59 protein-coding genes are annotated in these 57223 nt (G+C 44.1%); 39 read left to right on the top strand and 20 right to left on the bottom strand.

Translation table 11 applies throughout. The features are described from left to right. Window positions 1-26: 26 nt before the first annotated feature. Window positions 27-932 (top strand): ferredoxin:protochlorophyllide reductase (ATP-dependent) iron-sulfur ATP-binding protein, encoded by a 906-nt coding sequence (gene bchL, locus ABWP14_RS04085; protein WP_353201711.1) that lies wholly within the window; start codon window positions 27-29, stop codon window positions 930-932. 9 nt (window positions 933-941) lie between these two features. Here the strand turns inward: bchL and ABWP14_RS04080 are convergent, their stop codons facing one another. Then, entirely contained in the window at window positions 942-1925 is a 984-nt protein-coding gene (locus ABWP14_RS04080; RefSeq protein ID WP_353201710.1) for a protochlorophyllide reductase, read from the bottom strand. Between the two features lie 62 nt (window positions 1926-1987). Between ABWP14_RS04080 and ABWP14_RS04075 the strand changes: the two genes are divergently transcribed. Together ABWP14_RS04075 and ABWP14_RS04070 are read left to right on the top strand one after the other, a co-directional pair. After that, window positions 1988-2914, top strand: coding sequence for an alpha/beta fold hydrolase (locus ABWP14_RS04075; RefSeq protein WP_353201709.1), 927 nt, complete (start codon window positions 1988-1990; stop codon window positions 2912-2914). 3 nt (window positions 2915-2917) lie between these two features. After that, a complete protein-coding gene (locus ABWP14_RS04070; RefSeq protein WP_353201708.1) occupies window positions 2918-3781 on the top strand; it encodes an alpha/beta fold hydrolase in 864 nt (287 codons plus the stop codon). Here ABWP14_RS04070 and ABWP14_RS04065 read toward each other — a convergent pair. Both ABWP14_RS04065 and bchI read right to left on the bottom strand, forming a co-directional pair. Continuing rightward, window positions 3778-5670: a magnesium chelatase subunit D gene (locus tag ABWP14_RS04065; protein ID WP_353201707.1), complete on the bottom strand. Its 1893-nt coding sequence runs from the start codon at window positions 5668-5670 to the stop codon at window positions 3778-3780. The two genes, ABWP14_RS04070 and ABWP14_RS04065, sit on opposite strands and share 4 nt — an antisense overlap. Window positions 5671-5706: 36 nt before the next feature. Then, complete coding sequence (gene bchI, locus ABWP14_RS04060; protein WP_353201706.1) at window positions 5707-6753, bottom strand: magnesium chelatase ATPase subunit I; 1047 nt, start codon at window positions 6751-6753, stop codon at window positions 5707-5709. 260 nt (window positions 6754-7013) lie between these two features. Here bchI and ABWP14_RS04055 point away from each other — a divergent pair, with 260 nt between their 5' ends. From ABWP14_RS04055 to ABWP14_RS03985, 15 genes are all read left to right on the top strand, one after another. Continuing rightward, on the top strand, window positions 7014-10832 hold the full coding sequence (locus ABWP14_RS04055) for a magnesium chelatase subunit H (protein WP_353201705.1): 3819 nt from the start codon (window positions 7014-7016) through the stop codon (window positions 10830-10832). A 57-nt stretch (window positions 10833-10889) separates the two neighbouring features. After that, window positions 10890-11792 (top strand): polyprenyl synthetase family protein, encoded by a 903-nt coding sequence (locus ABWP14_RS04050; RefSeq protein ID WP_353201704.1) that lies wholly within the window; start codon window positions 10890-10892, stop codon window positions 11790-11792. A gap of 38 nt (window positions 11793-11830) precedes the next feature. Beyond that, entirely contained in the window at window positions 11831-12958 is a 1128-nt protein-coding gene (locus ABWP14_RS04045) for a methyltransferase (RefSeq protein WP_353201703.1), read from the top strand. A 153-nt stretch (window positions 12959-13111) separates the two neighbouring features. After that, on the top strand, window positions 13112-14059 hold the full coding sequence (gene bchC, locus ABWP14_RS04040) for a chlorophyll synthesis pathway protein BchC (RefSeq protein ID WP_353201702.1): 948 nt from the start codon (window positions 13112-13114) through the stop codon (window positions 14057-14059). Further along, window positions 14056-15063, top strand: coding sequence for a chlorophyllide a reductase iron protein subunit X (locus ABWP14_RS04035; protein WP_353201701.1), 1008 nt, complete (start codon window positions 14056-14058; stop codon window positions 15061-15063). The genes bchC and ABWP14_RS04035 overlap by 4 nt, the downstream gene beginning before the upstream one ends. A 24-nt stretch (window positions 15064-15087) precedes the next feature. Then, on the top strand, window positions 15088-16626 hold the full coding sequence (gene bchY / locus ABWP14_RS04030) for a chlorophyllide a reductase subunit Y (RefSeq protein WP_353201700.1): 1539 nt from the start codon (window positions 15088-15090) through the stop codon (window positions 16624-16626). Beyond that, window positions 16626-18083 (top strand): chlorophyllide a reductase subunit Z, encoded by a 1458-nt coding sequence (gene bchZ, locus ABWP14_RS04025; RefSeq protein ID WP_353201699.1) that lies wholly within the window; start codon window positions 16626-16628, stop codon window positions 18081-18083. Before bchY ends, bchZ begins: the two co-directional genes overlap by 1 nt. A gap of 142 nt (window positions 18084-18225) precedes the next feature. After that, window positions 18226-18378 carry a light-harvesting antenna LH1, beta subunit gene (gene pufB, locus ABWP14_RS04020; RefSeq protein WP_353201698.1) on the top strand — a complete coding sequence of 51 codons (153 nt, stop codon included), beginning with the start codon at window positions 18226-18228 and terminating at the stop codon, window positions 18376-18378. 27 nt (window positions 18379-18405) lie between these two features. Beyond that, the gene (locus ABWP14_RS04015) at window positions 18406-18630 is read left to right on the top strand and encodes a hypothetical protein (protein WP_353201697.1); all 225 of its coding nucleotides are present in this window, start codon (window positions 18406-18408) and stop codon (window positions 18628-18630) included. Window positions 18631-18639: 9 nt separating this feature from the next. After that, the gene (gene pufA, locus ABWP14_RS04010) at window positions 18640-18846 is read left to right on the top strand and encodes a light-harvesting antenna LH1, alpha subunit (RefSeq protein ID WP_353201696.1); all 207 of its coding nucleotides are present in this window, start codon (window positions 18640-18642) and stop codon (window positions 18844-18846) included. 84 nt (window positions 18847-18930) lie between these two features. Next, complete coding sequence (gene pufL / locus ABWP14_RS04005) at window positions 18931-19755, top strand: photosynthetic reaction center subunit L (RefSeq protein ID WP_353201695.1); 825 nt, start codon at window positions 18931-18933, stop codon at window positions 19753-19755. 14 nt (window positions 19756-19769) lie between these two features. Then, entirely contained in the window at window positions 19770-20777 is a 1008-nt protein-coding gene (gene pufM / locus ABWP14_RS04000; protein WP_353201694.1) for a photosynthetic reaction center subunit M, read from the top strand. Between the two features lie 3 nt (window positions 20778-20780). Beyond that, on the top strand, window positions 20781-21899 hold the full coding sequence (pufC, locus tag ABWP14_RS03995; protein ID WP_353201693.1) for a photosynthetic reaction center cytochrome PufC: 1119 nt from the start codon (window positions 20781-20783) through the stop codon (window positions 21897-21899). A 76-nt stretch (window positions 21900-21975) separates the two neighbouring features. Then, entirely contained in the window at window positions 21976-23493 is a 1518-nt protein-coding gene (locus ABWP14_RS03990; RefSeq protein ID WP_353201692.1) for a phytoene desaturase, read from the top strand. Then, window positions 23490-24524, top strand: a complete 1035-nt coding sequence (locus ABWP14_RS03985) for a phytoene/squalene synthase family protein (protein ID WP_353201691.1) — start codon at window positions 23490-23492, stop codon at window positions 24522-24524. Before ABWP14_RS03990 ends, ABWP14_RS03985 begins: the two co-directional genes overlap by 4 nt. A 14-nt stretch (window positions 24525-24538) precedes the next feature. Here the strand turns inward: ABWP14_RS03985 and ABWP14_RS03980 are convergent, their stop codons facing one another. From ABWP14_RS03980 to ABWP14_RS03960, 5 genes are read right to left on the bottom strand one after another with little or no spacing between them, the layout of a single operon-like run. After that, the gene (locus ABWP14_RS03980) at window positions 24539-25381 is read right to left on the bottom strand and encodes a carotenoid 1,2-hydratase family protein (RefSeq protein WP_502930140.1); all 843 of its coding nucleotides are present in this window, start codon (window positions 25379-25381) and stop codon (window positions 24539-24541) included. Window positions 25382-25410: 29 nt separating this feature from the next. Continuing rightward, the gene (gene crtD / locus ABWP14_RS03975) at window positions 25411-26976 is read right to left on the bottom strand and encodes a 1-hydroxycarotenoid 3,4-desaturase CrtD (protein WP_353201689.1); all 1566 of its coding nucleotides are present in this window, start codon (window positions 26974-26976) and stop codon (window positions 25411-25413) included. After that, window positions 26969-27655: a spheroidene monooxygenase gene (locus ABWP14_RS03970; RefSeq protein WP_353201688.1), complete on the bottom strand. Its 687-nt coding sequence runs from the start codon at window positions 27653-27655 to the stop codon at window positions 26969-26971. Before ABWP14_RS03970 ends, crtD begins: the two co-directional genes overlap by 8 nt. Before the next feature lie 10 nt (window positions 27656-27665). Continuing rightward, on the bottom strand, window positions 27666-29078 hold the full coding sequence (gene ppsR / locus ABWP14_RS03965) for a transcriptional regulator PpsR (RefSeq protein WP_353201687.1): 1413 nt from the start codon (window positions 29076-29078) through the stop codon (window positions 27666-27668). A gap of 1 nt (window position 29079) precedes the next feature. Next, window positions 29080-29919, bottom strand: coding sequence for a cobalamin B12-binding domain-containing protein (locus tag ABWP14_RS03960; RefSeq protein ID WP_353201686.1), 840 nt, complete (start codon window positions 29917-29919; stop codon window positions 29080-29082). Window positions 29920-30206: 287 nt separating this feature from the next. On the opposite strand from ABWP14_RS03960, the gene bchF reads away from it, so the two are divergent. From bchF to ABWP14_RS03905, 11 genes are read left to right on the top strand one after another with little or no spacing between them, the layout of a single operon-like run. Beyond that, window positions 30207-30881, top strand: a complete 675-nt coding sequence (gene bchF, locus ABWP14_RS03955; protein ID WP_353201685.1) for a 2-vinyl bacteriochlorophyllide hydratase — start codon at window positions 30207-30209, stop codon at window positions 30879-30881. Between the two features lie 18 nt (window positions 30882-30899). Next, a complete protein-coding gene (gene bchM / locus ABWP14_RS03950) occupies window positions 30900-31625 on the top strand; it encodes a magnesium protoporphyrin IX methyltransferase (protein ID WP_353201684.1) in 726 nt (241 codons plus the stop codon). An 8-nt stretch (window positions 31626-31633) separates the two neighbouring features. Further along, window positions 31634-33076, top strand: a complete 1443-nt coding sequence (locus ABWP14_RS03945) for a BCD family MFS transporter (protein ID WP_353201683.1) — start codon at window positions 31634-31636, stop codon at window positions 33074-33076. Window positions 33077-33132: 56 nt separating this feature from the next. Beyond that, window positions 33133-33903, top strand: a complete 771-nt coding sequence (gene puhA, locus ABWP14_RS03940; RefSeq protein WP_353201682.1) for a photosynthetic reaction center subunit H — start codon at window positions 33133-33135, stop codon at window positions 33901-33903. A 33-nt stretch (window positions 33904-33936) separates the two neighbouring features. Continuing rightward, entirely contained in the window at window positions 33937-34596 is a 660-nt protein-coding gene (puhB, locus tag ABWP14_RS03935; protein ID WP_353201681.1) for a photosynthetic complex putative assembly protein PuhB, read from the top strand. Continuing rightward, the gene (gene puhC / locus ABWP14_RS03930) at window positions 34593-35054 is read left to right on the top strand and encodes a photosynthetic complex assembly protein PuhC (protein ID WP_353201680.1); all 462 of its coding nucleotides are present in this window, start codon (window positions 34593-34595) and stop codon (window positions 35052-35054) included. Before puhB ends, puhC begins: the two co-directional genes overlap by 4 nt. A 19-nt stretch (window positions 35055-35073) precedes the next feature. Next, window positions 35074-36168 (top strand): magnesium-protoporphyrin IX monomethyl ester (oxidative) cyclase, encoded by a 1095-nt coding sequence (gene acsF / locus ABWP14_RS03925; RefSeq protein ID WP_353201679.1) that lies wholly within the window; start codon window positions 35074-35076, stop codon window positions 36166-36168. A 4-nt stretch (window positions 36169-36172) separates the two neighbouring features. Continuing rightward, on the top strand, window positions 36173-36925 hold the full coding sequence (gene puhE / locus ABWP14_RS03920; protein ID WP_353201678.1) for a putative photosynthetic complex assembly protein PuhE: 753 nt from the start codon (window positions 36173-36175) through the stop codon (window positions 36923-36925). Between the two features lie 11 nt (window positions 36926-36936). Then, window positions 36937-37824, top strand: a complete 888-nt coding sequence (gene chlG, locus ABWP14_RS03915; RefSeq protein WP_353201677.1) for a chlorophyll synthase ChlG — start codon at window positions 36937-36939, stop codon at window positions 37822-37824. A gap of 7 nt (window positions 37825-37831) precedes the next feature. Continuing rightward, window positions 37832-39184 (top strand): BCD family MFS transporter, encoded by a 1353-nt coding sequence (locus tag ABWP14_RS03910; protein ID WP_353201676.1) that lies wholly within the window; start codon window positions 37832-37834, stop codon window positions 39182-39184. 50 nt (window positions 39185-39234) lie between these two features. Further along, window positions 39235-40437 carry a geranylgeranyl diphosphate reductase gene (locus ABWP14_RS03905; RefSeq protein WP_353201675.1) on the top strand — a complete coding sequence of 401 codons (1203 nt, stop codon included), beginning with the start codon at window positions 39235-39237 and terminating at the stop codon, window positions 40435-40437. A 177-nt stretch (window positions 40438-40614) separates the two neighbouring features. Here the strand turns inward: ABWP14_RS03905 and ABWP14_RS03900 are convergent, their stop codons facing one another. From ABWP14_RS03900 to ABWP14_RS03885, 4 genes are read right to left on the bottom strand one after another with little or no spacing between them, the layout of a single operon-like run. Further along, a complete protein-coding gene (locus ABWP14_RS03900; protein WP_353201674.1) occupies window positions 40615-41196 on the bottom strand; it encodes a lipocalin family protein in 582 nt (193 codons plus the stop codon). A gap of 10 nt (window positions 41197-41206) precedes the next feature. Beyond that, window positions 41207-41578 carry a hypothetical protein gene (locus tag ABWP14_RS03895; RefSeq protein ID WP_353201673.1) on the bottom strand — a complete coding sequence of 124 codons (372 nt, stop codon included), beginning with the start codon at window positions 41576-41578 and terminating at the stop codon, window positions 41207-41209. Between the two features lie 8 nt (window positions 41579-41586). Continuing rightward, complete coding sequence (locus ABWP14_RS03890) at window positions 41587-42171, bottom strand: NnrU family protein (protein ID WP_353201672.1); 585 nt, start codon at window positions 42169-42171, stop codon at window positions 41587-41589. Between the two features lie 26 nt (window positions 42172-42197). Then, the gene (locus ABWP14_RS03885; protein ID WP_353201671.1) at window positions 42198-43394 is read right to left on the bottom strand and encodes a Coenzyme F420 hydrogenase/dehydrogenase, beta subunit C-terminal domain; all 1197 of its coding nucleotides are present in this window, start codon (window positions 43392-43394) and stop codon (window positions 42198-42200) included. 123 nt (window positions 43395-43517) lie between these two features. On the opposite strand from ABWP14_RS03885, the gene ABWP14_RS03880 reads away from it, so the two are divergent. After that, window positions 43518-43991, top strand: a complete 474-nt coding sequence (locus ABWP14_RS03880) for a glutathione peroxidase (RefSeq protein ID WP_353201670.1) — start codon at window positions 43518-43520, stop codon at window positions 43989-43991. A gap of 33 nt (window positions 43992-44024) precedes the next feature. Here ABWP14_RS03880 and ABWP14_RS03875 read toward each other — a convergent pair whose 3' ends face one another. The 5 genes from ABWP14_RS03875 to pufB (ABWP14_RS03855) form a co-directional block, all read right to left on the bottom strand. Next, on the bottom strand, window positions 44025-44180 hold the full coding sequence (locus ABWP14_RS03875; RefSeq protein WP_353201669.1) for a hypothetical protein: 156 nt from the start codon (window positions 44178-44180) through the stop codon (window positions 44025-44027). Next, window positions 44177-44359 (bottom strand): hypothetical protein, encoded by a 183-nt coding sequence (locus tag ABWP14_RS03870; RefSeq protein ID WP_353201668.1) that lies wholly within the window; start codon window positions 44357-44359, stop codon window positions 44177-44179. The genes ABWP14_RS03875 and ABWP14_RS03870 overlap by 4 nt, the downstream gene beginning before the upstream one ends. A 285-nt stretch (window positions 44360-44644) precedes the next feature. Next, on the bottom strand, window positions 44645-46057 hold the full coding sequence (locus ABWP14_RS03865) for a PucC family protein (RefSeq protein WP_353201667.1): 1413 nt from the start codon (window positions 46055-46057) through the stop codon (window positions 44645-44647). A gap of 86 nt (window positions 46058-46143) precedes the next feature. Continuing rightward, on the bottom strand, window positions 46144-46347 hold the full coding sequence (locus tag ABWP14_RS03860; protein ID WP_353201666.1) for a light-harvesting protein: 204 nt from the start codon (window positions 46345-46347) through the stop codon (window positions 46144-46146). A gap of 15 nt (window positions 46348-46362) precedes the next feature. Continuing rightward, window positions 46363-46506: a light-harvesting antenna LH1, beta subunit gene (pufB, locus tag ABWP14_RS03855; protein ID WP_112294365.1), complete on the bottom strand. Its 144-nt coding sequence runs from the start codon at window positions 46504-46506 to the stop codon at window positions 46363-46365. A 250-nt stretch (window positions 46507-46756) separates the two neighbouring features. Here pufB (ABWP14_RS03855) and ABWP14_RS03850 point away from each other — a divergent pair, with 250 nt between their 5' ends. From ABWP14_RS03850 to dxs, 4 genes are all read left to right on the top strand, one after another. Further along, window positions 46757-46969: a hypothetical protein gene (locus tag ABWP14_RS03850; RefSeq protein ID WP_353201665.1), complete on the top strand. Its 213-nt coding sequence runs from the start codon at window positions 46757-46759 to the stop codon at window positions 46967-46969. A 37-nt stretch (window positions 46970-47006) separates the two neighbouring features. Then, a complete protein-coding gene (locus tag ABWP14_RS03845) occupies window positions 47007-47243 on the top strand; it encodes a hypothetical protein (protein WP_353201664.1) in 237 nt (78 codons plus the stop codon). Window positions 47244-47382: 139 nt separating this feature from the next. Then, entirely contained in the window at window positions 47383-48684 is a 1302-nt protein-coding gene (gene hemA, locus ABWP14_RS03840; protein ID WP_353201663.1) for a glutamyl-tRNA reductase, read from the top strand. 14 nt (window positions 48685-48698) lie between these two features. After that, a complete protein-coding gene (dxs, locus tag ABWP14_RS03835) occupies window positions 48699-50585 on the top strand; it encodes a 1-deoxy-D-xylulose-5-phosphate synthase (protein WP_353201662.1) in 1887 nt (628 codons plus the stop codon). A 247-nt stretch (window positions 50586-50832) separates the two neighbouring features. On the opposite strand, the gene ABWP14_RS03830 is transcribed toward dxs, so the two are convergent. Next, entirely contained in the window at window positions 50833-51141 is a 309-nt protein-coding gene (locus tag ABWP14_RS03830) for a high-potential iron-sulfur protein (protein ID WP_353201661.1), read from the bottom strand. A 157-nt stretch (window positions 51142-51298) separates the two neighbouring features. On the opposite strand from ABWP14_RS03830, the gene ABWP14_RS03825 reads away from it, so the two are divergent. After that, window positions 51299-51751 (top strand): TspO/MBR family protein, encoded by a 453-nt coding sequence (locus ABWP14_RS03825; protein WP_353201660.1) that lies wholly within the window; start codon window positions 51299-51301, stop codon window positions 51749-51751. A 113-nt stretch (window positions 51752-51864) separates the two neighbouring features. Beyond that, complete coding sequence (locus tag ABWP14_RS03820) at window positions 51865-52851, top strand: hypothetical protein (protein ID WP_353201659.1); 987 nt, start codon at window positions 51865-51867, stop codon at window positions 52849-52851. A gap of 53 nt (window positions 52852-52904) precedes the next feature. On the opposite strand, the gene ABWP14_RS03815 is transcribed toward ABWP14_RS03820, so the two are convergent. Further along, on the bottom strand, window positions 52905-53342 hold the full coding sequence (locus ABWP14_RS03815; RefSeq protein WP_173942382.1) for a rubrerythrin family protein: 438 nt from the start codon (window positions 53340-53342) through the stop codon (window positions 52905-52907). A gap of 398 nt (window positions 53343-53740) precedes the next feature. Here ABWP14_RS03815 and ABWP14_RS03810 point away from each other — a divergent pair, with 398 nt between their 5' ends. Further along, window positions 53741-55078 carry a heterodisulfide reductase-related iron-sulfur binding cluster gene (locus tag ABWP14_RS03810; protein ID WP_353201658.1) on the top strand — a complete coding sequence of 446 codons (1338 nt, stop codon included), beginning with the start codon at window positions 53741-53743 and terminating at the stop codon, window positions 55076-55078. Between the two features lie 35 nt (window positions 55079-55113). Then, window positions 55114-55698 carry a DUF3501 family protein gene (locus ABWP14_RS03805; RefSeq protein ID WP_353201657.1) on the top strand — a complete coding sequence of 195 codons (585 nt, stop codon included), beginning with the start codon at window positions 55114-55116 and terminating at the stop codon, window positions 55696-55698. Window positions 55699-55713: 15 nt separating this feature from the next. Here the strand turns inward: ABWP14_RS03805 and ABWP14_RS03800 are convergent, their stop codons facing one another. After that, on the bottom strand, window positions 55714-56640 hold the full coding sequence (locus tag ABWP14_RS03800) for a LysR substrate-binding domain-containing protein (protein ID WP_353201656.1): 927 nt from the start codon (window positions 56638-56640) through the stop codon (window positions 55714-55716). A 190-nt stretch (window positions 56641-56830) separates the two neighbouring features. Here ABWP14_RS03800 and ABWP14_RS03795 point away from each other — a divergent pair. Next, the coding region (locus ABWP14_RS03795) for a methyltransferase domain-containing protein (protein WP_353201655.1) at window positions 56831-57223 on the top strand (393 nt) is incomplete at its 3' end.

The raw sequence follows: 57223 nt of genomic DNA, 5'->3' as shown, positions 1-57223 counted from the left end.
GTCAAAAATAGCAAAGGCAATCAAAAATGAAAGCAATCAACATACCAATTTCAGATGCTCGTAGTGCGCCACCGGATGGTGAGGGCAGCCTGCAGGTTCAGCTTGATCCGAATTTAAAAATCGGTAAGGCTAAGGTATTTGCAATTTATGGCAAAGGTGGAATTGGTAAGAGTACTACCTCATCTAACTTATCAGTTGCTTTTTCTAAATTAGGAAAACGGGTGATACAGATTGGTTGTGATCCTAAGCATGACTCGACATTTACCCTGACCAAAAAACTCATGCCGACGGTAATCGATGTGCTTGAGAAAGTAGACTTTCATTCTGAAGAATTACGCGTTGAAGACTTTGTGTATGAAGGCTATAACGGTGTGATGTGCGTAGAAGCAGGTGGTCCTCCAGCCGGAACAGGTTGTGGTGGCTATGTGGTTGGTCAAACCGTGAAACTCCTTAAGGAGCATCATTTGCTGGATGATACCGATGTCGTGATTTTTGACGTTTTGGGTGACGTCGTTTGCGGCGGCTTCGCTGCACCGCTACAACATGCGGATCGTGCGTTGATTGTTACTGCTAATGACTTTGACTCTATTTTTGCGATGAATCGAATTATTCAAGCGATTGGTGCGAAGGCAAAAAACTATAACGTTCGATTGGGAGGCGTGATTGCCAATCGCAGCAAAGATACTGATCAAATCGACAAATTTAATGCGCAAGTAGGATTAAAGACAATGGCGCACTTTCCAGACCTGGACGTGATTCGTCGTAGCCGTCTTAAAAAATCGACTTTATTTGAGATGGAATACTCTCCTGAGCTTGAATTAGTCCAGCAAGAGTACATGCGTTTAGCTGCGGCACTCTGGCTCGGAGCGGATCCATTGCCATCGATCCCAATGAAAGATCGGGATATATTTGATTTGCTCGGCTTTGATTAACTAAGTTACTTAATCATTGGGCATGCCAACCAGCTTGGCAGTAATCTCCCAGAGGTCTTTACTGAGCTTCTCGCTCTTGGCTTTCATGGAAAGCTCTTGAGCGAAAGGCTCTCTGATAGCTGAGTTACGATTGCCCCAGCTCCAGTGAACACCTGATTGGGTAAAGCGAGGATCTGCTACCACTTGAGCAACCCGTTCGCCAGCAAGCTCTTGGCTCACATACCCTTTAGTAATATTTTTCTGAAACCAGGGGAATATTTTTTGGAAGAGTGGCGGGGTGTCTCTAAACAGCGCTGTTTCAGCTACACATCCAGGATATAGAGTGTTAAAGATCACGCCAGTACTAAAGTGATATCTTTTTTGTAACTCTCGATTCATGACCATATTACATAACTTACTATCTTTGTATGCCTTGCCGGGTTTAAATGGTTTTCCGTTGATCATGGCAATCGGTACTTTAAAGCCAGCCATTAGACCTTCTAGAGCACCAATATCAGCAGGAGCTGGGATAGGAACTTTGCCACCGAATTCTTCTGAGTTTGCTGTCACTGTACCTAATGTAATGAGACGCGCATGCTGATGCTCTTTAGCAGTTTGGATGAGATTATTGAGTAGCATTCTGCTTAAAACATAATGTCCGAAATAATTGGTTGCTACGCTAATCTCGAATCCCTGAGGGGAGCGCGCTGGTTCTTTCAAGAGTGGCAGGTAAGTCGCTGCATTACAGAGCAAAGCATTGAGTTGTTGACCGCTGTCATTAAAGCGCTGTACAGATGCTCTAACGCTATCGAGATTTCCAAGGTCTAACTGCCAGATTTCAAATTGGCTTGAATCCAATTGATGTGCCTTAGCAACTAACTCCATTTTTTGGGGATCTCTGACCGCCAGAATCAGTCGCCAATTTCGAGCTAGTAGGGCCTTAGCGGCATATAAGCCAACGCCAGACGAGGCCCCGGTAATAATTGCAAGTGCTTGATCAGTAGTGGAAGTCATTTTTCTATTACAGTCTTAGTTTTGGTAAATATTAATTATTATTATTTTAAGGCTAGAAATCGATGTTCCTAAAAGCGCTCAAGATCATTGCTCTTGTATTCACATCATTTATAGTGCTTGCTGCCCTCTATTTATGGACTCCGGATAAATCTAAAGCAGAGTTAGAAAAAATATATAGCTCACCTAAAAATGCTTATGCCAATGCATTAGGGGTCAAAATTCATTACCAAGATACTGGGCCTTCCAAAAATCCAATACCCATACTATTTTTGCATGGCTTTGGGGCAAGCTTGCAGACATGGGATGCCTGGTCAGAGTATTTAAGGAATGACTACCGTGTGATATCCATTGACTTGCCAGGATTTGGTCTCACTGGAGAAGACCCTAGCGGCATCTATACCGATCAGAGAAGCGTAGAAGTAATAGAAGCTTTCCTCAAAGAGCTGAAGATTCTCAAGGTAGTGCTAGTGGGTAATTCTATGGGCGGAAAGTTTGCTTGGCAATTTGCAGCTCGTTATCCAGATCAGGTGGTTAAGCTGGTGCTCATATCTCCGGATGGCTATGCTAGCCCTGGAATAAAGTACGGTAAAAAGATAGAAATTCCAGCAATCGCTCAGCTCTATCGTTATTTCTTTTCTAAAACCTTTTTAGAGATGAACCTTGAGCCAGCCTACGCTAATCCAAAAACATTAAATAATGCTTTGGTGAATCGTTACTATGATTTGATGTTAGCCCCCGGGGTGAGGGGCGCAATCTTGGCTCGAATGCAACAAACTGTTTTGCAAGACCCAGTACCATCTTTAGCGAACATCAAGGTCCCGACGCTATTAATCTGGGGTGAAAAAGATGCTTTTATTCCTATTGCAAATTCAGATGACTACTTGAAGGTGATGCCCAATGCTAAAAGAGTATCCTTACCTAATATTGGCCACTTACCGCAAGAAGAGCAGCCAAGCATTGGTCTTGCGGCACTCAAAGAGTTTTTATAAGCAATGAAACGAATACCCTTAGATTGGCCCAATCGACAACACAGCAGTGTTGTCACCGTCGGAGATTTGGATTGGCATATTCAGCTTACAGGTAAAGGCCCTGTTGTTTTGCTACTTCATGGCACTGGCAGTTCAACTCACTCTTTTTCAGACCTGATTCCTTTGTTGGAAAACGATGCCCAAGTCCTCGTGCCGGATTTGCCAGGTCATGCCTTTACCTTGGGAGCAAAATTAGAAGATCTAAAGCTTGATGAGATAGCGCATTCATTGCAATTACTCATCGATCAATTAGGAATTGAAGCGCCGTCAATCGTAGTAGGGCACTCTGCTGGAGCGCCCTTAGCACTTCGTTTTGCAGTGGCCGCATTAAAGCCGCCTAAGTTGGTGATTGCTTTAAATCCTTCTTTTATTCCGCCGCCAGCTGTCTATACCAGTTTCTTTGGACCACTGTTAGGCCCCATTACGCGATCCTCAACCCTTTCTAGCTTACTTGCTTCGCTTTCCCCTAGCATAGGGATGGTAGATAAGTTGCTAGATTCAACCAATACCATCTTGCCAGAGGCTCGCAGAGTCTATTACCGAAAACTCTTTGAGCGTTCAGACCATGTACGTGGCTCAATGAATTTTATGGCAGCAGCTGATATTCAAACAGTATTAGAGGAAGCCAAGTTGTATCAAGGTAAATTAATTTGCGTCTTAGGCAATCAGGATGCGTGGATTCCAGTAAAACCCTTAGAGAAGATTATTCGGGATTATTTTCCAACTGCAGAGATTTTGAAGTGGGAGGGTGGTCATATCATGCATGAGCTTGAGTCAAGCAAGGTGGCGCAACTCATTCTTGCAGGGCTGACTGAACCTAAGGGCTAAGACTTTTTGAGCCCTTGCATGATTGCTTGAGAAACTTCATTTGCTCCTGCATTCGGTAGTGGTAAGTACATCGAACCTAGTAAGGCTGCCATTACCCTACCTTCATCCCGAGCTTGCGGTGAAGTATCAATCCACAAGGACTTAAAAGAATAATAAGAAGCGGCCCGTGCTGACTGCTGCGCATCTTCCATTGCTTTTGGTCTACCAGGAGAGCCATCTTTAGCAATATTGGCACGGCCATCGGTTAAGAAAACCAAGGTGGGGGTTAATCCTTTTCTCATCGATACACTTGCAACTTCAAAAGACTCATCAATCGCGCGAGATAAGGGGGTCCCACCACCACCAGGTAGTCCACTTAAAGCCCGCTTAGCTTTTACTAAAGAGCGGGTAGGGGCTAAGATCAGTTCAGCAACGCTGCCTCTAAATGACATTACTGCTACTTGATCTCGTCGGATATAGCATTCGGCTAGTAGGAGTTCTGCAGCACCCTTCGCTTCTGCAAGGCGATGCATTGCAGAAGAGCCAGAAGCATCGACGATAAACATCGTTAAAGTTTGAGTGCGCTCTTGATAACGTTTGACCCGAAAGTCTTCTTTGCGGATCACAATTTTTCCAGCAGGAATGGTTTTACCAGCAGCCAGTATTTCTGCAAGACGAACCCTTTGCCAAGGAACGGCGGCTCGTAAGGTATCAATGATGCTCAGTGTTTTGCCACCCTCAGGCATACCAGGCATATTACCCAGCGGACGACCACGTATTCTGCCTACTTTGACAGCACCAGCTTTACCACCCATCCCTTTGGGCGTTTTAGGATCAGCTAAATCAGCAAGACGAGCCAAGATATCTGCAGGGATTGCTGCCTGAGCTGCCTCTAAGATTTCATCTTCAAGGGCTTGAGGAGTTTCTGTATTACTTTCTGGTTCTTGATCTTCCTGCTTCTGATCTTCAGTCGGATCTGGAGGTGGCGGCTCTTGATCTAATCGATCTTGTGCATTCTCAGGCTGCTCATCTGCTTCTTGCTCAGGCGGAATTTCCTCCTCTTCTGGGGGAGCGCTTTGCGGCATCCTTGTGGCGCGTGGTGATAAAACCAAGGCAATCGCGCGTTGCAAGTGCATGCTTGTGACTTCATCATCTCTATCAAAAGCAGCCAAACACTTAGCGGTATTGATTGCCAGACTGAGTGCGCGGATCGATGTCACGCCCAACTGCTCGGCAACACCCACTAAGGCATTCAGACTATCTTCACTGACAGTGATTTTGGAGAAATTCTTACGCGTATCTTGAAGTGAGTGTGCATCAGGTACAAAGTCGTCATCGGTTTCTGGTAAATCTCTCCAGCCGAGGATATCGAGATTTAACAGAAAGGCTACTCTTTGCCGAATTTTTTCATTCGGTTGTTCGTCATCTTCAATACCTTCATCCAAGGCCACAACTCCAAAGTGACTTTCAATTCTGCGGCTTTGACCATCACGCTCAATTAAGATGAATCCATTATCCAAAGCACTGACTACTTTTGCTACAGCGCCTACTTCAACTCTCTCAGCCATTGGCATAAGTAGTAGTTGCTGATCGCATTGAGCAAGCAGTCCTTGTCTGTGAACAGCTTTGCCGGTGCGCAATGTTTGATCAAGATCGATACCACCAATCAAATTTTCATCGGAGATTCCAAGCGGCATCTTACGCAGTGGCAGGCGCATACCACCCAATTGAGTAACGGTATTGAGATAAGCTAACCAACGATCCCGCACTGGACCAGAGCGTGCTCGCAGGATGACGCCACCCAAACCGTGTGGGTTAATAACTAAGAGCTGAGCGACCTGGAGTGCGCGCAACCAAGTTTCGAGTTTGGCGCTCTTACTAATCTCTTGCGTTTGTTCTTGATTTTCCAAAAGACAGTATTTGCTGATTAAGCTTACTTATTAAATTTACTTCGTTGTTTCGGAAAACAACTCTTCTATAGCTCTTTTGACCCTGACGCCAGAACTAGAGTCATCCAAAGGATTACGTCTGAGACGATGTTGAAGAGCGGGCACTGCAATCTTCTTCAGATGTTCAATTGTCACATGATTTTTTCCACACAGTGCAGCATAGGCGCGCATTGCTCTCAGCAGCGTTAACTCTCCACGTAAACCATCAGTACCTAGGTGACTACAAAGTTGAGTGACTTTTTCCAGCATGGCGTCATCGACTTTGACGGAAGGCAATTTCTTTTTACCAGCTTGGATCTGATGTTGAATGATGTCGTCTTCTTTTCCCCAGATCTCCATGAACTTAGCTTGATTGCGCTCAAACTCATCACGTCGCTTGATAATTTCTACTCGAGCTTTAGGTTCTTGCGGTGTCTTGACTTCGACTGCTAGACCAAAACGATCGAGTAGTTGAGGGCGCAGTTCGCCTTCTTCAGGATTGCCGCTGCCCACTAAGACAAATTTGGCAGGGTGACGAATACTTAAGCCTTCTCTTTCAACGACGTTTTCCCCGGAAGCAGCAACGTCAATTAATAAGTCAACTAAATGATCTTCTAAAAGATTGACCTCATCGATATACAGAAAGCCACGATGTGCTTTAGCAAGCAAACCAGGCTCGTAAGCTTTCTCTCCAGAGCTCAGGGCTTTTTCAATATCTAATGCGCCAATTACGCGGTCTTCAGTAGCGCCCAATGGCAAGTCAACTACGGGGACTGGTTTCTTAATGGTTTTGAGTTTTCCGCCAACCTTGAGCTTTGTTCGCAGTTCATCGCAAATAGGGCAGGTTCCTGCTGGGGCATTTGGATCGCAAGCATAGACACATTCTTGTACGGTATTCATTTTCGGGAGTAATGCTGCTAGCGCACGAACTGCTGTGGATTTCCCAGTACCGCGATCGCCCATGACGAGTACACCCCCAACACTAGGATCAAGTGCTGCAATCAAGATTGCTAACTTCATATCCTCCTGCCCAACGATTGCAGAGAAAGGGTAATTACGTGCCATTCAGATTCCTTGAAATTTTTGTACTGAAAGTGACTTATTGCAGTGCAATAAAACTCTTTATTAGCAACTAACGGTGTAAATATACTGGCATTCATTTTTTATTAGGATTTACCCTTAAATGATAGCTTTCTAGTGAATTAGATGTCAATTTTAGTTGACAGTATTGTAGGATTCTTAAAGAATCAACTTGAGACAAAAATACTAAAAAAGAGTGCAGAGCAAAGTTATTTAGCTTTAACCTTTCTGATAAAAATTATTCGATGCTGACTAAAACAAAATCCTCTAACTTGCATGAGCCTATCAAGCTAGTGCTGGTTACGATGGATACCCATTTAAATAGTGCTGCAAACCGCGCTTATCAGGATCTCAAGAAGGCGATTCCAGGAGCAATACTGACCATTCATTCGGCTAGTGAATTTGCTGGTAATGCTGAGCGTTTACAAAAGTGTAAAGATGACATTGCTAGCGGCAATATTGTGATTGCCACAATGTTATTCCTTGAAGATCACTATTTACCAATCTTGGATGATCTCAAAGCAAGGCGTGATCATTGCGATGCCATGGTTTGCGCTATGTCCGCAGGAGATGTTACTAAGCTCACTAAAATTGGTAAGTTAGATATGAGTAAGCCAGCCAGCGGTTTGATGGCCATGCTGAAAAAATTACGCCCCAGTGCCAAAGATAAAGATGGCAAGAGCAAGAGCTCAACTGCTGGCGCTAAGCAAATGAAGATGCTGCGCGTGATTCCGCAGATGTTGCGCTTTGTGCCGGGCACTGCCCAAGATCTGAGGGTCTATTTCTTATCATTGCAGTACTGGTTGGGCGGTTCTCAAGAGAACATGTACAACATGATGGTTAACCTGATTAATCGCTATGCCTCTGGCTCGCGCGAGGCTTTGCGTAAAACTGCCAAGGCACTTGATCCAGTAGAGTATCCAGATTCTGGTGTGTATCACCCCCGCATGAAAAATCGCTTGAGTAGCAATTTAAGTGATTTACCAAAAGTAGTGCCAGATGCTAAAGCACGGGGTCGAGTAGGGCTCTTAGTGCTGCGCTCTTACTTGGTCTCCGGTAACAGTGGTCACTATGATCCGGTCATTGCTGCATTAGAGGCACAAGGCCTACAAGTAGTTCCTGCATTTTCTGCTGGCCTAGATGCTCGTCCCGCAATTGATGATTACTTTACTCAAGATGGCAAGCCAACCATCGATGCTATGATTTCATTAACAGGCTTCTCTTTGGTAGGTGGACCTGCTTATAACGACGCCCATGCTGCTGAAGAAGTATTAGCTAAATTAGATATTCCTTACATCGCTGCTCACCCGGTTGAGTTTCAGAATCTAGAGCAGTGGGGTAGTTCCGAGCGCGGCTTACTCCCAGTAGAGAGCACCATCATGGTTGCTATCCCTGAGTTGGATGGCTCTACGATTCCGATGGTTTATGGCGGACGCCCTGGCGCATCGGGTACCACATGTACTGGCTGCCATAAGCAGTGCTCATTTACAGATGACCATAACCCACAAGATATGTTTACTTGTACTGAGCGTGTCGGCATGTTGGCTGCACGCGTTGGTAAATTAGTTGATCTGCGTCGTTCAGAGCGCGCAGAGCGTAAGGTGGGTATTGTGCTGTTTAACTTCCCACCGAATGCCGGCAATATTGGTAGTGCAGCTTACTTAAGCGTATTTCAGTCGGTGCAAAACTTATTGCTTGGCATGAAAGAGCGCGGTTACACCGTTGATGTTCCAGAATCGGTTGATGAGTTGCGTGATTCGATTCTGAAAGGCAATGCTCAGCAATATGGCGCAGATGCTAACGTGCATGCCTTAATTCCGGTGGATGACCATGTCAGGCGTGAGCGCTGGTTAAAAGAGATTGAAGCACAATGGGGTCCGGCTCCTGGTAAGCAACTCTCAAACGGTAGCTCCATCTTTGTTCTAGGTAAGCAGTTTGGCAATATTCTGATTTCAGTTCAACCTTCTTTTGGTTATGAGGGCGATCCAATGCGCTTGCTGTTTGAGCGTGGCTTTGCACCAACACATGCATTTTCTGCTTACTACCGTTACTTACGTGAAGACTTTGCTGCTACGGCAGTGATTCACTTTGGCACCCATGGCGCCCTCGAGTTCATGCCAGGCAAGCAAACAGGTATGAGTGGGGCGTGTTGGCCAGATCGCCTAATTAATGATCTACCCAATATTTATTTGTATGCATCGAATAATCCTTCTGAGGGCGCAATTGCAAAACGCCGCTCTGGTGCAACCCTCATTAGTTATTTAACCCCTCCAGTAACTCAAGCCGGTTTATATGCCGGCCTTGCTGATTTGAAAGCCTCGATTGAGCGCTTTAGATCATTAGATAAACACGCGGATCACGAATGTATTGATTTAGGTGATCTGATTCAGGCTCAAGCGGCCGAGATTGATCTTTGCAAAGCGGAACCTGTATGGGATAAGACGGACCTAGATGGTTTACAAAATATAGTGAGCAATCTCTTTAACGAATTGCTTGAGCTTGAGTACACCTTAATTCCGCATGGCTTGCATGTAGTTGGCGCAGTTCCTCCTCTTGCAGAGCGCTTTGGTTTGTTAAAAGCTATGGCTGATGTCGCCTTGGATCATCCAGTGGAAGATGCCGTAGTAGAGGCACTGATGAATGGTGAGAATTTTGGCAAGGTGATTGATGCCCATCCAGAGTTACTAGAACTTGGCACCCGCGAAATACTAGAAGAGCTATTTGGCAAGATGGTCAAGTCCAATGAGCTGATGTCTGCAGAGACTGAAGTCGCTGGTATGTTAGATTCACTCGATGGACGCTTCATTCGCCCGGCAGCAGGTGGTGATGTGATGCGCAATCCTGAAGTACTACCGACAGGTCGTAACTTGCATGGTTTTGATCCTTTCAGAATCCCAAGCGTCTTTGCTGTCAAAGATGGTGCTAAGCAGGCTCAGCGCATTCTGGATAAATACCAAGAAGACAGCGACTCACTACCAGAATCTATTGCGATGGTTTTATGGGGCAGTGATAATTTGAAATCGGAAGGTGGCCAAATTGGTCAAGCGCTCGCATTAATGGGTGCTAAACCCCGCTTTGATAGCTATGGTCGTTTAGCTGGTGCTCAACTGATTCCATTAAGTGAGTTAGGGCGCCCCAGAATTGACGTAGTCATTACCCTATCTGGTATCTTCCGTGACCTCTTGCCATTGCAAATTAAGTTGTTGGCTGAAGCCGCATTTATGGCAGCCTCTGCAGAAGATGAGCCCCTTGAGCAAAACTTTATTCGCAAGCATGCCTTGGCTTATCAAAAAGAACATGGCTGTGATCTAGAGACTGCCTCATTACGGGTTTATGGAAACGCCGATGGTGCTTATGGTTCTAACGTGAGCAATATGGTTGAAAACAGCGTGTGGGAAGAAGAAGACGAGTTAGCAGAAACCTATACGCGCAGAAAAGGTTTTGCCTTTGGACGCTCTGGGATACCGATTCAGAACAATGCTCTATTGAAGAGCGTTTTATCTGATGTGCAAATGACGTATCAAAATCTGGACTCAATGGAGCTAGGCGTTACAACTATCGACAACTATTTCGATACCTTGGGCGGAATTACTAGGGCCGTAAAGCGCGCCAAAGGCGGAGTAGATGTGCCAGTCTTCATTGGCGATCAAACTAAAGGTGAGGGCGCTGTCAGATCGCTCTCAGAACAAGTCTCCCTAGAAACTCGTACTCGCATGCTCAATCCAAAATGGTATGAAGGCATGTTAGAAAGTGGCTATGAGGGCGTGCGCCAAATTGAGGTGCATATTACCAATACTATGGGCTGGTCAGCCACTACTGGTCAAGTTCAACCTTGGGTCTATAAGCAGCTGACAGAAACCTTCATGTTGAACCCAGAAATGCGTGAGCGTTTGGCAAAACTTAACCCTACCGCAGCAGCGCGTTTAGCCAATCGATTGACTGAAGCCTCACAAAGAAATTATTGGCAGCCTGATTCAGAGATGCTCAAGAAGATGCAGGAAGCAAACGATGAGCTTGAGGATCGTTTAGAAGGTATTTACGACAACGCGCCTTTAGCTGCCTAATCAATTGATATCAGTAGGACTCTTTTTTAAACACGACACTTCATCACAAAATTGACTATGAGCATGTTAGATCGAATTAATCAAAGTCTTGAGGAAGCAATGCATTTGGCCCAATCTAAACAGGGGCCACAGCTCTTGCAGGAGGCAATGCATTACTCGGTATTTCCCGGTGGCGCCAGAATTCGCCCTCAATTATGCTTAGCGGTGGCATCTGCTTGTGGTGATGATGATCCCGTCTTATCCAATGCAGCAGCTAGCGCAATTGAGTTATTGCATTGTGCTTCTTTAGTGCATGATGATTTACCTTGCTTTGATGATGCAGCCTTACGCCGTGGCAGACCTTCGGTACATGCAGCTTATGGTGAGCGCATCGCTGTTCTTGCAGGGGATGCCTTGATCGTTTTAGCGTTTCAGTGCTTAGCAAGTTCGGGTACTCGTTCAATTTTCCGTTTAGCGCCTCTGATGAACACTATTGCAATGAGCGTTGGGTCACCTCATGGTATTGTTGCTGGTCAAGCTTGGGAGTGCGAGCCAAAAGTAGATTTGAGCGATTATCAACGCGCTAAAACTGGCTCTTTGTTTGAGGCTGCAACTGCTGCGGGTGCTCAAGCTGCAGGCGCTGATGCAGCTACTTGGAGACCTCTGGGTCAGTGGTTAGGCGAGTCTTATCAAGTGGCAGATGATATTCGTGATGTGATTGCCGACCAAAGTGTTTTGGGTAAACCCTCCGGGCAAGATGTTGCCCATAATCGCCCAAGCTCTGCAAAAGATTTGGGTTTGAGCGGAGCAGTACAACGTTTTGACGAGTTAGTTCAAAAGTCAATTGCCTCTATACCGCATTGTAAAGGTGAGAAAATGTTGCGTGGCCTAGTAAGGCAAGAGTCTGAGCGTTTAGTACCTTCAGATTGGTTTAAGGATACAGAGAGAAAGATTCTTTTCCGCCAAACTAGCAATTCTTAAATTTAAGCCTGCTTTTTCTAACTTATAAATTGCCATTCATGGAAAGCTTCTTCGATTGGCGAAATAGTTTAATTGCCTCACCAAGCTTTCAGCGGTGGGCCATACGTTTTCCACTCACTCGTTGGTTAGTAAGAAAGCAAGCCTCAGATATCTTTGATTTGATGGCAGGCTTTGTTTACACCCAAGTCCTTCTTGCCTGTACACAACTAAATCTTTTTGATATTTTGGCTAATGGCGCTCTTAGCTTTGATGAGCTGAAAAAACAAATTCCATTAAAGCCAGCCGGCTTGCGGCGTTTATTGGATGCTGCTGTGGCTATTAAGTTATTAGCTAAGCGCAGTGAGGATCGTTATGCCCTCAGCATGATGAGCGCGCCACTAGTTGGAAATATCGCTATTCTCGATATGGTTAAGCATCATGCTGATTTTTATCGTGACCTCTCCGATCCAATAGCTCTTTTGCAAGGTGATACAAGTTCTGCGACCTTGAATGAATACTGGCCCTATATCACCCCAGAGCAGGGGGCAGCGCCAGAAAGCTTATCTGCTGAAAAGGTGGCCGATTACTCCAAATTAATGGCGCATACCCAATCCTTAGTCACAGACGAGATTATGGATGCCTATCCCATGGGTAAACATCAAGTTGTTCTAGATATAGGTGGCGGGCAGGGCGCCTTTGTCAAAAGGTTAGCCGCCCAATATCCTCACCTAAGCTTTAAGTTATTTGATATTCCTGGGGTAGCAGAGTTATCAAACGCACATTTTAAAGAAATCGGCTTATCAAGCCGAGCACAAGCGATTGGCGGTAACTTTTTTCAAGATTCTCTTCCTAAGGGATGTGACCTAGCGACTCTTGTTCGAGTGATATTTGATCATGATGATGTTCGGGTAAGCCAATTGCTTGCCAATGTATTCGATGCCCTCAATCCCGGAGGTACTTTATTGCTTGCAGAACCCATGGCTGAGACCAAAGGTTTTGAGGCGATGGGCCATGCTTATTTCGGGTTTTATCTGTTAGCAATGGGAAGAGGAAGCCCGCGAACTGAGGCTGAAATTAGAGGCTTATTAAGCGATGCTGGTTTTACTGGCATCGAATTATTAAATTCTTATATGCCATTAAATGCACAAATATTGCGGTGCAATAAACCTGCCACACTTGGTACATAAGGCTAACTTAAAAAACGTGTCCGTATAGGTCTTCAAAAATACTTGATTTAGTAGAGAAAACCCCTAGATGACAAGCTGGCAATTAAGGTTTAAAAACGTATGTGTAAACATTTATTTACACATTAAATATAAAAATAGAACGCTTAGTGAGACATGACCGATAAGTATCAAACAAGAGCAATTGTTCTGGAAAAGCCAGAAAGCGTGATTCTTGCTGATTTGGAGTTAACACCCATGACTTCCATCGATGTCTTAGTTGATATGGAGTGGAGTGGCATTAGTACTGGTACAGAAAAATTATTGTGGACAGGAAAAATGCCAAATTTCCCTGGCATGGGCTATCCACTGGTACCTGGTTATGAATCTGTGGGTAGGGTAGTCAAAGTAGGTGCAGACTCCACACTTAAAGTAGGTCAAAGAGTATTTGTTCCTGGAGCGAAATGCTACGGTGAAATTAAAGGTTTGTTTGGTGGTGCAGCATCACGCGTGATTGTCGATAGTGGACGCGTGATTGCAATCGAAGACAAACTTGGCGAGAAAGCTATTTTGTTTGCACTAGCAGCTACTGGCTACCACGTCACTTCTGGTCCAGGTCAAGAGCAACCAGATTTAATTATTGGACATGGTGTATTAGGTCGTCTCATTGCGCGCATTGCGGTTGCCAAAGGCAAGCGTCCAGTTGTTTGGGAGACTGATGCTAGTAGACGTGAAGGTGCAGTTGGCTACGATGCAATTGATCCTAAAGATGATCAAGTCAAAAAATACAAAACAATAGTAGATGTCAGTGGCGATGCCAGATTGATTGACACGCTGATTAGTTGTCTTGCACCTGGTGGTGAAATTGTATTAGCTGGTTTTTATGACACGATTTCTTTTTCATTCCCTCAGGCCTTTATGCGTGAAGCACGCATTCGTATCGCAGCGCAGTGGGCGCCTGGAGATTTAGTAGCAATCAAAGATTTAGTTGATTCGGGAAAATTAAAACTAGATGGCTTAATTACACATCGCTCTTCACCTAATGATGCAAACGAGGCTTATCACACGGCTTTCAATAACAAAGAATGTTTAAAGATGGTTCTAGATTGGAGAAATCTGCAATGAGTTCAGCAAGCATCCCAGCAACAGCAACAATTCAGTTTATGGACCTCAAAAACGAAGCTGCTATCGAACCTGATCCAGTTTCTACCGGTCCAGTGACTAAAGAAACCCAAATCATTGCGATTTATGGCAAAGGTGGTATTGGTAAGAGCTTTACGCTTGCCAACCTGTCTTACATGATGGCTCAACAAGGCAAGAAAGTATTGTTGATTGGTTGCGATCCAAAAAGCGATACCACTTCACTCTTGTTTGGCGGTAAAGCTTGTCCAACCATCATTGAAACTTCATCGAAGAAAAAATTAGCTGGTGAATCAGTTTCCATTGGTGATGTTTGCTTTATTCGTGATGGCGTATTCGCGATGGAGCTTGGTGGCCCAGAAGTGGGAAGAGGTTGCGGCGGCCGTGGAATTATTCATGGCTTTGAAACCTTAGAAAAGCTCGGCTTCCATGATTGGGGTTTTGATTATGTTCTGCTCGATTTTTTAGGTGACGTAGTTTGCGGCGGTTTTGGTTTGCCAATCGCACGTGATATGTGCCAAAAGGTGATCGTGGTTGCCAGTAACGATTTGCAATCTCTCTATGTTGCTAATAACGTTTGCTCAGCAGTAGAGTACTTCCGCAAATTAGGCGGCAACGTTGGTGTAGCAGGCATGGTGATCAATAAAGATGACCTCACTGGCGAAGCCCAGGCTTTTGCTGAAAAGGCTGGTATTCCAGTTTTGGCTGCCATTCCTGCAAACGAAGATATTCGTCGTAAGAGTGCCAGCTATGAAATTATTGGTCAGCCTGGCACGCAGTGGGCCTCGCTGTTCGAAGAGCTTGCTACCAATGTTTCAGAAGCCCCTCCAGTTCGTCCTAAGCCTTTAACTCAAGATGAGCTACTAGGTCTGTTCTCTTCAGAGATTACTGGTCGCGATGTTGTTTTGAAGCCTGCTACCGTGAAAGACATGATGGGCAAAGACGTAGTCATCAAGAAAACACTTGAAGTTGTTTACGATCAAGCCTAAAGGAATAGAGAGCAATACCCTGTTATGAATAAAACGATCATTCCGATTACCCCAGAGGAAAAGTTAAAGACTGATCCTACTTTAGGTGATGGTCTGGGCTGTCACTCTGGTGAAGCAGCGATGCTTGCTGCTGCTAAGGCAGCGGGTAAGTCTGAGACTTTGCAGCAATATGCAAAAGACTATCCTAAGGGTCCGCATGATCAACCGCAAAGTATGTGTCCTGCGTTTGGAGCGCTCCGGGTAGGCTTACGGATGCGCAGAACGGCTACGATTCTTTCAGGCTCTGCATGTTGCGTATACGGATTAACTTTTACTTCGCATTTTTATGGCGCACGTCGCAGTGTTGGTTATGTACCATTTAATTCAGAGACATTAGTGACTGGTAAGTTATTTGAAGATATTCGCGATGCGGTCTATCAAGAAGCGGATCCAGAAAAATATGACGCGATTGTCATTATTAATTTATGCGTACCAACAGCCAGCGGTGTTCCACTGCAGTTATTGCCAAAAGAAATTAATGGTGTTCGCATTATTGGTATTGATGTGCCAGGATTTGGGGTACCAACTCACGCGGAAGCAAAAGATGTACTCGCTGGTGCAATGCTTCATTACGCGCGTAATGAGGTCATGTCTGGTCCAGTACAAGCGCCACGTACCGGTCGCTCAAGCAAGCCAACCATTACTTTGTTAGGTGAAATTTTCCCAGCTGATCCAGTCGGCATTGGCATGATGATTGAGCCAATGGGCCTGGCAGTAGGTGCTTCAGTGCCAACTCGTGAGTGGCGTGAAATGTATCAGGCGCTTGATTGTGTAACGGTTGCCGCATTACATCCTTTTTATACCTCTTGCATTCGTGAATTTGAAGCGGCTGGCCGCAACATTGTTGGATCAGCTCCGGTAGGTTATGAAGGTACGGCGCGTTGGTTAGAGGCGATTGGTAAATCAACCAACACCCCACAAGACTTAATTGCGGCTGCACAAAATCGTATTCTCCCAGCGATTAAGGGTGTGCTTGCTGCTGCACCAATCAAAGGGCGGATTACTTTGAGTGGCTATGAAGGGTCTGAACTGATTGTTGCCCGCCTCTTAATTGAGAGTGGTGCAGATGTGCGTTATGTAGGCTCTGCATGCCCGCGTACTCCTTGGAGCAATGAAGACCGCGAATGGCTAGAAGCAAAGGGAGTTCATGTTCAGTTCCGCGCCTCCCTAGAGCAAGATTTAGCTGCGATGAAAGAGTTCAAGCCAGACTTAGCAATTGGAACAACTCCAGTAGTGCAGGCTGCTAAGCAAGCTTCGATACCGTCTTTGTACTTTACGAATCTGATTTCAGCGCGGCCATTGATGGGGCCTGCAGGTGCCGGTTCATTGGCCCAAGTGATCAATGCTGCGATTGGTAATCAAGCGCGCTTTGATGAGATGAAAGCATTCTTTGGTGATGTTGGATCTGGTTATAAATCTGGCGTTTGGGAAGATGTACCAAAAGATTTCCCAGACTTTAAGGCTGAAGTACGCCGTAAGCTAGAGAAGAAATTGAAGAAGCGCAAAGCTGAGGAGATGATGTAATGTTTGTCATCGATCACGATCGCGCTGGTGGATATTGGGGTGCAGTCTATGTATTTACTGCCATCAAAGGTTTGCAGGTAGTGATTGACGGTCCTGTAGGTTGTGAAAACTTACCCGTCACTTCAGTGTTGCATTACACCGATGCATTACCTCCACATGAGTTGCCCATTGTGGTTACCGGTTTAGAGGAAGAGCAGTTAGGTCGCGAAGGTACCGAAGGTGCTATGAAGCGCGCACATGCTACTTTAGATCCTGATCTACCAGCAGTGGTAGTAACTGGCTCAATTGCAGAAATGATTGGCGGCGGTGTTACTCCTGAAGGGATGAATATTGCTCGCTTCTTACCAAGAACCATCGATGAAGATCAATGGCAATGTGCTAACCGTGCGATGTATTGGTTATGGACTGAATACGGTACCCGTAAGGTTCCAGAACGCAAACCTAGAGCAGAAGGTGAAAAGCCACGCGTCAATATTATTGGACCTTGCTATGGCACCTTTAATATGCCGAGCGATCTTGCAGAGATTCGCCGTTTAGTTGAAGGCATTGGGGCTGATATCAACATGGTTTTCCCGCTAGGATCTCATTTAGCTGAAGTGGAAAATCTAGTTAACGCAGATGTGAATGTCTGCATGTATCGTGAGTTTGGTCGCATGCTGTGCGAAGCCTTGGAGCGTCCTTATTTGCAAGCGCCTGTAGGCCTGCATAGCACTACTCAATTCTTGCGCAAGCTTGGCGAGTTACTTGGATTGGATCCAGAGCCATTTATTGAGCGTGAGAAGCACACCACCATCAAGCCAATCTGGGACTTATGGCGTTCAGTGACCCAAGATTTTTTCAGTACTGCAAGTTATGCAGTCGTTGCCAATGAAACCTATACCCGTGGTATTCGTCATTTCTTATCAGATGAGATGGGTTTACCTTGTAGCTTTGCTATTCCCAGAAAACCTGGTGAAAAAACAAACAATCAAGAGGTGCGCAAGCTCACTAAAGAGAAGCCTCCACTCGTGATGTTTGGTAGCTATAACGAGAGAATGTATTTAGCTGAAAACGGTAGTAAGGCATCTTACATTCCATCATCATTCCCTGGCGCGATTATTCGACGTCATACCGGTACTCCATTTATGGGTTATGCCGGTGCTACATACATCATTCAGGAATTTTGTAACGGTTTATTCGATGCACTTTTTTATATCCTGCCATTGGGCACCGATATGGACAAGGTGGATTCCTCGTTAACACGTACTTATCGCTCTAACTCTCTGCCTTGGGATCAAGATGCGCAGAAATTAGTTGCTGACTATATTAAAACTAGACCAGTTCTGATCCAGATTTCTGCTGCTAAAGAGATGCGAGATCGTGTAGAGCAAGATGCAGAAAAGGCTGCTGAAGAGAGAATCACAGCTGTAAGAGTGAAGTCTTCATGCAAAGAAATTACTGAGGAGGTCGAGGCATGATTTCTTCATTAGTAAAAGTTAATTCCAACAAATCCATCGATTTGTTGGAAACGGAATGTGGCATGCCGTACGCTACAGCCCATGTCGCGCGGGTTAAGCGCGGTAACGGCCGCAAGGCTATTTTTGAAGGAGGTAATTGGTTATGAGCGATCACAGAACAGGTTCAATATCTGGCCTTACTGATGACGAAGCCAAGGAGTTTCATCAGTTGTATATCCAAGGTTTAGTTGGTTTTACTGCTGTAGCTGTAGTAGCCCATATTTTAGTTTGGGCATGGCGTCCTTGGTTCCATTGAAATCGGTTTAAATCTTAGGGGAATGAAATGAAAAATAGTCACGTTATGAGCAAAGAAAAAAATATGATCACAGAGGATTCAATCTCTTTCAATCTTATTTTTATTTTATGTTTTTTAGTGTGCTTTGTTGTTTCTTTGTTTACCCAGATTTTGCCAAATAAGTGGAGTTCTTGGCTTCCAGGGGCTGAAGAAAAATCGCTTATCGATGGTACGAAGTCGGCAGTTTATGGCTTTATGTCTTACTTAAATTAGGAGAAGATTATGTGGAGAATTTGGAAACTGTATGATCCATTGCGAGCGATGGTTGTTCAAGGAGTTTTTCTCTTTGGTCTTGCAGCAATGATTCACTTGATTTTGCTAAGTAGTGTTCGTTTTAACTGGTTGGATGGTCTAAGCCAAGCCCAGTTTAAGACGATGGAGGCAAAATCAGGATCAGCAATGCCGCCATCAGTTCCGGCGGCAAAGTAATTTGTGTAAAAAATGGTGAATAGGGTTAGGTTAATTAGCTACTTAGCTCAACCCTATTTATCCATTCATTGGAGAGCATAAAAAATGGCCATGCTTAGTTTTGAGAGAAAGTATCGCGTTCGAGGCGGTACATTAGTCGGTGGGGACTTATTCGATTTTTGGGTGGGGCCGTTTTACGTCGGATTTTTTGGTGTCACCACTGTTTTCTTTTCCTTTTTAGGTACCGCACTGATTTTGTGGGGTGCTTCACAGGGTCCAACATGGAACCCCTGGCAGATCAATATCGCGCCACCGGACATTAGTTATGGACTAGGTTTTGCTCCCTTGTTGCAAGGCGGGCTGTGGCAGCTGATTACAGTTTGTGCCTTAGGCGCATTTCTTTCATGGGCCTTACGAGAAGTAGAGATTTGTCGAAAACTCGGCATGGGACTTCATGTTCCTTATGCTTACTTAATGGCGGTGTTTGCTTATTTCACCTTAGTGATCATTAGGCCTGTACTCATGGGTGCATGGGGTCACGGTTTTCCATATGGGATCTTGAGCCACCTAGATTGGGTTTCCAACGTGGGCTATCAGTATCTGCATTTCCATTACAACCCAGCGCACATGATTGCGGTGACCTTATTCTTTACAACTACCTTTGCGTTGGTATTACATGGCGGCCTAGTCTTGTCATCCACCAATCCTCAGAAGGGTCAGTTTGTTAAAACGCCTGAACACGAAGATACCTTTTTTAGAGATTCGATTGGTTATTCCATTGGCACTTTAGGTATTCATCGCCTCGGATTATTTTTAGCTGTAGCAGCGGTTTTCTGGAGCGCCGTGTGTATTGTAATTAGCGGCCCATTCTGGTCGCGTGGTTGGCCTGAGTGGTGGGGTTGGTGGTTGAACTTGCCAATTTGGCGTTAAGAGGAACATACATTATGGAATATCAAAATCTATTCACTCAAGTTCAAGTAGTTGCTCCGCCGCATCACGGGGTATCTATAGACCCTTACGAAGAGCGAGAGCGCTTTGGCACGCCAGCTCTGATTCATTTATTTGGTCGTCTAGGTAATGCTCAGCTTGGACCTATTTACTTAGGTGGTTTAGGCATTGCCTCTTTATTTTTTGGCCTTATTGCATTTCAGATTATGGGCTTTAATATGTTGGCCTCAGTCAATTGGAACCCAATTGAATTTGTGCGCCAGTTATTCTGGCTTTCTTTAGATCCACCGCTGCCAAAGCATGGACTGTCTTTATTCATGCCTCTCAATGAGGGTGGTTGGTGGATGATGGCCGGCTTCTTCTTAACTGTCTCAATTTTATTATGGTGGGCAAGAATGTACCGCCGTGCAGTTGCCTTGGGTATGGGTACGCACGTTGCTTGGGGTTTCTTGGCAGCAATTTGGTTGTATCTCGTATTAGGATTTATTCGCCCCATCATGATGGGTAGCTGGAGCGAGGCCGTTCCGTTTGGAATCTTCTCGCACTTAGATTGGACTGCTGCGTTCTCATTACGTTATGGTAATTTATTCTATAACCCCTTCCACATGTTGTCGATTGTTTTCCTTTACGGATCCGTGCTCCTCTTCGCAATGCATGGCGGAACTATTTTGGCAGTCAGCCGCTTTGGTGGCGAACGAGAGATTGAGCAAATCGTTGATCGTGGCACAGCCTCAGAAAGAGCAGCTTTATTCTGGAGATGGACCATGGGCTTTAATGCGACCATGGAATCGATTCACCGTTGGGCTTGGTGGTTTGCAGTGTTAACCCCTTTAGTTGGTGGTATCGGCATTTTGCTAACCGGCACTGTTGTGGATAACTGGTATTTATGGGCAGTAAAGCATCATGTGGCACCTTCTTATCCTTATGTTTTTGGAACTCCATTGCCTGACCCTGCTACTACCGGATTTATTCCACCTCTTCCACCTGCTATCCCAGGGAGATAAGCCATGAAACAACTAAGAAAATTTCTGATGTTACCGGTCTTGCTGTTGGGTATTTTGCTGCTGTCTGGCTGTGGCGAGAGACCGCCAATGGAAACGGTTCAGCATGGCTTTCGTGGAACAGGTATGGATTTGATTTATAACCCGCGCATCTTGGCAGAGCAAGCTGAGAAAAATGCAGTACCTGTGTCATCTGGACCAGCCTCAGCCGATGGACCAAAAGCAGGGGCGGTATATCAAAATGTGAAAGTCCTCAACAATTTAAGTGTTGGCCAATTTACTTCATTCATGGTTGCCATGACAAGTTGGGTTGCACCTGAGCAGGGCTGTGCTTATTGTCATAATGTGAACAATTTTGCAGATGAATCTTTGTATACCAAGAGTGTAGCTCGCAACATGATTTTAATGACACAACGAGTGAACACTCAATGGCAAAACCACGTCGCTCAGACAGGTGTTACTTGCTATACCTGTCATCGTGGTAACAACATTCCGCAAAATGTATGGTTTAAAGACCCCGTACAAAAAGTTGGCAATGGCATGTTAGGCAATAAGAATGGTCAAAATACGCCAGTTGAAGGTTCTGGCTATGCATCATTGCCGAATAATACCTTTGCAGCTTATTTGCTAAATGATCAGAAGATTCGCGTCAATGGTGAGACTGCATTGCCCACGGGGAACAAAAGTAGTATTAATGCAACCGAGGGGACCTATGGGTTAATGATGCATTTCTCAAACTCTTTAGGTGTTAATTGTACGTATTGTCATAACACTCGATCAGTAGCTTCTTGGGAAGAAAGTCCGCCACAGAAAACGACAGCTTGGTATGCCATTCGAATGGCGCGGGATCTCAACAATAACTACATGGAACCTATCCAAGGACTTTTTCCTCCGCATCGTTTAGGCCCCACTGGTGATGTTGCTAAAAACAATTGCGCTACTTGCCACCAAGGCGCTTACAAGCCGCTTTATGGGGTATCGATGTTGTCTGACTATCCTTATCTGACCGGGCCCGCAATGACAACACAAAAAGCTCCTAATTATCCTTACTTGAACGGGCCGGCTAAGTCAATGCAGAAATCTTCAGACGCGGTTCCTCCGACAAAATCGGTGGCAATGAAGTAAGCTATGTAGAGTTAAACCGATAGCGTCATACGGTAAATATGACGCTATTTTTTTGTAGAAAAGTTGGTTTGGTGAAATGTTAAAAAAAGCAGTATTCAAAGAAGACCAAGTATCGACTGCCATTGTGATTGGAAGTGGATTTGGCGGATTGGCCTCTGCGATTCGTTTGTCTTGTAAAGGCTATAAGGTCATTGTTATAGAGAAGTTAGATGCGCCAGGTGGTAGGGCATACGTACACCATCGTGATGGCTTTACGTTTGATGCGGGGCCTACCATTATTACAGCACCCTTCCTACTGAGTGAATTATGGGAGTTGTGTGGAAAGAAGATGTCAGATGATGTTGATCTGCGCCCAATGGATCCTTTTTATCGTATCCGTTTTGATGACGGTACTCATTTTGATTACACGGGTGACCCAGCCAGAATGCGCGCTGAAGTGGCTAAGTTTGCGCCAGAGGACTTACCAGGTTACGAGCGATTTTTAGTAGAAGCAGAAAAATGCTACAAGCATGGTTTTCAGGAGCTAAGTTCTACTGCATTTGACTCAATCGGAGATTTGATTCGTGCCATTCCATCAATGGTGAAGATGCGGGCCTGGGAGAGTCTCTATAAATTAGTTGCGCGCCATTTAAAACATGACAAGATACGTCAAGTGATGAGCTTTCATCCACTCTTAATTGGCGGCAATCCTTTCTCTGTTACTGCAGTTTATGCGCTCATCAACTCCTTGGAGCGACGCCATGGCGTGCACTCGGCAATGGGCGGCACAGGCTCCTTGATTAAGGGCTTAGCAGGTTTATTAGCTGGCAGAGGAGTGCAAATTCGCCTGAACTCTGAGGTGAAGCGTATTGAAGTAGAGGATGGTAAGGCTCAAGGTGTGACCCTGGCCAATGGCGAATTTATTCCTGCAGATATTGTGGTCTCCAATGCGGATGCTGCTTGGACTTATCAAAAACTCATTGCGCCAGAACATCGGAAAGTGTGGACCGACGCTAAGGTTGATAAGAGTAAATACTCCATGAGTCTATTTGTTTGGTACTTCGGCACAGATAATCAATATCCTGACGTTCCACACCATATGATCTTGTTAGGTAAGCGCTATAAAGAGTTATTGACCGACATCTTTAAGAAGCATGTGCTGGCAGATGACTTTAGCCTTTATTTGCATAGGCCAACGGCTACTGATCCATCCTTAGCACCTGCTGGCGGTGATACATTTTATGTATTGGCTCCAGTACCGAATTTAGAAAGCGGAACGGACTGGGCTAAAGAGGCTGAGCCCTATCGTCAAGCAATTGCCAAGTACTTAGATGAAAGTGTTCTGCCTGGATTTGAAAAGCATCTTAAAACATCTTTTCTTATGACTCCTCAAGATTTTCAAGATCGTCTTTTATCCGTTAAAGGCGCTGCCTTTGGTTTTGAACCACTCTTGCTTCAAAGCGCTTGGTTTAGACCACACAATCGTAGTGAAGATATTCAAGGGCTTTATATGGTGGGAGCTGGTACTCACCCGGGTGCGGGTATCCCCGGTGTTTTATCTTCAGCAAAAGCATTAATGTCAGTAGTAGCTGAGCCTAGAAAAGTCTTAGCATGACTCATAATATGAAAGACCTTCAAGAGTGCGTCGCAACCATGCGAGATGGATCAAAGTCCTTCTTTGCTGCCTCCAGAATTTTGCCGCAGAGAGTCAGAGACCCAGCAACTGCGCTTTATGCATTCTGTCGGATTACCGACGACGTGGCTGATGCAGTAGATGCTGAGCCAGATGCGATACCAAAATTGCGTGAACGTCTTGACCGAATCTACCAAGGTATGCCAGATGATATTGCTGCCGATCGGGCCTTATCGATAGTCGTTAAAGAGTTTGATTTACCTATCAGCTTGCCGCTCGCACTCATCGAGGGTTACGAATGGGATACCCAGTTCAAAATCTATAACTCCTTAGAGGATTTATTAGATTACTGCGCTAGAGTAGCCGGTACAGTGGGAGCGATGATGTGCGTCATCATGGACCGTAGGGAACCAGAAACTTTAGCAAGAGCCTGTGAACTGGGTTTGGCGATGCAACTTACAAATATTGCGCGTGATGTTGGTGAGGATGCTGCTAATGGGCGGATCTACTTACCCCTAGATTGGCTCAGAGAATCGGGACTAGATCCCCAAATTTGGTTAAGTAAACCCGAGTTTAATGGTCAAATTGCGAGTGTGATCGCCCGTCTCTTAAAGCATGCAGATGTTTTGTATTCTCGCTCGGAGAGTGGAATCTCAGACTTACCTTGGGATTGTCGTCCAGCGATTCAGGCAGCTCGCTTGATTTACTCAGAGATTGGTCGAGAAGTAGAAAAGCTGAATTTGGATTCTGTTTCGACTAGAGCTTATGTACCCTCTAAAAGAAAGTTGATTCTTTTAGCAGAAGCCTTTACAGCTATTTCTAAAATATTTTCCAGAAAACTGAAAGTAGATGCCGATAAAGCTATTCAATATCTAGTAAACGCAGTAATTGAAGTTCCACATGAAAAGCGTTTTGATGGAACAACCCATGATCATTTATTGTGGTTCGTTGAACTCATGGAGCGACAAGAGCGTCGTCGTAATCCCCGTACGCATGGTAGAGCTCTGCAGTAGCTATTTTAGGCAAGTTACCAAGTCTTACGCGGCATTCTCCAAGGTAGCATGAACTGAGTTGCGGGAGAGATAAGTTTTGGAACATTTAAGGTCTCATGAAAAGAGATCACTTTCTCGCCTAATAATTCTGAATTTAAAACAGAGCGAGTATAAAAAGGCGTATTTTCTAACATCTGAATGACTTCTAAGCCCTCAGAGCTTTGATTGCGCATATGCCCTTGAATACCCCAGATGGTTTTTGGCAGAGCTTGCCTTGGTGGAGCTTCGAAATGATCAATCGTGCCATTCGGATTGAAGGTGAGCGCTAATATTTTTTCTTGAGCATTCTTTTCCCGCACATCATAAATGACCGAAGTTCTGCCGCCACTCATTTCTGCTCTGGACCAATCCCATTCATGAAAAGATTGGCTGATAGGTTCATCACCTTCATTTGAATCTAAATAAGCATTACCTTCCCATTGCAAGTCGGGAGAATTTAAGCGCACCTTTACTCGTGCTGAAGGTGCAAGAGGCCCCCAACGATGCCTATCAGCTGCGTCTAGAGGCGTACTAAAGTTAAAGAGGGTATTAGGATAGAGCTCAACAGTGCCTGAAACTTTTTGCCCAAAAGGAACTGCACGCTCTTGTATCTGAACAATCAGCTTGTTGCCATCCCAACGCAGATTGCTTGGACCAATGACAAACTCAGTAGAGCTTCGGGAGACTTGCTTTTCACCACGCTCAGTCATTGCCCAGCGACTTTTCCCTTTGCTATAAATAGCAACGTTGAGTGAGCAATAATTTTCAGGGTTAACAGAAGCTCCACCTCTTCTAGCCCATGCATAGTAAGGTGAAAATACACTGCCAACAAAGGCGATTAAGACAATGCCATGTTGACCATCATCGCTTAGAGCGTCGATGTACCACCAGAGATAAGCGTTCTTCCCGACAGCTTGGTCAAACCGAGGTGTGCCATCAAGGTTGCGGCCGCCATGCGCCCTGATAGGGCTGCCATTGGAACTCCCGGTCCCGGATGAACGCTGCCCCCCGCTAGATAAAGACCTGGAATCGGACTTTGTGCTGAAGCTCGCCCAAAAGTTTCCATCCAGCCATGGTTGGCTTGGCCATAGAGGGCTCCGCCCGACGCCGGAAAGAGCTGGTTGAAAATAGCAGGTGTCGTACGGTGACATATTGCACTGTCCAAATCGATGTTCAAACCACATTGTTGCAGAAGACCAAAGGTTTCGTGTTCGCATTGATCGATTTCCTTGGCATTAAATTCAGATTGATCACCTTTAGCTGGGGCATTCACTAGACAGAGCAGTCTTTGTAAGTCCAGTTTAGCTTGGTAGCTATCCCCTTGATCTTGAGCGCAGACATAGACGGTCGGTTTACGAGGAAGGCGGCCCCTATTAAAGATGTCGTCAAACTCAGCTTGATAGTCTTGATTAAAGAAAACATTGTGACGTAGCAAAGGAAAGCCATCTGCTTTGGCATTGATTGACCAAGTAATCGCAGAAAGCGATCTCTTAGCAGGTGAGGGCGGAGTCATCTTTTGATTAAATGCTTTGATTCCTTCTACATTGAGTAGTCCAGTTTGGAGTGCCGCAAGATCGCCATTGAAAATAACGTGATCTGAATAGAGCAGGGTGCCATCTGCTAACCGTACTCCGCTGACCTTGCCATTCTTGAGAAGGATTTCTTCACAAGTTTTGTCAGTCATCAACTGTACGCCTTTATCTTGTGCTAACTTACAAATGGCCTTAACGAGGCTATACATACCGCCTTCAATTGCCCATACTCCCTGGGTCTCAACATCGGCAATGAGCATCAGGGTGGCGGGGGCTTCGTATGGGGATGAGCCACAGTAGGTAGCGTAACGACCAAACAATTGATGCAATCTGGGGTCATGGAAATAATTGCCAAGTGATTTCCAGAGGGTATTAAATAAGCCAATGTCATATAAGACCTTAGACCCAGTAATACCTAAGTCAGCAATCATGCCGCTAAAGTTTGGCTTCGCTGAAAGCATATACGGCTTCTCAAGCGCCTTATAGAGTTCTCGGCATTGAGCAGAAAATTGCAGAAATCGTTTGGCTTCAGCCGGAGAAGAAAACTCTGCAATCGCTTGTGCAGATTGCTCTATATCTGAAAATAAATCTAATCTTTCGTCTTTACTCCAGGCATGTCTCGCCAGAATATTCAACTTCTCCAGCTTTAACTCGGACTCTAAAGAGGTACCAGCCTTTTCAAAGAGGGCATCAAAGACCCAGCGCATGGTAAAGACAGTAGGGCCAGAGTCAATGGGTGCAGGGGCTAGAGGATCATCAGAGCAATTGATTTGACGAATCTTACCGCCAAGCTGAGCTTCTTTTTCGACCAGAATGACTTCAACTCTAGAGGAGGCAAGATCGAGTGCGCAAGTAAGTCCAGCAATGCCGCCACCAATAATAATGACGGGAGCTTTAGCCAAGAGTGCGACCCTTCCAGCTGCCGAATGCATCAAAGGGTTGATAACGTGAGAACATCGATTCAGAAAAGTAGCTGCCGTACATCGATGCACGGATGGCATCTTGGTGCGCCCCTTGCCTTGCATATTGATCCATCGCTGCTTGAGACTCCCATATGGTAAAGGTAGCCTGGCGAAAAAATGGAGCCTCACCAATACCAGCAGCAATAATGCAGCCAGCTGATTTCTCAAGAGAGATTTCTGCCGCAGGCTCTTTACTCCAGAATTCCAGACAATTGAGCGGTTTAATAGACGCTCTGGTGATTGAAACGATCGGGCCTGATATGGGTGTATCAACAGTAATTTGCGGAACAAAGCCTGACCACTGACCTTTGATTGAATAGGTTTTGAGTTTTACTGAAAAAAATTCATTGGCATGCGCTTTGTACCACTGGATGAGTTTTGAAGATGCGTAAAATTTTTCAGCACTAGTGAGATCTTTAAAGACACAAAAAAGTGCTTGATGGGTGCCACTTGGGCGGAATGAGAAACCACCATTTTCTCCTGAGCCCATATGTTTGTAGAACTCAAGACCTGGCGTCGACCAAAGCCAAAGCCTTGTAAACATGAGTCTTAAAATACCGCTGATTTTTGCTGATGACTGGATATCTACAAGAACCATCAGTGCAACTTGACTGCTCATCACTGACTTTCTAATCAATATCCTTACTGGAGTCTACTAGGCCATACTTTCTGAGTTTGATGTATAGGCTTTGCCTTGATAAGCCCAAGATTTCAGAGGCAGAAACACGATTATCTTGAGTTAAATCTAATGCGGCCTTGATGCAGAGCTGCTCAATTAAGTCGGTTGTTTCAGCTAGGATATCTTTCAGGGGGACTTTTCCAACTAGCATCGACAATTCTTGAGAACTTCGTACAAGTTTTTTATCGATACGTGCACCTTTATTTTGTCTCGAATCTACTTGACGAAAGATCATACCAATACAGGCGCGAGGTTGCGCTACTGATACTGCAGAAATATCCACCAACTTAATGCTACTAGTAGCATTAGTTATAGAGGAGACGCAAGATTGTGAGCTAGCCTTGCCTTTTAAGGATTGCATCATTTGATCAAAATCGGTTCTCTCTGGCCCTAAATAGTTTCTGATGTTGGTGCCAATGAGGTCTTGTTCGCCCCTAGTAGCGCTTAATTTATTGAAGGCTTTATTCGCCTTCAGAATAAGACCTTCTGGGGTACAAACGACAAAACCATAGGCGTTATTGTCAATGGCTTTAACGGTTAACGAGTCATACTCTATTAGGCTAGATACTTTCGCCAAATCCAACTGCTTCAGATTCAGCAGTAAGTAAGGAATCCCGCTGTTTATAAAGGAGGTTGCGCTGATTTGAGTTGCTTCGCCATTGCTCAATAATATTTTTAGGATACTGGGCTCGTCTGTATCTTGAACACCTTGCAGAAAATTAGCAGCCTTGCTTAGCTCACTAGCAGGGAAGAGGGATAAAAGCGATTTTCCAATGCAGGTATTTTTACCAAGAAGCAGTTGCTTTATGGCATTTCTGTTCATCTCGACTATCGGATATGCATCATCTGCCTTAACGATGACGATAGACTCTGTACCAATTTCAAAGATAGATTGAAACCGTTCTTCTAGCTGACTTATTTGCAGATAATTTTGACTAATCTCTTTTTGAGCCGACACTAAATTTTGCTGCAAGCGAGAGACCTCTGTGATATCTCTGCCAATAACGATAATCTTTTTATTCGATGATGTTTTGATGGAGGCACACATCATTGGCAATGCTATATTTGCCTCATTGCCAATCATATTAATTTGTCTAAACTTAGAAATGGTGTCTGGGTTGGCATCGTCTAGCAAGCGTTGGACTTTTGTTCTGCTATCAGGCTCCACTACTTCTAACCATTTTTTCCCAATCAGATCGTCTGAAATTTGTTTGGCTAAATATTTATTATCAGAGTAGATGCTTTGTATCGATCCTAGGTCATCCAAAACAAAGGAAATATCTGCCGATGCTCGCGCTATCTGACTGAGCTCTTTCCCGCTCAATTCTGCAAAGAGTTTATCTGGATGATATGAGATGGACATATTAATTTAAGGCGGCCTTTTGCGCTATTAAGTATGAAACTTTTTTAATGGCTTCTTCGGCTGTGAGCTCGCATACATCTGCAGAGCACTCTTGAATCAGTTCCGGATTGAAATCGAATAACGGGCCACCTGCCATTGTCAGTATCCCCTTGTTTTTTGAGACCTTTTTTACTTCATTGAGCAATGTTTCCATGGTACCCCATTGATCCTCGCAGGAGATAGAAATTGCCAATAAATCATAGCTTTGCAAACGAATTCGATCCTTGAGATCGGTGCTGGTCGTTTCAATTTCAACTGTTGTATTCCAACCGTTCAATTTGAAAAATTCACCCATGATGAGGATGCCTAGGGTGTGTTGTGATCCTGGTGCATTAATTAGTAGAGCATTTCCCTGGAACTCAGAGAGTTTGCCTTGGCTCATAAAGGCAGGGCTTAACTGGTGAATCAGGTTCTGGGCTCGGCCTAGGGCCAAAGTCACCTCTGTAAAGCTATTTTCATCGGTTTCCCAGAGCATCTGCAGGCGCCTAGTCGATGCTGGAATCAGATTCATATAAAGCGATACAAGACTGTGCCCCGATTTTTGCATGCGATCGATGAAAGTGAAACAGTCCGCTATGGGGCCGTCAAGCAAAGTCTGGCAAAAATCGATAATTTCTGTCTGTTTTACCTCGATGTTGCTACTTTGGGTGTCAGCTATGTGATTGGTGGATTCCAGCTTATGCCCCATAAGTAAGCGGGGGATGATTTCCGACTCAATAGTTTTGTTGAGCCACAGCATCATTTCAGCATTATCTAATTCGCCTAAACTAGATTGGAATGTTTTTTTCAGCGAGTCCGACAAAACTCATCTCCTAATAATGCAGTGATTAGCGCAAATGATGGATGCTAAATGCTGCACCGCAAAAATTAATAAATTCTTTACCCTCTATGAGTCTAACTGTAACAAATTTATAACAAATCCATTTGGCATTCTTTTTGCATAAATTGCCATAGGGAAACTACTAATAATAGGGTTACCCCGAGGGGTATATTTTACTAAATATCGTAAACTTTGATTGACACTTTTAGACTCTAAAAGCATAGCTATGATTGTTTTAATGATGTTTTAGAAAAATTAGCAGACTGTAAATGGAAAAAACCTATAGACCACTATATACCCCAGAAGAAAGGGTAAGAAGAGATACGACTAAATGGACCTTGGTCCAGGGAATTTTAGCGCCTATTCAGTTTGTTGTTTTCCTAGTCAGCCTTTATCTCGTGCTGCGTTTTTTATTCACTGGAGAGGGTGAGAATGCAGCGAATGTTTCAGTAGTGGTTAAAACACTCACGCTCTACACCATCATGATCACTGGATGCATTTGGGAAAAAGTTGTTTTCAATTGCTATTTATTTGCCCCAGCATTTTTCTGGGAAGACGTATTCAGTATGTTGGTATTGCTATTGCATACCTTGTATTTAGTGGCCTTGGCAACCGGATATTTAGACCAATATCAATTAATGATTTTGGCATTGGCAGCGTATGCTACTTACGTGATTAATGCAGGCCAATTTATCTGGAAGCTGCGCATGGCGCGCTTAGACCAGGAAAAGAAGAAACATGAATCGATGGTTGGCGTTGAGGCTATTCACTTACAAGCTAGCCAAGCTTCAAGCCTTAGGAATTCTAGGGCAACCCTTACAGGGTTAAGTACGGGGGAGGCAGAAGAGTTGCATCGTAATCTTGTGCAAGGGACCCAATTTTTTGGATTTACAGCAGTAATAGCCCATCTATTAGCCTACATCTATTCCCCATGGTTGAAATAATTAATAGGCGATGATTTGATGCTTGAAAATTCTTACACTCAAAAGCGTACTCAGCTTCAGGAGTATTTCGATCGTACAGCAGTGGACGCTTGGGCGAAGTTAACATCAACAGCCAAAGTAAGCGGTATCCGAGCTAAGGTTCGTGCTGGTCGCAAAGAAATGCGACACCTCTTACTTAGTTACTTGCCTAGTGATTTGACTGGCCAGCGCGTTTTAGATGCTGGTTGTGGAACTGGAGTCTTGGCTGCTGATTTAGCAAAGCGCGGCGCTAATGTCGTCGCGATTGATTTATCCCCAACCTTAGTCGATTTAGCGCGCGAAAGAATTGGCAATGATGTTGGCTCTGGCTCCATTGAGTTTCGCTCTGGCGATATGTTGGATCCATCTCTAGGTGAGTTTGATCATGTGATTTGTATGGATTCGATGATTCACTACCACCATTTAGATATTGCTGATGCGATGGCCAAGCTTGCTAATCGGACCCGGGCTAATATCGCCTTTACCTTTGCCCCCAACAATGCAGCATTGAGTACATTACTGACCATCGGCAGCTTATTTCCGAGAAGTGATCGATCACCCTTTATTCAACCGATTTCGATTGACTCCCTCACGAGAACTTTTAACAAGCATGATGGTCTTGGAGATTGGGCGCCAGTGAGTACACAAAAAGTGCAACGCGCTTTTTACTTTTCACAGGCTATGCGTTTAAGCAAAAAGCCATCTGATCAGAATAAAGCGCGATAACAATAAAAATGTTTACTCTGACCTGGCGTGGCAAAGAGTTATTTGAAAATTGGAAGAGAGTGAGTCCAAGGTTCTTACCTTTTGCCGATATCGCCACCAAAGAGTTGCCATTAAGTCGTCTCTTAAGGCTGTCACTATTTCAGGTCTCTGTCGGTATAGCGATGGTGATGCTGATTGGTACCCTCAATCGCGTCATGATTGTTGAGTTGCAAGTGAGCGCCGCTTTAGTTTCCATTATGGTGGCCTTACCGCTGCTGTTTGCTCCCTTTAGAGCGTTGATTGGATTTAAGAGTGATAGCCATAAGTCTTTTTTGGGATGGCGCAGGGTACCTTATATCTGGATTGGTTCTTGGTTGCAATTCGGCGGTTTTGCAATCATGCCCTTTGCATTAATTTTGTTGTCAGGTGATACCACCTGGCCTGCTTGGTTTGCGCAAGCTGCAACTGGACTTGCCTTCTTATTGGTAGGCGCTGGCATGCAGACCACTCAAACCGCTGGCCTCGCTTTAGCATCGGATTTGTCTGAACCAGAGGCTAGACCAAGAGTAGTTGCGATGATGTACATGATGCTCTTGGTTGGCATGGCAGTCAGTAGTGCTATCTTTGGATATTTACTAATAGATATCACCCCTATTTTATTGATTCGCGTAGTGCAGGGCGTTGCAGCAACTACTTTGATATTGAACTTAATTGCAGCTTGGAAACAAGAGCCTCGTCAGCCTCATTTAACAGCGCACTCTATTCCAACACCCAGCTTTAAAGAAACTTGGGCCACTTTTTCGCAACAAGGCAAAGTGATGCGCTTCTTGGTGGCCTTAGGCTTAGGTACTGCAGCATTTAGTATGCAAGATATTATTTTGGAGCCGTACGGTGCTGAAGTACTAGGTCTATCAGTTAGTGCCACGACAGTATTAACCAGCCTTACTTCTTTAGGTGCTCTGCTTGCTTTTGGGGTAGCTGCACGTTATTTAAATCGCACCATCGATCCATATCGTCTTGCCTCCATTGGCGCCTTGTTTGGCATTGTGGCTTTTAGCTGCGTGATTTTTTCTGAGCCCTTACTTTCCCCCACGCTATTTCGTTGTGGGGCATTTTTGATTGGCTTTGGAGGTGGATTATTTGCTGTCAGTACACTAACTGCCGCAATGAGTTTTGAGTCAGGCGGAATGAATGGTTTAGTCCTGGGTGCTTGGGGTGCAGTACACGCTACTGCATCTGGTATTGCTATTGCAGCTGGTGGCGTCATTCGTGATCTCGTTTCTAGTCTAGCCACTAGTGGTTTTTTAGGCGATGGCCTTATTTCTGCTGCTACAGGCTATAGCTTTGTGTATCACATTGAATTTTATTTACTGTTTGCTACATTAATTGCAATTGGGCCTTTAGTTGTGATGAATAAGCATGCCGATATGAATGTTTCGAAGAAGTTTGGTTTAGATGAATTACCAAGTTAAGTAGTAGTAAAGTATGTTTTTTTTCAATAAGCATTATTGTTAAAAGGGAGAGCAAGATGGCAACCGGAGCAATTACAGAATATATAGATGTTGCGCAATTGGTTCTATATGCATTTTGGGTATTTTTTTTCGGTCTAGTGTATTATCTCACCTTAGAGGGTAAGCGTGAAGGTTTTCCGCTAGAGTACGATATTCGCGGCGAAACGCGACGAACGATCGGAATAGTCGGTATGCCTGCACCAAAGACTTTTCATACTGAGTATTTTGGTGATGTGACCCAGCCAAAAGATGAGCCCCTTGAAAAAGTGGCCGCTCGACCTTCAAGTTATTTAAACGGCGCCCCTTTAATTCCAACCGGAAATCCGATGTTGGATGGGGTTGGGCCGGGTGCCTTTACGAAGCGCGCAGATATTCCTGATATGACATCAGAAGGTCAAAAGCGAATTCTGCCTGGGCGTTTACTGGGTCAATTTAGTGTCGCCAAACAAGATCGAAATCCGATTGGTATGCAGGTCATGGGTGATGATGGTGTGATAGCAGGCACCGTTAAAGAGCTCTGGATTGATCAGGCTGAAGTCGTGATTCGCTATTTAGAAATTGAAACCTTGCCCGAGTTCGGTGGTAGAAGAGTCTTGCTACCAATGAACTTTTCGCGAGTCCGTCGCGATTACATAAACGTCAAATCTATTTTGGGCAATCAATTTGCTTTAGTGCCAGGTTTGAAGAGTCAAGATCAAATTACCCTGTTAGAAGAAGAGAAGATCATGGCTTACTACGGTGGAGGCACTCTATATGCAACCCCTGAGCGTCAAGAAACTTTAATTTAAATCGCTGTAAATTGAAAGTAGAAAGTATTTTTTGTGAGTCAACAACCTTATCAATCAGCAGAGTATGAGTTTGAGGCTGCCTTAGGGCTGCCTGAACCATTACCACAAGATGAAATCATCTTGTGGCAGGGAGCTCCCAATTGGATTTCCATGGCAAAGCATGTATTTCGTTTGCAATGGCTCGGCTTGTACTTTGTTGTAATTGTGATTTGGCAATTGATTTCTGTAGCCGGTAGTGAGGGTGGCTTAGCCGCTGGATGGAGTAGCGTAGCGCTTGCCTTTGCCCTAGCTGTAATCGGGTTTGTATTGGTTGGTCTAATGGCTTATTGGTCTGCCACTGAAGCTCTTTACACTCTAACGAACCGTCGTATCGTGATGAGAGTCGGTATTGTTTTGACCGTGACATTTAATCTCCCGTATAAAACGCTGGGTAGTGCCGGTCTCAAGTTATACAAAGACGGCACAGGTGACATTCCAATGCAAATTGCCACCGAGGATAAGATTGCCTACTTTCATTTATGGCCTCATGCACGTCCATGGCATTTAGCCACCCCAGAACCAATGATGCGTTGTGTTCCAGAGGCAAAAAAAGTGGCAGCCATCCTGACAGAAGCCTGGGTTGCATCCACTGGCTTGAGTAAAAAAGCAGCACAAGAAATTCAAGTTGAGCAAGCGGGAGTGCAGACGGCATGAGCATTCCACAAAGCAAGGATTTTCTATCACCCGTGGCCAAGATACTGGTAGCCACTGGCATTGTCATTGTGTTGCTATTGGTATTTATTAATAGTCGTGACTTGAGTCAAGTAAGAGAGCCAGATGCAGTGCCTACGAAAGTATTGCAGCTGCGTTTTGAAGATCGTCCTGATGGCTCAATTGCAGTAATTGATCATAAAACTGGTAAACAAATTGATTCTATTCAGGGTGAGGCAGGTTTTGTAAGAGGCACTTTGCGTGGTCTTGCGCAAGAAAGAAAACGCAGGGGCTTAGATAGTGGGCCTCCATTTGAGTTAATTTATCGAGCAGATGGCCGCTTAACGTTATCGGATACCGCAACTGGTCGTTTGGTTGATTTGGAGTCTTTTGGTCCTAGCAATGCAAGTACATTTTTTAAGTTATTTAATGGGTCAAATGTAGTGGTTAGTAAGTCATAAATCTTTATTGGAGTTGGAAATGAATTTAGATAGCGCAGAAACGATGTTGCAAAGTCAGATCCCTGCAAAGGGTTCAGTGAATGAGTCCACCAAAATGGCCTTGGAAGATGCGGTATTAAGCCCGCGCTTTTATACGACCGATTTTAAAGAGATGGATCGAATCAGTATTGATGCCTTACGCCCAGAATGGGATGCATTGATGGCCGAGTATGCGAGCGACATTAATGCGGAGCACTTCCAGCGTCCTGCGGATATGGATAAGGATTACTCCAACCTCCATCCAGCCTTATATGATGAGTTCGTTGATTTCTTAATCAGCTCGATTACTTCTGAGTTTTCGGGTTGCATTTTGTATGCTGAGATTAAGCGCAAGGTCACCAATCCCGATATGCGTAACTTGTTTGGTTACATGGCTAGAGATGAAAGTCGACATGCGGGCTTTATTAACCAGTGGCTCAAGGACTTTAATATTGGTATTGATTTAGGTTTCTTGGCAAAAGCGAAGAAATACACCTACTTTAAGCCAAAGTTTATTTTTTATGCTACTTATCTTTCTGAGAAGATTGGCTATGCGCGTTACATTACTATTTTCCGGGAACTTGAAAGTCGCCCTGAAACACGCTTTCATCCGATCTTCTTATGGTTTGAACGCTGGTGCAATGACGAGTTCCGCCATGGTGAATCCTTTGCGCTGATCATGCGTGCCAATCCTAAGTTGTTACAAGGTATTAATAAGTATTGGATTCGCTTCTTCATTCTCGCGGTATATGCCACGATGTATGTTCGTGACCATACTCGGATTGAGCTCTACAAAGCGATGAGAATCTCTCCAACGGATTACGACAAGAAAGTATTGTTCATCACCAACGAAATTATTAAGCAGGTATTTCCAATTTCTGTCAATTTAGATAATCCACGCTTCTATCGCTATCTTGAAGAGATGAGAGCGCTGTTTGAGAAGATGGATGCCTATAAAAAAGAAGGTGGCCTGATCAATAAAGTGAAGTCTGCTGTTTTGGGTGCCAGGGCTGGTTTAGTGTTCGTAAAGCTGTACTTTATCCCGGTCCAAGACAACACCTTGCCTGCCAATGTTCGTATGGCTCCTACTTGGTAATGTAATGAGAATTGTTTGGCCTATCCTCTACGCGATTTTTATATGGTGGTTTAGCACCGGGATCATTCTCTTGCTAAACCAGCGCAATCCCTCGACATATAAAAATACCTTTTGGGTAAGTGGGATGGTTTTAGCTTTGGCTTTGGTGGGATTAAAAACGAGCGCTAACTTAAGTACAGTAGCAGGTGCTTATTGTGGTTTCACCTGTGCTATTTTAGTTTGGGGTTGGCAAGAAATCGGCTTCTTATTTGGTTATGTGACTGGTCCTCGTCGAGAGCCATGCCCTAAAGATTGTCGGGGCTTTCAGAAAATGTACTTTGCATTTCAGACCATCCAGCATCATGAGATTGCTTTGGTTGTGTTGGCATTAGCTGTGACGGTAATGACTTGGGGTGGCTCAAACCAAACAGGCTTCTGGACTTTTATCATCCTTTGGTTGATGCGTCAGAGCGCAAAGCTCAATGTCTTCTTGGGCGTTGCAAATCTCAATGAACGCTTTCTGCCAAATCATCTGAAGTACATATTTACCTATTTCACTTGTAAGCCAATGAACCCTTTACTGCCGCTATCGGTGATTGGCGGCATTCTTTGCGCAGTTCCTTTGTGGTTAGCCGCAGTCAATCCTAGTTCAACTGATTTTCAAGTAGCTTCAATGTCATTGACTGGCGCTATTTTGTCGCTAGCAGTCTTAGAGCATATTTTGATGGTGGTGCCTTTCTCAAGCGAGCGACTTTGGAAGTGGGGAATGCGATCATAAATACACTGACAGTGCGCCGTTTCCCTGCGCCATCCGCCATTCTAGAATTACTCAAGCCCATTACTTGGTTTCCTCCGATGTGGGCTTTTGCCTGCGGTGTTATTGCAACGGGTGTTTCTTTTGAGGGACGGTGGCACCTATTAATTGCAGGCGTGATTCTCGCTGGCCCCATGGTATGTGCTGCAAGTCAGGCAGTGAATGATTGGTTTGATCGCGAGGTTGATGCGATCAATGAGCCACAACGTCCCATTCCTTCCGGCCGCATGCCAGGCACTTGGGGTCTGTATGTTGCCTGTATCTGGACTGGGCTCTCACTCTTGTTGGGTTGGCTGATTAGCCCGTGGGCATTTGCAGCAACTTTGTTAGGACTCTTACTAGCTTGGCTATATAGCATGCCGCCAGCGCGGTTTAAGCAAAATGGCTGGTACGGTAATGCTGCTTGTGGAATTTCTTATGAAGGATTGGCTTGGTTTACGGGCTCAGCAGTGATGATGGGCGATTTACTTCCTTCCACGCCATCAATTCTTCTAGCCATTCTGTATAGCATTGGTGCGCACGGCATTATGACATTGAATGATTTCAAGGCAATTGAAGGTGACCGTCAAATGGGCGTGCGCTCTTTGCCAGTACAACTCGGTATCGCAGGTGCGGCTCAGAATGCATGCCTCATGATGTTAGCGCCTCAGTTTGGCGTTATTGGACTCTTATTCGTATGGGGTGCTTATTGGCAAGCACTTGTAATCTTATTGCTCATCGCCGGTCAAATCAAGATGATGCATTATTTTTTACAGGATCCAGTCAGGCGCGCATTATTTTTGAGTGGCTTTGGAGTGCCATTGTTTGTTGCAGGAATGATGGTGAGTGCATTTGCAGTGGCAGGACGTTTCTCGGTAAATTAATCAAACTATGAGCATTTCTGAAACCACCTATCTCACTTGGCCCCAAATTGCCAGACTAGGTTTAGTTCAGGCATCTTTGGGATCGATTGTGGTGTTAACGACCTCACTCTTAAATCGGGTGATGGTGATTGAGTTAGCTCTGCCAGCCATTTTGCCCGGTGCATTAGTAGCAATCCATTATTTTATTCAGTTAATACGTCCCCGCATGGGTTTTGGTTCAGATCAAACGCGTAGAGCCAGCCCATGGATTCGCGGAGGAATATTGGTATTGGCTAGTGGCGGTGTATTGGCGGCTGCCTCGACAATTCTTTTGAGTCATTCGGTTAGCTTAGGTATTGCATTAGCAACCATTGCCTTTTTGATGATTGGTATTGGTGTGAGTTCTAGCGGCACTGCATTGCTCGTGCTGCTAGCAAAACGAGTCGAGCCTAAGAAGAAGGCTGCCGCTGCCACTTGCGTTTGGTTGATGATGATTTTTGGGTTTGCTTTTACAGCCAGCGTCAGTGGAAAGTTCCTCACACCATTTTCATTTGAGCGTCTATTAATGGTTTCATCGACCGTATCGGTGATTGCAGTGATAGTTACATTCTTGGCGATCTGGGGCATGGAATCGCCAGTTACTAAAACTGGACAACTAACACCTAACGTAGATGAAGTTGAGTCAGAAAGCCCAAGCAAGGCCAGTTTTCGTGAAGCCTTTGCTGAGGTCTGGAAAGAAAGTAGGGTACGTTCGTTTACCTGGTTTGTCTTTGTGTCTATGTTGGCTTATAGCTCACAAGATTTGATCTTAGAACCTTTTGCAGCCGTTGCATTTGGTTTTAGCCCCGCTGAAACAACTACTTTGTCTGGTTTGCAAAACGGTGGTGTGCTCTTTGGAATGCTAGCTTTGGCTTTTATCACCAGCAAAGCTAAATCTCAGTCCTTAACGACACTAAGCAATTGGACGATTGGCGGATGTCTGGCTTCAGCTTTGGCGATGTTAGGCCTGGTTTTGTCTGGACCAATTGCCAATGTCATTTTCTTTCAGGTGGCCGTTTTCCTATTGGGCATCTTTAATGGCGCCTTTTCGATTGCTGCTATCGGGTCGATGATGCAATTTGCTAGCATCGGCACTGCACGGCGGGAGGGTGTTCGTATGGGAATTTGGGGTGCATCGCAAGCGATGGCCTTTGGTTTAGGTGGAATTATTGGAACTGGTTTAAGCGATATTGCGAGGATTATTTTGGGTGATCCAGCTTCTGCCTATGCTTTTGTCTTTTTATTAGAAGGTGTTTTATTTGTTGTGGCTGCGTACTTGTCTTATCAGACTCGTTCGCAAAAACAAACAAGTAAGATGTCGAGTCATTTAGTGGGTGTGTAGTAAATCAATCAATTAACTAAATCATTTAACTGAGTATGATGGAGATGAAAATGAGTGCCCTAGAAACTTTTGAAGTCGTTGTGGTTGGCGGTGGCCCTACTGGAGCTACAGCTGCAAGTGATCTTGCAAAGAAAGGTCGAAAAGTCCTCTTATTAGATCGCATGGGCCGCATTAAGCCTTGTGGTGGTGCTATACCCCCTCGCTTAATTAAAGATTTTGAAATCCCCGATGAGCTTCTAGTAGCCAAGGCCAATTGCGCCAGAATGATTGCGCCCTCAGATAAGGCGGTAGATATGCATATTGAGGGCGGCTTTGTAGGAATGGTCGATCGTGACAAGTTTGATGAATTCTTGCGTGTCCGTGCCGCCAATGATGGTGCTGAAAGAAGAACCGGCGTCTTTGAGAAACTGACTAGAGATCAAGATGGAGTATCAGTAGTGCACTATGTTGTGCGTGGTAAGCATGGTGCTCCTGATGAAACCGTAGCTGTTCGCGCTAAAGCAGTGATTGGTGCTGATGGTGCAAAATCAGGTGTCGGTCGTCAGGCTATTCCAGGTGCTAAGGATGTGGAGTATGTCTTCGCCTATCACGAGATCGTTAAAGTCCCTGAAAACCCACCAGCTGGATTTGATGGCTCACGCTGCGATGTTTTTTATCAGGGCGCTTTGTCCCCAGACTTTTATGGCTGGATTTTTCCTCATGGCACAACCATGAGTATCGGCACAGGCACGGCTGACAAAGGCTTTTCTTTAAGAAGTGCAGTAGAAACTCTCAAAAAACAAACTGGCCTAGAGAATGCTGAAATGCTCCGGCATGAAGGCGCGCCGCTGCCAATGAAGCCCTTAAAGAAATGGGATAACGGCAGAGACGTGGTGTTGGCTGGAGATGCTGCTGGTGTGGTAGCCCCAGCTTCGGGTGAGGGAATTTACTACGGCATGTATGGTGGCAGAGTAGCTGCTGAGGCTGTTGAGGAGCTCCTCATTACCGGCAATGGTAAGTCCTTGGCAAAAGCCCGTAAACGCTTTATGAAAGAACACGGCACGGTATTTTTAGTGCTTGGAATCATGCAGCGTTTTTGGTACACCAACGATAAACGTCGTGAGCGCTTTGTCAAAATGTGTGAAGATAAAGACGTTCAGCGCTTAACATTTGAATCGTATATGAATAAAAAACTCGTTCGCCGTGATCCTATGGCGCACTTGAAGATTTTCTTAAAAGATACCGCCCATTTATTGGGTTTTGCGAAAGTTTAAGAAGTGGTCAATCAGCAGCAGTTTTCAATTAGTCCTAAAACTGAAGGGAAGTGGAAGCATGAGAGATAACAGCGCAGTAACCTTGAAGTACAAAACTGGCAAAATGTACCTGATTGGTATCATTGCATTTTCAGTCTTAATTATCGGAATTACCTTTATGAAATTCTTATTCTCGGTTTAATTTTGTGGTGTTAGGCTCAGCTGTTGAAGGCTGAAGCCGTTATCGTTCACCAGGCGACTCAGTAGCGCCTGGTATTTGCTGGGCTCTACTGTCTTAGTGCGGGAGAGTATCCAGAGATATTTTCTCCCGGGGTCGCTCACTGCGGCTAATTGGTACTCGGGGTCTATATCGATTACCCAGTAATCACCCCAGACCATCGGCAGAAAAGATAACCAATCTGGCGCAAAGCGTACCTCCAGAATTGGGGAAGTTGAAGCACCAATTTGCCTTGCGGTACCGATTGCTTCACCTTTTCCTCCGCCCTCAAATGTGCAGCGATTAGTGACGCTCACATTGCCATCATCTTTGATCTCATAGGTCGCATTGGTATCAGCGATGCATTTTCTTTGAAACCAATTTGGAAACTTTGCAATCTCATACCAAGTGCCCTGATAGCGGGCAACATTTAATGAGGCAATTGTCTTAATAGGTGCTACTGTCTTTGGTTCTGCCTGAGTCCCTTGAGCAGATTGAGCTATAGCCCAATTTTGTGAGCAAGCAAAAATAAGCAGGCCAATAATGTAGTGGTTTTTTCTCATGATATTTGCCTTAAGATTTATTTAATTCTGCCACACAAGCGTTTGTTTGTTCACTACCATTTTTGACTTGAGTCAACTCGTTACCCATCTTATTCATTTTGAGTTGCCCAATTTGCGTATCAAAGCGCATCAGTATCTGATAAAAATCTTTTACTTCTAGCAGGTTCACCTTAATCTCTTTGCTCTGATAGAGTAGGCTTGCATCGAGAGAACCCTTAGTAATCAGTATCTGAATGGGGCTGCCATTGAGAGAGCATGACAATGTTTTACTCTGACTATCTATAGCTTCTATTTTTGGGGCTTGAGCATCACATCCCCATAAAGCTAGCGTCAACAGGAGGCTGATGAAGGCCCCCTGTGTGCGCATACGGGATGATTTCAAAAGAGTGCTCAAGAAAGCTGGGCGAGAGGAGAAACTCCAATGAGGTATTGGTGTAATCCGAATATGAAAATAATCCAAAGGATTATTCCAGAAGCAATAGTAATCACCGTCGCTTTTGTGCTGACTATAGCTTTTTCAGGAGTATGAACAGGGCGCTTTCTAGCTGAACGAAAATCTAATACAGCCCAAATTAAAAAGGCGCCAAATAAGATGAGATTGACTAGAGTGCCATTGGAGAGGAGGTGGGCTAATGCCCATACTTTGACGCCCAAAATCATGGGATGCTTGAGTTTAAGGCGAATTGCATTATTCGAAGGCGAGCTTCCTGCCAGGAAAATAAAGGCGATCAGGTTTAAGACTAGAGCAATATAGATGAGAAAACTATTGGGCTGCCATAAAACTACCGTGCTTTGCCTTGCTTGACCATAACCAATCACCATAATGATGAAGCCAATCAAAGAGATGATGGTGTACAGGCCTTTCCATTTCACTTCACCGATTCGATCAATCATGTTGTTGCGCCATGACTCAGCAAAGATTCGAGTAGAGTGGCTACCGAGAAAAATAACAAGACCGATGAGAAATAAAGCCATAGAATGCTCCAAAGGGAAAATAGGTTTTAAGGTTTATGAATTTCTTGATCGGTGGGCGTAATGCCATAGGGCTTTACTAGGGGCCAGATATGTTGGGGTACCATGGAAGCCATTTTTGCAGGCTGCTCTCTTCTCAGATGAAGCACTGTTTCAATCGCTTTCATCTCAACGCGTGTACGGGCAAATTCAAGACCACGAGGTCCCACTTTAGGCATCAACCAACCCACGATTGGCCTTAACCAGTTTGGCATTTTTCTTAAGGGAAGGCCGCCAGCAGCACGCTCTACGTTTTTCATAAAGCCAACAACGGCAGAGTGACGTTTACCAGCGGTTCCTGGTGCTGAAGTACGAACTTCGTCGCCCAATAGCCCTAATAGTTCTTCACCGCGCTCATTGCGAACAATCAGCCATTGCTCTCCCTGCCCACCCATATAACCAACAGTAATGTCCGATAGCACATTGGTGTAATCGACACAGGTACGGCAGGTGAGGGGGAAGAAGTCATTTGGCAAAGTAGAGAGAGGCAATTGAAGAAAAGGAATCTCCTTCTTTTTACCATTTTTAAAGCGGACTTCAACGTGGTAATCCGCTCTAAATTCAAGATAGTTAATCTCATCAGGCTCTGAGCTAACGAGCGACAGAAAGTGATGAAAATTTTCGGTAGTAGTGTTGCCAGAGCAGGGTGTGCCAATGACGTAAAGCTTTTCTAGTCCAAGCTCTTTCTCTAGAGCCCTTAAGGCGTATACCTGGCAAGGGATGCCAATCACAGCCATCTTTTTATAGCCTTTAGCAATCGCGGGCTCCAATAGGGAGAGAAGCGGGGCATAGCCCATTCTCATGCCACGACACTTGGCCATATCAGATGCTTTATCAATAATGATTGGCAATGGCTTCCAGCGATCATTAGGATCCTCGGTCATGGTCAAAATCGCATCGACCGCGCCAGTTTCTAATAAACGCTCACCAATACGAGTCGTAATACCAGTCCACTGTGCACCTGTGCTGGGATTTTTTAGTCCTGCGCGAAGCATCTTAGTGAATGGACCAAAATGCAACTCATCAGGACGACTCAAGTCTCTTGCTCTGCCATGGACCTGAGTTTCGAGTTCTGGATATTTTGGCTTGATAAATTGACAAGCTTCACCACAACGTTTTGGGTTATCAGTTCGAGAAATTCCACAGTCGGTGCATAAGCTCCGATAGGGTGCATCAGCAGAATTCACACGATCCTTTAGACACTATGATTATTAGGGTAAGGGAGCAAAAAGCAAAGTAAACATAATCCATTTATTATGACCTGAATATGCAATTTTTGCAGATCAATTTTATGAACATAGAGAGTAAACATGTTGCCAAATATCCCCCTAAAAAGACTTAATGGATCCCCAGAAAACTTGCAGGATTATGCTGGCAAGACACTCTTAATCGTGAATGTCGCAAGTAACTGTGGCTTTACTTCTCAGTATCGTGATTTACAAAATCTGTATACCGCAAATCAATCTAAGGGGCTGGAGATACTAGGGTTCCCATGCAATCAATTCGGCGCTCAAGAGCCCGGCTCGGCAGAGCAAATCCAAAACTTTTGTAGCACTAACTATGGTGTTACTTTTCCAATGTTCGAAAAAATTGATGTTAACGGGAATAGTACACATCCCTTGTATGTCTATTTAAAGGATCAAGCGCCCGGCGTATTAGGAACCACTGGTATTAAGTGGAACTTCACTAAATTTGTCGTCAGCAAAGATGGCCAATCTATTACACGACTTGCATCTGCAGACGGTGCAAGCGAGATGGAAGAGGTGATTGTGAAACTGCTCTAGATTAGACGCAATTTAGCAGTCATTCAGCATCCATCACTTCTTTTTCTTTTTATCTGAATCCAGCCATTCATTGACATCAGGGAAAGCTTCACTAACTTCGCCCATAAACTCACGCACCATCAGATAGAGGCCAACTACTAGAAGGCAAAAAACAAAAATTGATATAAACAGTAATGTCGTATCACTCATTTTTTACGATTCAAGAGCGCAGATAGCTTGAAATAAATTCCGAAACAGAATATTGAGGGAATCCAAATCGCAGTAAAGATGGACTGCTCACGATCCTGTACCACAAACCATAAATAAGCTGAGGTAAAGAAGGACAGCACCACCGCTAATAAGATGAAGTAATCTGATCTTTTAAACATATTCACTCCTTTGATTCATTATTAAAGTAGTCCCCAATGCCATAACCGATAGCACTCATAAGACAGCCAATGATAGCGCAGCTGACTAAGACGCGAATTCCGGAGGATAGTCCGTAGGCAAATTGCTCTAAGGAAATAAAGCTCCATAAACCGAGAATAATTAATATTAAACTAATGCAGCAAATAAAGAATCCAAGCGTAATTAAGATCTTTTCAGTAAGTCGATTTAAGGGAGTCATTGTATTAACAGTGGCCAATGGCTTGAAAGCCTAGAAGATAAATCAATCAAGCAACAGATTCTACAGGCTTTGCTGGCCAAATAAAGTTGGTCATTACAGCGATGGTAATCAATAGCAGAATGATTTCTAGTAGATAGACACCACAGTAACCCGTTGCTGGATTATTGAGGTCCGCGCCGAAATAATTTCTGGAGGCCATACCAGCCAAAATATCCCGAAATATTCCACCGACACCAATAGCAATACCTGCAGCAGTAGCCTGCACCGCTCCCCACGCACCCAATGCTAAACCACTTTGGTTTTCTGGGGCGTATCTCATAGTGGCAGTTAAGGTTCCATGACTAAATAATCCATTACCAAATCCGATGAGTACCACCCCCACAATAAAAATGAATGTGCTGCCTAAGGGTGCAGCCACAATAACCAGTATGAATGCAGGAATACCAATTTTGGCGCCATTACTGGCCATCTTAAAGGGGTCATAACCAGCACTTAATACCTTGGAGGCAATGCTAAAGCCAAACAAACAGCCAAGAGCTAAAGTAGCGGTTAATACCGTGGTGGCACTCACACTCATGTTGAGTAATTCACCGCCATAGGGCTCAAGCAAAACATCATTCATGCTAAATGCCATGGTGCCAAAACCTACTGCGACGAGGCGGCGAACAGCTTGACCACCTTTTTTAAAAGTTTCCCAAGATTCTTTAAAGTTTTGCTCTCTGGCTACCAGCGCTCTTGCGCGTGCTTCTTCGCGGCTTTCTTGCTTCCAAAGAGCGATCGTATTTAATACGATTGTGACTACAGCACAACCTTGTATCACTTGTATTAAGCGTCCAGGGCTGTACTCTTCCAATAGTTGACCAAAAATGAGGGCGCTACCAATCATGCCAATTAACAGCATCACATACATCAGACCAACAATATTCGCTTGGGATTTAGGCGGCGCAAGATCACAAGCTAAGGCAAGACCTACGGTTTGAACAGTATGAATACCGGCGCCAACAAATAAAAATGCCAGTGCAGCAGCAGCTAATCCAATCCATCCTGGCGCTTCACTGGCATTGCCTGCTCCAGCTAAAACCAGTAAAGCAAAAGGCATGATGGCTAAGCCACCAAATTGCACCATTGTTCCCATCCAAATATAGGGAACACGACGCCAACCTAGAGCAGACTTATGGGTATCCGAGCGAAAGCCAATCAGGGCTCTAATGGGAGCAAAAATAATCGGCAAGGAAACCATGATCGATACCAGTGATGCTGGTACTTGTAACTCAACAATCATCACTCGATTCAGTGTGCCCACTAATAGCACAAGGGCCATGCCAACCGATACTTGGAATAAGGACAGTCTGAGTAATCTGCCTAGTGGTAATTCAGCAGAAGCAGCATCTGCAAAAGGCAAGAAGCTAGGACCTAAATTAGCCCAAGTACTGATTAATTTTTGACCAAAACGATTCATCTAAAACTTAGTGTAAACGACGGATACGCAAAGCAAAAAATAAGACCCAGATCTTACGATCTAGGCCTCATGAGATAAGAATGAACTTATTTTTTTGCTGCGGGTGCTACAGGTGCTGTTGAAGTAGCAGCAGCTTTTGTAGATTGACCACCCTCTAAAAAGGCTTTTACCCAAGTTGTGTTGTTTAGTAATGCTAAATGAACTGAAAAAGAACCAACTGCTACAGCGCCCAAAAACAGGGGAATGCCAACTGTTGGTCTAACCACTGTCCACATTTTTCCGTAGATCATCTCAATCTCCTGTAATTATTTCAACCAAGGTGAATAGATATAAGCAAGCAAGTGGGCGAGTGCTGCAATCATCCCAAAAAATTGCGTCCCTTGAATGAGGTTGCGATGTAACTCTTCTGCTTCCTCAACACTCAGACCTGTAAGAGTGTTATTTGTCATAGTTTTCATCCTCTCAAATCTAACTGCGTCGTGCTAACCCACACGAGGGTACTAAATTTACCTTCTTAATCACAAGGTAAATTTAGTACGAATATGTAAAAAAATCTATACAGTTTTATAAGGAATTTCCCTTATAAGTCAATATATTGCAATGCAAAATACTTATCCGTAACAGTGATTTTTTTGTACTTTATTAGGGCATACGAGATATAAAATGGTTTCTATCCAATAACTGATTTTAGGGTGTCAATTGACTCAATCTGGCGAGCGCTTTAGCACCATAAAAATATTACTGGAGATAGCCATTGCTGCAGGTGGGTTTGCTATTGGCCTTTTATTTGCCAGACAGTTGGATTTAGGAATTGTTCCTGGTGTGTTTATGGGTCTGATGGGTGCTATCTTCGCCTTTATTCTTGCTCAGGGTCTTACCACCTTCATTTTTCGTATACTGAGAAGAGATTAATCAGGGCCCCAGCCCCTTTAGGTAATAAGGATAGGAAATGAATAAGCAAGTTGAATCGACCCCAGTTGATGCCAAATTTAAAAGAACCATGCTCTGGCTCAAATTTGCCATTGTCGTCTTTCCTATAGCCTTAGTTGGCCAGGTCTGGATTCTGTATCAAGAGTATTCATTGACCAATTTATTTTTCGTAGTGATTACAGCCTTTGCCTTGTATTCCACGATCAATTCATACAAGAAATTTAAAGCCTACGAGGCTGCTGCTAAAAATCAGTAATCAGTCGATATCAGGGTTTTCCCTAATTAAGGAAACTGAAATAGGTGTCAATCTTGATTGACATATTGCTCATCAAGATGAAGAATCGTTTTCATGGTTTTTTTAGTTCCACTTCAAGCGATTTTTAGCAGCCTCTAGCATGCAAATACTCAATCTTGGTGTGAATCATCACACAGCTCCAATTGATATTCGAGAGAGCGTTGCTATTTCTCCTGAGGATTTACAGGATTCATTATTGGATCTACGTAATTATTTAAGGGGTACACATTCTGAGTTAATGCCAGAGGTGGCCATTTTATCTACTTGTAATCGCATGGAGATTTACTGCGCCGCTAATGATGTGACTAATCCAAGCCATCATTTAGAAGAGCGTGCTTTTGATTGGCTCACATCTCAAAAGCGTTTGCATGGCGATGAATTAAAGCCTTACATCTATTCTGCAAAAGAGGCTGATGCTATCAAGCATGTATTTAGAGTAAGTTGTGGAATGGATTCAATGGTGTTGGGGGAGACCCAAATACTGGGTCAAATGAAAAAGGCTGTTGAATTAGCCACCCAAGCCGGTACCTTGGGAACATATCTAAAGCCTTTATTCAATAAAACCTTTTCTGTTGCCAAGGCAGTCCGAGCAACAACGGATATTGGTAAGCATTCAGTTTCAATGGCTGGAGCCTCAGTACGTTTAGCCGAGAGAATCTTCGGCGATCTCAGTGACTCAAAAATTTTGTTTATTGGTGCAGGCGAAATGATTCAGTTATGTGCTTCGCACTTCGCTGGTAAAAAGCCCAAAGAGATTGCCATTAGCAACCGCACGGTTGATCGTGGTGATGAGATGGCAAAAGTTTTTGCTGAGAAGGGCCTAAAAACAGATTCATTTCCTTTGCAATCCTTACCAACCCGCATGCATGATTTTGATGTAATCGTTTCATGTACTGCAAGTGCATTACCAATCATTGGTATGGGGATGATTAAAACAGCTTTGAAGGCCAGAAATAGCAGGCCTATTGTATTGATCGATTTGGCTGTACCGCGTGATATCGAGCCAGAGATTCGATCTCTCAAAGATGCTTACCTGTACTCAGTTGATGATTTGGGTAGCATTGTTAATGAGGGCCGTAATAGTCGTGAGCTTTCTATGGCAGACGCTGAGTTAATTATCGATAAAGGCGTTAGTGAATTTTTTCAGACACTTCAAAAAAGAACATTAGTTCCAATCATTCAATCTCTACAAACTACTGCAGAGCGACTGAAAGAAATTGAATTGGAAAAGGCAGTGCGTCGTATTAAAAGGGGCGAAGATCCGGTTGAGGTTTTATCGATCATGGCAGATGCTCTAGCCAGTAAATTTATGCATGCGCCGATTAATGCATTGCAAAATTCACCTAATAATGAAATTGAAGATTTCAAGCGAATTCTCTATAGTATTTATTCTCCAAAATAATTACGGCGTTAAATATGCTCCAGGCTACTAAAGTACTTCATACAATTAACTCTTCACAAGAGTTAAAGCAACTTGAGCAGACTCAGCTTCCGCAACTAGTCGACGAATTACGTGAATTTATTCTTCAATCTGTCGCAAGCACTGGTGGGCACCTATCCTCTAATCTGGGAACAGTTGAACTAGCCATTGCATTGCATTATGTGTTTGATACTCCTGAAGATCGAATTGTTTGGGATGTAGGTCATCAAAGTTATGCCCATAAAATTTTGACTGGGCGTAGAGAGATGATGCCTAGTCTGCGTCAGTTTGGCGGCTTATCTGGATTTCCAAAGCGCTCTGAAAGTCAATACGATGCTTTTGGTACTGCGCATTCCTCCACTAGTATTTCAGCGGCCCTGGGAATGGCGGTAGCAAGCAAAGTCAAAGGTGAAAAACGGAATGTTATTGCAGTGATTGGTGATGGCTCAATGAGTGCTGGTATGGCCTATGAGGGTTTAAATAATGCTGGGGTTGATAAATCAATCCCCTTAATTGTTATTTTGAACGATAACGAAATGTCGATATCGCCTGCTGTGGGGGCCCTTAATCGATATTTAGCAAAGCTAATTAGTGGTTCAATTTATGGAGCCACCAAAAAAGGTTTGGACAAGATGCTTTCCTTTACTCCTCCTTTGAGAGAGTTTGCAAAAAGACTTGAAGGTCACGCTAAAGGAATGATTGGTCCTGCTACGATTTTCGAAGAATTTGGTTTTGACTATTACGGCCCAATCGATGGTCATAATCTTGATGATCTGATTATTACGCTGACAAATCTGAAAAAAATTGCTCAGACTGATGGCCCACAGTTTTTACACATCGTTACAAAAAAGGGAAAGGGATATGAGAAGGCAGAGTTAAATCCAATTGCTTACCATGGCCCTTCAAAATTTAATCCCAGTGAGGGCCTTAAGCCTTCTGCGCCAGGTAAAAAAACCTATACCGAAGTCTTTGGCGAATGGATTTGCGATATGGCCAAGCAAGATGAGCGTCTGATTGGCATTACGCCAGCAATGCGCGAGGGTTCTGGCTTAGTTGAGTTTGAGAAACATTTCCCAAAACGTTACTTTGATGTCGGAATTGCTGAGCAGCACGCGCTTACTTTTGCAGCTGGTATTGCTTGTGAGGGTCTAAAGCCAGTAGTAGCGATTTACTCCACCTTTTTACAAAGGGGTTATGACCAGCTGATACATGACGTCACTTTGCAGAACCTTCCGATTGTCTTTGCCATAGACCGAGCAGGTATGGTTGGTGCTGATGGACCGACCCATGCAGGTGTATTTGATATACCTTTTCTGAGATGCTTGCCTAATGTAGTCTTAATGACACCATCCAATCAAGAAGATTGTCGCAACATGCTAACAACTGCTTTTAGTTTGAACGGCCCTTCAGTAGTTCGTTATCCCCGTGGTTCTGGAGTTGGTCCAGAGGCAACTACGAAACTCGAAACGATTGCCGTTGGAAAAGGCTTGATTGTTCGCAAGTTAAAAAATGCAGGATCTGCTGAACAAAAGATTGCTTTTATTTGCTTCGGCCCATTACTCTACAACGCACTGCAGGCCGCAGAGGAGCTCGATGCTACTGTCGCCGATATGCGCTTTGCGAAGCCTTTAGATGAGCAATTACTTTTAGACTTGGTGCAAAGTCATGATGCTTTGGTCTTTATTGAAGATAGCGCTATTCAAGGTGGAGCTGGAAGTGCCTGTTTAGAAGCACTATCAAGAAATAAAATTCAGATTCCAACTCTACAAATTGGTTTACCCGATGAGTACGTCGAGCATGGCGATATCAATCTACTCTTAGATTTATATGGGCTATCCCCAGCAAAAATCCTGATCAAAGTGCGGGAGCATTTTGAAATATAACAATTTCATTTATGTTTAACAAAGAAAAAAAACATACAAAAAATTTATCAAAAGAAAAAAAGTGGGAATATATTGGTAAACCTGTGCTTATTATTTTTGGCACTCTGAATATTTTTATTCTAGTATTTTTCTTCATCTACTATTACGCTTAGGTGTCGGGCTTTAAGAGTCTCTTACAGTACTGGTATTCGTAAAATAACAAAAGCCACCTCAGTAGCCTTTGTTATTCTAGCGATGCTTTGAAGGATTATGATTTTTTGGTGTACCCAGAGCACCAGCCATTGCTAGGTACATGTTTTCCGGGAAATAGGCCGCAAGGTCCATCAGCTGATCCTGCGGCGCCTTGATAAAGCACGCATGATCCGCATTTTTGGCCTGCGGCGTATTGCGGATATTTTGCTTTATTAGCTTTAGATGCATCACTGACAAAACCCAAGGCAGCTGCCTCTGGATCTGATGGAGAGACCATCGTTTGAGCTTGCACTTTGCTATTGAGTAACAAAGCAGTAGCTCCTGTTGTAGAAAGAATGATAAATTGCCGACGACTATGTTTCATGGGTATTCCCGAGTGTGATGGTTTGGATAATGTCGGGATTCTATTACAATTAAATGTTTTTAGATGACATACTGATTACTACCCATTAATCTTTTTATTAACGAACCTTTTTTGAGTCAAGGGCCAATTAAAATCTATGCTAAATAAGAAAATGATCATGCCATTTGTCTGGGGTATAACGGTGGCAATTTTGGGCGGCTTGGCAACTGATTTAGGTCCATGGTATCAAGCCTTAAAAGAGCCCTTTTGGAAGCCACCTGATGCAGCATTCGGCCCCATCTGGTCTACCATTTTTATTTTGTCTGGTATGGCTTGGTATGGTGCAAAGCACTTTACTTCAGATCCTAAGGTTCTTAGCCGTTTAACTATTTTATTTTGGCTAAACGGTTTTCTAAATTTACTGTGGAGTATTTTATATTTTCGTTTTCAAAGACCAGATTGGTCTTTATATGAAGCAGTATTTTTGTGGCTTTCAGTGCTGGCCATCTTGCTGACGATACGAAAACTATCTACTAGATACAGCTTATACATGTTGCCGTATTTAATTTGGGTCACTATCGCTATTGCTTTAAATTGGGATACTGTTCGACTTAATGGACCATTCACTTAGCCAGTTGATATTATTGCCATCTTTATTTCCATCAATCATTTATGAAGAATATGCAAAGCAGTGTTGGCAGTAAAAATGTTTGTTTTCCCTTGCCTAGGCCTATATCAGAGGCAATGATGAGAGGGCTCATCGGCTTAATGGATGTTGACGGTGGACCTACACCTGAGCAGAGTCGCTTATTTAATGCTCTGGCCAATCATGTCTTGGGTATCGACATGGGTTCCATGCCAAAGAGTCTAGCGCTTTCGCCCTTAGAACTTGCTGTGCATCTGCCAGATGCAAACTATCAGCGAATCTTTATGCAAATTGCGATTGTTTTAGATTTGTGCCGTCATCCAAAAAATGAGATGCAATTTCGTCGTGTTGAGGAATACGCTGCAGCACTCAAATTTAATGGAGTCGAGCTTACGATTTTAAGAGATTTTGCCCACCTGTCGGCAACTGATGCATCATCTGATTTCTTCCGTTTTTATGGCCAGTACACAGTCGATCTCTCTGAGTACAATGCTCAATTTCCTCCCGGTGACCCGCGTGAACTTGACGATCAGTTTTTTGATCGTATTACTGAATTCGCGCATATGCCTTATGGAAGTTTAGGATGGGCATTCACTAATTTCTATGCTCGATGTAAGTTAGCAGTACCGGGACGCGATTCTCCAAATCCTAGTTACTATGTCAGTCATGATATGGGTCACGTGATCTCAGGTTATGAAGCTACTGGACCAGGAGAGCTTGCTCTTGGAGCCATTAAGCTTGGTCTTGACGGTAGTGATGCTAACTGGATGGCATCACTGGCTAATTTATTAATTCATGAGGTTGGCTTATTTACACATGGTACCAACACTCAATTTATACCCTACGGGAGTGGAGGGGATCCGTATTACAAAGCTGGCGTAAGAGATGCAATGGATATGCCAGGAGCTGCAGATCTTTTTGCTGAAGCATTACAACGTGGTGCAGCATGTGGTGGAGATTTTACAAAATTAGATCATCTTGCTATCGCCCACATGCCCTTGATAGAAATAAGGCGAGAGTTAAAAATTCCGCCACTGAGTAAATCAATGTATGACGATAAAGAATTTTGGCCTACTTCGTATTAAAAAAATTGAGACAAAAAAAAGCCACCCGAGGGTGGCTTTTATGCTTCTACTAATTAAACGTTTGCCAAATGCGCTTCTAAAGTTTTGGTGAACTTATTAGCGTGGCTACGCTCAGCCTTTGCCAGTGTTTCAAACCAATCAGCGATTTCGTCAAAGCCTTCGTCGCGAGCTGTCTTAGCCATACCTGGGTACATATCAGTGTACTCATGTGTTTCTCCAGCGATCGCTGCTTGCAATGCTTCAGCAACGGTCTTTGCAGGCATACCAGTACCTGGCTCACCTGCACCGCCTTCGATCAAATACTCCATGTGACCATGGGCATGACCTGTTTCGCCTTCAGCAGTTGAGCGGAATACTGCTGCAACATCGTTTGCACCAGCGATATCAGCCTGGTTCGCGAAATACAAATAGCGACGATTCGCTTGTGATTCACCAGCAAATGCCTCTTTCAAAGACTGTTCAGTCTTTGATCCTTTTACAGTTTTAGCCATAATTGACTCCTAAAAATAGTTAGTTAAAATCGGTGATAAAGCAGGTTTTTTAAACCTTTAGACGTTCACCTGAGATCAATTATGAACAAATCTATGGGTTTGAATAATCATATTTTTGTATTGGCTTGATAGTTAAAAACAACTGATATAGAAATTTCAATTAATAAAATATAAGACCAGAACCTATCTAAAGATGTTTTAGAGGCTATATCATCGAATCAAGCCTTGATTTGATGATTTATGGGTATTCGAAGTATTTTATTGTCCCAAAGTAGCCATGTATTTAGTTATTTACTATTGATATTGTTAATTAATACAATTTTACTATCGATTCTTTGGGCCATAAACTAGCTTCATCTAGTGGCATGGCCCATGCACAAAAATACAAGAGAATGAATATGACAATCAGTGAAGGCAGTTTAGAGGCTCCAACAAGGCATCCCTTGGATTGGAAAAATCCTCAGTTTTACGACAAGGCTAATTTAGAGGCTGAAATGGAGCGGGTATTTGACCTTTGCCATAGCTGCCGTCGTTGCGTGAGTCTTTGCGGATCATTTCCTACTCTTTTTGATTTGGTTGATGCTACCGAAGATCTTGAGATCGAGCAGGTTGATAAAGCTGACTATCAGAAGGTGGTTGATCAGTGCTACCTATGTGATGTTTGCTATATGACAAAGTGTCCTTATGTACCACCACACCCATGGAATATTGATTTTCCTCATTTGATGTTGCGCGCTAAGGCTGTGAACTTTAAAGACGATAAAGCGAGTTTCCGCGACAAGCTACTTTCTTCAACCGATCAGATGGGGCACTTCGCTGGCATTCCGATTGTTACCCAAACAGTTAATGCAGTGAATAGCACTGGACTTGCTCGTTTAATGCTGGAGGGAGCTTTAGGCGTTGACAAGAATGCTTGGATTCCAGAATATGCGCCAAAGACTTTCCCACAACTTGCCAAAAAATCTGCAGACCTCCCAGTGATTGATGGTGCTAAAACGCCTGGAAAAGTAGTGATATACGCCACCTGCTATATCAATTACAACGAACCTGGTATCGGTCAGGATCTCATCAAGATTCTTGCACACAATGCTATTCCTTATGAGCTGGTTGACAAGGAAGCATGTTGTGGAATGCCGAAATTAGAGTTAGGTGATTTAGAGTCAGTTGCCCAAAATAAAGAAAAAAATATTCCTAAGTTGGCTAAGTTTGCACGTGAGGGCTATGCTATTTTGACGCCCATTCCTTCCTGTACATTGATGTTCAAGCAAGAGTTGCCACTCATGTTCCCAGAGTGCGCCGATACACAATTAGTTAAAGATGCTATGTGGGACCCATTTGAATACTTTATGGCACGTAATTCTGATGGGCTGTTGAAAAAAGATTTCAGCAAAGAATTAGGGCAGGTTAGCTATCACATGGCTTGTCACTCACGGGTACAAAACGTTGGTCAAAAGACTGCTGAAACTCTAAAGCTTATTCCTGGTACTGAAGTGAATGTGGTCGAGCGTTGTTCTGGCCATTCTGGTACTTGGGGTGTAAAGAAAGAATTTCATGAAATGGCCATGAAAATTGGTAAGCCTGTCTTCAACAGGATGGCCGAGGAAGAGCCAAATTACATCAGTTCAGATTGTCAGCTTGCTGGCCATCATATTGAGCAAGGCATGGAAGAGTTGGGATTGCCAAAATCAGAAATGGCTCACCCGCTGACTCTGCTTGCTAAGGCATATGGTCTGTAAGTAAAACAATATAAACACAAAGGAAATATAAAAGTATGGCAACTATTACACGCGATAGTCTTTTAAGTCTTGAGGCTTATCACAAAGAGCGTCCTGCTTTTCGTGATCAAGCGATCAAAGAGCGACGTTTACGCACTGTCCATCTTGGTGATCATCTCACCATGATTTTTGAGAATGAATTTTTAATGCGCTATCAGATACAGGAAATGTTACGTGTAGAAAAGACATTTGAAGAGGAGGGTATCCAAGACGAGTTAAATGCTTATAACCCTCTAGTACCAAGTGGATCTGACTTCAAGGCGACGATGATGATTGAGTACCCTAATGAGGCAGACCGTAAAGTAGCGCTCGCTAAATTAGTGGGTGTTGAGCACCAGATATTTATTGAGGTAGAAGGTCAGCCACGTGTTTATGCGCTTGCTGATGAGGATTTAGAGCGTTCTACGGCAGAAAAAACATCTGCAGTACATTTCATGCGATTTGATCTTACTGGCGATATGAAAAAAGCTCTAAAGGCTGGAGCTCAAATGATGGTGGGTTGTGATCATAAAGACTATCCAATGCATGTCGAATCGCTTCCATCTGAAACCTTAGCTTCGCTGGTATCTGACTTAAGCTAATTTGCAATATTTGTTTCAGGTATAGATGACCCCGGGTAGAGCGCATTGACGAATGACTTCTGCCAATTTGGTCATTGCAGCTGATCGCGGAAAATTTTTACGCCAAGCTAGACAAACTCGTCTGGTTGGAATGGGGTCCTCAAAAGGAATGTACCGTATCAACTGATCTGGGGTTACCACATTAGTAGCAGAAGTTCGTGGCATGACTGATATTCCTATGCCACTTGCTACCATTTGGCGGATGGTCTCGAGAGAGGACCCTTCGAAACTGCGTTGCTCGCCAATCGTTGAGCCTGAGCCTAAGCGGCTTAATTCTGGACATACACCCAAGACATGATCTCGAAAACAATGTCCGCTTCCAAGCAATAGGGTATTTTGTTCTTTAAGCTCTCGATGCGGTATTGATTTGCGCTCTTCCCAGGGGTGCCCCTTTGGAATTGCTACTAAGAAAGGTTCATCATATAAATCAATCTGGTTAAGCCCGGTGCTTGCATAAGGCTCTGCTATTACTACGCAGTCTAGAGCGCCCTGGCGCAACATCTCTAGTAGGCGAACGGTAAAGTTTTCTTCTAAAAAAAGAGGGACATTTGGCAGTTGTTCTCTTGCCACCCTAACTAAGCTGGGTAGTAAATAGGGAGCAATCGTATAAATAGCACCTAGTCTTAATGGGCCTGATAGTGGATCTTGCCCATGCTTGGCAAGATGCTTTAAGGAATTTGCCTCTTCAAGAACTCTTTGAGCTTGTTCCACAATCAGGGCGCCTAAACTAGTCATGGCCACCTCAGTATTGGTTCTCTCAAAAATTTGTGTCTTGAGCTCTTCCTCCAATTTGCGAATCGCAACGGACAGAGTTGGTTGAGAAACAAAACAAGCATCTGCCGCTCGTCCAAAATGACGTTCTCGAGCAACAGCGACGATATAGCGTAATTCTGTAAGTGTCATATGAAAGATATTATGAGGCCCTTAGGGATTCTATGCAGGAATCACTGATATGGGAGGATTTATCTACCCCAGCCAGTGTCGGGTCCTTGGTTCAGGTTTTCTGAGTCTTTAAACATATTTCCTACGATTTAATTTATGATTGACGCATTCTTCATATCGCACAATCTACTTTCTCCTTCAGCTAATACACATGATTAAAAAACTTACTTTTCTTTTGACTTTTTTTGCTTTTAGCAATGCCTTTTCCCAAAGTTCATCTGATCTTGGCGATGATAAGTACAGACCTAATATGGGACAAAGTGGTAAGGATGTGATCTGGATTCCAACAGGTAATGAGCTGGTCAATAAGATGCTCAAAATTGCCAATGTTGGCCCCTCTGATCTCTTATATGATTTAGGCGCTGGCGATGGAAAGATTGCGATTGCCGCTGCAAAAGATTTTGGAGCGCGAGCTGTCGGGATCGAATTCAATCCGGATATGGCAGCCCTTGGTCAAAGAAATGCAGAACGGGCAGGGGTTGCAAATAAAGTCAAAATTATTCAGGGTGATATCTTTAAAGAGGATTTTTCCAAGGCAACTGTT

It is taken from the genome of Polynucleobacter sp., assembly GCF_040400325.1.
Classification (GTDB): Bacteria; Pseudomonadota; Gammaproteobacteria; order Burkholderiales; family Burkholderiaceae; genus Polynucleobacter.
The sequence above is the reverse complement of the archived record's forward strand: the minus strand, read 5'-3'. Positions and strand labels throughout refer to the sequence as shown.

Excerpts from the sequence above, each read along its gene's own strand:
- pufM (WP_353201694.1), top strand. The coding sequence starts at position 19,770 with ATGGAATATCAAAATCTATTCACTCAAGTTCAAGTAGTTGCTCCGCCG.
- ABWP14_RS04075 (WP_353201709.1), top strand. The coding sequence starts at position 1,988 with ATGTTCCTAAAAGCGCTCAAGATCATTGCTCTTGTATTCACATCATTT.
- pufB (WP_353201698.1), top strand. The coding sequence starts at position 18,226 with ATGAGCGATCACAGAACAGGTTCAATATCTGGCCTTACTGATGACGAA.
- ABWP14_RS03815 (WP_173942382.1), bottom strand. The coding sequence starts at position 53,342 with ATGGCTAAAACTGTAAAAGGATCAAAGACTGAACAGTCTTTGAAAGAG.
- puhA (WP_353201682.1), top strand. The coding sequence starts at position 33,133 with ATGGCAACCGGAGCAATTACAGAATATATAGATGTTGCGCAATTGGTT.
- ABWP14_RS03880 (WP_353201670.1), top strand. The coding sequence starts at position 43,518 with ATGTTGCCAAATATCCCCCTAAAAAGACTTAATGGATCCCCAGAAAAC.
- puhE (WP_353201678.1), top strand. The coding sequence starts at position 36,173 with ATGAGAATTGTTTGGCCTATCCTCTACGCGATTTTTATATGGTGGTTT.
- pufC (WP_353201693.1), top strand. The coding sequence starts at position 20,781 with ATGAAACAACTAAGAAAATTTCTGATGTTACCGGTCTTGCTGTTGGGT.
- ABWP14_RS03845 (WP_353201664.1), top strand. The coding sequence starts at position 47,007 with ATGAATAAGCAAGTTGAATCGACCCCAGTTGATGCCAAATTTAAAAGA.
- ABWP14_RS03985 (WP_353201691.1), top strand. The coding sequence starts at position 23,490 with ATGACTCATAATATGAAAGACCTTCAAGAGTGCGTCGCAACCATGCGA.
- ABWP14_RS03825 (WP_353201660.1), top strand. The coding sequence starts at position 51,299 with ATGCCATTTGTCTGGGGTATAACGGTGGCAATTTTGGGCGGCTTGGCA.
- ABWP14_RS04015 (WP_353201697.1), top strand. The coding sequence starts at position 18,406 with ATGAAAAATAGTCACGTTATGAGCAAAGAAAAAAATATGATCACAGAG.
- ABWP14_RS03945 (WP_353201683.1), top strand. The coding sequence starts at position 31,634 with ATGTTTACTCTGACCTGGCGTGGCAAAGAGTTATTTGAAAATTGGAAG.
- bchZ (WP_353201699.1), top strand. The coding sequence starts at position 16,626 with ATGTTTGTCATCGATCACGATCGCGCTGGTGGATATTGGGGTGCAGTC.
- puhC (WP_353201680.1), top strand. The coding sequence starts at position 34,593 with ATGAGCATTCCACAAAGCAAGGATTTTCTATCACCCGTGGCCAAGATA.
- hemA (WP_353201663.1), top strand. The coding sequence starts at position 47,383 with ATGCAAATACTCAATCTTGGTGTGAATCATCACACAGCTCCAATTGAT.
- ppsR (WP_353201687.1), bottom strand. The coding sequence starts at position 29,078 with ATGTCCATCTCATATCATCCAGATAAACTCTTTGCAGAATTGAGCGGG.
- ABWP14_RS04080 (WP_353201710.1), bottom strand. The coding sequence starts at position 1,925 with ATGACTTCCACTACTGATCAAGCACTTGCAATTATTACCGGGGCCTCG.
- acsF (WP_353201679.1), top strand. The coding sequence starts at position 35,074 with ATGAATTTAGATAGCGCAGAAACGATGTTGCAAAGTCAGATCCCTGCA.
- ABWP14_RS03865 (WP_353201667.1), bottom strand. The coding sequence starts at position 46,057 with ATGAATCGTTTTGGTCAAAAATTAATCAGTACTTGGGCTAATTTAGGT.
- ABWP14_RS03875 (WP_353201669.1), bottom strand. The coding sequence starts at position 44,180 with ATGAGTGATACGACATTACTGTTTATATCAATTTTTGTTTTTTGCCTT.
- ABWP14_RS04070 (WP_353201708.1), top strand. The coding sequence starts at position 2,918 with ATGAAACGAATACCCTTAGATTGGCCCAATCGACAACACAGCAGTGTT.
- ABWP14_RS03900 (WP_353201674.1), bottom strand. The coding sequence starts at position 41,196 with ATGAGAAAAAACCACTACATTATTGGCCTGCTTATTTTTGCTTGCTCA.
- ABWP14_RS03970 (WP_353201688.1), bottom strand. The coding sequence starts at position 27,655 with ATGAGCAGTCAAGTTGCACTGATGGTTCTTGTAGATATCCAGTCATCA.
- bchC (WP_353201702.1), top strand. The coding sequence starts at position 13,112 with ATGACCGATAAGTATCAAACAAGAGCAATTGTTCTGGAAAAGCCAGAA.
- ABWP14_RS03990 (WP_353201692.1), top strand. The coding sequence starts at position 21,976 with ATGTTAAAAAAAGCAGTATTCAAAGAAGACCAAGTATCGACTGCCATT.
- pufB (WP_112294365.1), bottom strand. The coding sequence starts at position 46,506 with ATGACAAATAACACTCTTACAGGTCTGAGTGTTGAGGAAGCAGAAGAG.
- ABWP14_RS04035 (WP_353201701.1), top strand. The coding sequence starts at position 14,056 with ATGAGTTCAGCAAGCATCCCAGCAACAGCAACAATTCAGTTTATGGAC.
- bchY (WP_353201700.1), top strand. The coding sequence starts at position 15,088 with ATGAATAAAACGATCATTCCGATTACCCCAGAGGAAAAGTTAAAGACT.
- bchL (WP_353201711.1), top strand. The coding sequence starts at position 27 with ATGAAAGCAATCAACATACCAATTTCAGATGCTCGTAGTGCGCCACCG.
- ABWP14_RS03910 (WP_353201676.1), top strand. The coding sequence starts at position 37,832 with ATGAGCATTTCTGAAACCACCTATCTCACTTGGCCCCAAATTGCCAGA.
- bchM (WP_353201684.1), top strand. The coding sequence starts at position 30,900 with ATGCTTGAAAATTCTTACACTCAAAAGCGTACTCAGCTTCAGGAGTAT.
- ABWP14_RS04050 (WP_353201704.1), top strand. The coding sequence starts at position 10,890 with ATGAGCATGTTAGATCGAATTAATCAAAGTCTTGAGGAAGCAATGCAT.
- ABWP14_RS03805 (WP_353201657.1), top strand. The coding sequence starts at position 55,114 with ATGGCAACTATTACACGCGATAGTCTTTTAAGTCTTGAGGCTTATCAC.
- pufA (WP_353201696.1), top strand. The coding sequence starts at position 18,640 with ATGTGGAGAATTTGGAAACTGTATGATCCATTGCGAGCGATGGTTGTT.
- ABWP14_RS03905 (WP_353201675.1), top strand. The coding sequence starts at position 39,235 with ATGAGTGCCCTAGAAACTTTTGAAGTCGTTGTGGTTGGCGGTGGCCCT.
- ABWP14_RS03830 (WP_353201661.1), bottom strand. The coding sequence starts at position 51,141 with ATGAAACATAGTCGTCGGCAATTTATCATTCTTTCTACAACAGGAGCT.
- ABWP14_RS03860 (WP_353201666.1), bottom strand. The coding sequence starts at position 46,347 with ATGATCTACGGAAAAATGTGGACAGTGGTTAGACCAACAGTTGGCATT.
- bchI (WP_353201706.1), bottom strand. The coding sequence starts at position 6,753 with ATGGCACGTAATTACCCTTTCTCTGCAATCGTTGGGCAGGAGGATATG.
- ABWP14_RS04055 (WP_353201705.1), top strand. The coding sequence starts at position 7,014 with ATGCTGACTAAAACAAAATCCTCTAACTTGCATGAGCCTATCAAGCTA.
- ABWP14_RS03800 (WP_353201656.1), bottom strand. The coding sequence starts at position 56,640 with ATGACACTTACAGAATTACGCTATATCGTCGCTGTTGCTCGAGAACGT.
- pufL (WP_353201695.1), top strand. The coding sequence starts at position 18,931 with ATGGCCATGCTTAGTTTTGAGAGAAAGTATCGCGTTCGAGGCGGTACA.
- ABWP14_RS04045 (WP_353201703.1), top strand. The coding sequence starts at position 11,831 with ATGGAAAGCTTCTTCGATTGGCGAAATAGTTTAATTGCCTCACCAAGC.
- ABWP14_RS03810 (WP_353201658.1), top strand. The coding sequence starts at position 53,741 with ATGACAATCAGTGAAGGCAGTTTAGAGGCTCCAACAAGGCATCCCTTG.
- ABWP14_RS03820 (WP_353201659.1), top strand. The coding sequence starts at position 51,865 with ATGATGAGAGGGCTCATCGGCTTAATGGATGTTGACGGTGGACCTACA.
- ABWP14_RS03890 (WP_353201672.1), bottom strand. The coding sequence starts at position 42,171 with ATGGCTTTATTTCTCATCGGTCTTGTTATTTTTCTCGGTAGCCACTCT.
- bchF (WP_353201685.1), top strand. The coding sequence starts at position 30,207 with ATGGAAAAAACCTATAGACCACTATATACCCCAGAAGAAAGGGTAAGA.
- dxs (WP_353201662.1), top strand. The coding sequence starts at position 48,699 with ATGCTCCAGGCTACTAAAGTACTTCATACAATTAACTCTTCACAAGAG.
- ABWP14_RS03870 (WP_353201668.1), bottom strand. The coding sequence starts at position 44,359 with ATGTTTAAAAGATCAGATTACTTCATCTTATTAGCGGTGGTGCTGTCC.